48 protein-coding genes (1 of these 48 running past the window's edge) are annotated in these 48,139 nt (G+C 68.9%); 19 read left to right on the top strand and 29 right to left on the bottom strand.

Going from position 1 to position 48,139, the window contains the following annotated elements; translation table 11 throughout:
• Positions 1-479 precede the first annotated feature (479 nt).
• Positions 480-695, top strand: coding sequence for a hypothetical protein (locus NG1_RS36725; RefSeq protein ID WP_157114070.1), 216 nt, complete (start codon positions 480-482; stop codon positions 693-695).
• A 92-nt stretch (positions 696-787) separates the two neighbouring features.
• Here the strand turns inward: NG1_RS36725 and NG1_RS15735 are convergent, their stop codons facing one another.
• On the bottom strand, positions 788-1,252 hold the full coding sequence (locus NG1_RS15735; RefSeq protein ID WP_157114069.1) for a hypothetical protein: 465 nt from the start codon (positions 1,250-1,252) through the stop codon (positions 788-790).
• 128 nt (positions 1,253-1,380) lie between these two features.
• Between NG1_RS15735 and NG1_RS15730 the strand changes: the two genes are divergently transcribed.
• Together NG1_RS15730 and NG1_RS15725 are read left to right on the top strand one after the other, a co-directional pair.
• Positions 1,381-1,788, top strand: a complete 408-nt coding sequence (locus NG1_RS15730) for a TIGR03668 family PPOX class F420-dependent oxidoreductase (protein ID WP_062971517.1) — start codon at positions 1,381-1,383, stop codon at positions 1,786-1,788.
• 92 nt (positions 1,789-1,880) lie between these two features.
• A complete protein-coding gene (locus NG1_RS15725; RefSeq protein ID WP_040866404.1) occupies positions 1,881-2,312 on the top strand; it encodes a nitroreductase family deazaflavin-dependent oxidoreductase in 432 nt (143 codons plus the stop codon).
• On the opposite strand, the gene NG1_RS15720 is transcribed toward NG1_RS15725, so the two are convergent.
• The 6 genes from NG1_RS15720 to pruA all read right to left on the bottom strand — a co-directional run bounded on the left by NG1_RS15720 (position 2,269) and on the right by pruA (position 9,922).
• Entirely contained in the window at positions 2,269-3,552 is a 1,284-nt protein-coding gene (locus tag NG1_RS15720; RefSeq protein ID WP_062971464.1) for an MFS transporter, read from the bottom strand. The genes NG1_RS15725 and NG1_RS15720 overlap by 44 nt on opposite strands.
• On the bottom strand, positions 3,552-4,193 hold the full coding sequence (locus NG1_RS15715) for a GntR family transcriptional regulator (protein WP_062971462.1): 642 nt from the start codon (positions 4,191-4,193) through the stop codon (positions 3,552-3,554). Before NG1_RS15715 ends, NG1_RS15720 begins: the two co-directional genes overlap by 1 nt.
• A 58-nt stretch (positions 4,194-4,251) precedes the next feature.
• The gene (locus NG1_RS15710) at positions 4,252-5,661 is read right to left on the bottom strand and encodes an amidase (protein ID WP_062971460.1); all 1,410 of its coding nucleotides are present in this window, start codon (positions 5,659-5,661) and stop codon (positions 4,252-4,254) included.
• A gap of 127 nt (positions 5,662-5,788) precedes the next feature.
• Positions 5,789-7,234 carry an amino acid permease gene (locus NG1_RS15705; RefSeq protein ID WP_062971458.1) on the bottom strand — a complete coding sequence of 482 codons (1,446 nt, stop codon included), beginning with the start codon at positions 7,232-7,234 and terminating at the stop codon, positions 5,789-5,791.
• Between the two features lie 91 nt (positions 7,235-7,325).
• Positions 7,326-8,285, bottom strand: a complete 960-nt coding sequence (locus tag NG1_RS15700) for a proline dehydrogenase family protein (RefSeq protein ID WP_040866329.1) — start codon at positions 8,283-8,285, stop codon at positions 7,326-7,328.
• A complete protein-coding gene (gene pruA / locus NG1_RS15695) occupies positions 8,285-9,922 on the bottom strand; it encodes an L-glutamate gamma-semialdehyde dehydrogenase (RefSeq protein WP_062971456.1) in 1,638 nt (545 codons plus the stop codon). The genes NG1_RS15700 and pruA overlap by 1 nt, the downstream gene beginning before the upstream one ends.
• Positions 9,923-10,047: 125 nt before the next feature.
• On the opposite strand from pruA, the gene NG1_RS15690 reads away from it, so the two are divergent.
• From NG1_RS15690 to NG1_RS15675, 4 genes are all read left to right on the top strand, one after another.
• Positions 10,048-11,301, top strand: a complete 1,254-nt coding sequence (locus NG1_RS15690; RefSeq protein WP_062971454.1) for a PucR family transcriptional regulator — start codon at positions 10,048-10,050, stop codon at positions 11,299-11,301.
• Positions 11,302-11,547: 246 nt separating this feature from the next.
• A complete protein-coding gene (locus tag NG1_RS38830) occupies positions 11,548-13,551 on the top strand; it encodes a serine/threonine-protein kinase (RefSeq protein WP_084498950.1) in 2,004 nt (667 codons plus the stop codon).
• Between the two features lie 203 nt (positions 13,552-13,754).
• A complete protein-coding gene (locus tag NG1_RS15680; RefSeq protein ID WP_062971450.1) occupies positions 13,755-14,201 on the top strand; it encodes an ester cyclase in 447 nt (148 codons plus the stop codon).
• A gap of 2 nt (positions 14,202-14,203) precedes the next feature.
• A complete protein-coding gene (locus NG1_RS15675; RefSeq protein ID WP_210750504.1) occupies positions 14,204-14,680 on the top strand; it encodes a DUF3237 domain-containing protein in 477 nt (158 codons plus the stop codon).
• 137 nt (positions 14,681-14,817) lie between these two features.
• Here NG1_RS15675 and NG1_RS37860 read toward each other — a convergent pair whose 3' ends face one another.
• The 3 genes from NG1_RS37860 to NG1_RS15660 all read right to left on the bottom strand — a co-directional run bounded on the left by NG1_RS37860 (position 14,818) and on the right by NG1_RS15660 (position 16,590).
• Complete coding sequence (locus NG1_RS37860) at positions 14,818-15,156, bottom strand: zinc ribbon domain-containing protein (protein WP_217275361.1); 339 nt, start codon at positions 15,154-15,156, stop codon at positions 14,818-14,820.
• Positions 15,157-15,499: 343 nt separating this feature from the next.
• Positions 15,500-16,030, bottom strand: coding sequence for a class IV adenylate cyclase (locus tag NG1_RS15665; protein ID WP_062971446.1), 531 nt, complete (start codon positions 16,028-16,030; stop codon positions 15,500-15,502).
• Between the two features lie 245 nt (positions 16,031-16,275).
• Positions 16,276-16,590 (bottom strand): hypothetical protein, encoded by a 315-nt coding sequence (locus NG1_RS15660; RefSeq protein WP_062971444.1) that lies wholly within the window; start codon positions 16,588-16,590, stop codon positions 16,276-16,278.
• A 310-nt stretch (positions 16,591-16,900) separates the two neighbouring features.
• Here NG1_RS15660 and NG1_RS15655 point away from each other — a divergent pair, with 310 nt between their 5' ends.
• Positions 16,901-17,107, top strand: a complete 207-nt coding sequence (locus tag NG1_RS15655; RefSeq protein WP_062971442.1) for a hypothetical protein — start codon at positions 16,901-16,903, stop codon at positions 17,105-17,107.
• Between the two features lie 45 nt (positions 17,108-17,152).
• On the opposite strand, the gene NG1_RS38825 is transcribed toward NG1_RS15655, so the two are convergent.
• Complete coding sequence (locus tag NG1_RS38825; RefSeq protein ID WP_281218202.1) at positions 17,153-17,275, bottom strand: hypothetical protein; 123 nt, start codon at positions 17,273-17,275, stop codon at positions 17,153-17,155.
• A gap of 274 nt (positions 17,276-17,549) precedes the next feature.
• On the opposite strand from NG1_RS38825, the gene NG1_RS15650 reads away from it, so the two are divergent.
• Positions 17,550-17,945 carry a hypothetical protein gene (locus NG1_RS15650; RefSeq protein WP_157114068.1) on the top strand — a complete coding sequence of 132 codons (396 nt, stop codon included), beginning with the start codon at positions 17,550-17,552 and terminating at the stop codon, positions 17,943-17,945.
• A gap of 4 nt (positions 17,946-17,949) precedes the next feature.
• Entirely contained in the window at positions 17,950-18,531 is a 582-nt protein-coding gene (locus NG1_RS15645) for a hypothetical protein (protein ID WP_062971439.1), read from the top strand.
• Between the two features lie 387 nt (positions 18,532-18,918).
• Here the strand turns inward: NG1_RS15645 and NG1_RS15640 are convergent, their stop codons facing one another.
• Both NG1_RS15640 and NG1_RS15635 read right to left on the bottom strand, forming a co-directional pair.
• Positions 18,919-19,857 (bottom strand): MerR family transcriptional regulator, encoded by a 939-nt coding sequence (locus tag NG1_RS15640; RefSeq protein ID WP_062971437.1) that lies wholly within the window; start codon positions 19,855-19,857, stop codon positions 18,919-18,921.
• Positions 19,858-20,295: 438 nt separating this feature from the next.
• Complete coding sequence (locus tag NG1_RS15635; RefSeq protein WP_062971435.1) at positions 20,296-20,967, bottom strand: alpha/beta fold hydrolase; 672 nt, start codon at positions 20,965-20,967, stop codon at positions 20,296-20,298.
• Positions 20,968-21,085: 118 nt separating this feature from the next.
• On the opposite strand from NG1_RS15635, the gene NG1_RS15630 reads away from it, so the two are divergent.
• Together NG1_RS15630 and NG1_RS15625 are read left to right on the top strand one after the other, a co-directional pair.
• Positions 21,086-21,667, top strand: a complete 582-nt coding sequence (locus NG1_RS15630; protein ID WP_062971433.1) for a TetR/AcrR family transcriptional regulator — start codon at positions 21,086-21,088, stop codon at positions 21,665-21,667.
• A gap of 103 nt (positions 21,668-21,770) precedes the next feature.
• Positions 21,771-23,330: a phytoene desaturase family protein gene (locus NG1_RS15625; protein ID WP_062971515.1), complete on the top strand. Its 1,560-nt coding sequence runs from the start codon at positions 21,771-21,773 to the stop codon at positions 23,328-23,330.
• Here the strand turns inward: NG1_RS15625 and NG1_RS15620 are convergent.
• The 5 genes from NG1_RS15620 to NG1_RS15600 form a co-directional block, all read right to left on the bottom strand.
• Positions 23,318-24,304 carry a zinc-binding dehydrogenase gene (locus NG1_RS15620; RefSeq protein ID WP_062971430.1) on the bottom strand — a complete coding sequence of 329 codons (987 nt, stop codon included), beginning with the start codon at positions 24,302-24,304 and terminating at the stop codon, positions 23,318-23,320. The two genes, NG1_RS15625 and NG1_RS15620, sit on opposite strands and share 13 nt — an antisense overlap.
• A 16-nt stretch (positions 24,305-24,320) precedes the next feature.
• Positions 24,321-24,743 (bottom strand): organic hydroperoxide resistance protein, encoded by a 423-nt coding sequence (locus NG1_RS15615; protein WP_062971428.1) that lies wholly within the window; start codon positions 24,741-24,743, stop codon positions 24,321-24,323.
• A 2-nt stretch (positions 24,744-24,745) separates the two neighbouring features.
• Positions 24,746-25,192 carry a MarR family winged helix-turn-helix transcriptional regulator gene (locus tag NG1_RS15610; protein WP_062971426.1) on the bottom strand — a complete coding sequence of 149 codons (447 nt, stop codon included), beginning with the start codon at positions 25,190-25,192 and terminating at the stop codon, positions 24,746-24,748.
• 83 nt (positions 25,193-25,275) lie between these two features.
• Positions 25,276-26,469 carry a PQQ-dependent sugar dehydrogenase gene (locus tag NG1_RS15605; protein ID WP_084498941.1) on the bottom strand — a complete coding sequence of 398 codons (1,194 nt, stop codon included), beginning with the start codon at positions 26,467-26,469 and terminating at the stop codon, positions 25,276-25,278.
• A complete protein-coding gene (locus NG1_RS15600; RefSeq protein WP_062971424.1) occupies positions 26,469-27,368 on the bottom strand; it encodes a dienelactone hydrolase family protein in 900 nt (299 codons plus the stop codon). The genes NG1_RS15605 and NG1_RS15600 overlap by 1 nt, the downstream gene beginning before the upstream one ends.
• 197 nt (positions 27,369-27,565) lie before the next feature.
• On the opposite strand from NG1_RS15600, the gene NG1_RS15595 reads away from it, so the two are divergent.
• Positions 27,566-29,587, top strand: a complete 2,022-nt coding sequence (locus tag NG1_RS15595) for a CocE/NonD family hydrolase (protein WP_084498948.1) — start codon at positions 27,566-27,568, stop codon at positions 29,585-29,587.
• Positions 29,588-29,632: 45 nt separating this feature from the next.
• On the opposite strand, the gene NG1_RS15590 is transcribed toward NG1_RS15595, so the two are convergent.
• Both NG1_RS15590 and NG1_RS15585 read right to left on the bottom strand, forming a co-directional pair.
• Positions 29,633-30,553 (bottom strand): LLM class F420-dependent oxidoreductase, encoded by a 921-nt coding sequence (locus tag NG1_RS15590; RefSeq protein ID WP_062971422.1) that lies wholly within the window; start codon positions 30,551-30,553, stop codon positions 29,633-29,635.
• Between the two features lie 89 nt (positions 30,554-30,642).
• Positions 30,643-31,848, bottom strand: a complete 1,206-nt coding sequence (locus tag NG1_RS15585; protein ID WP_062971420.1) for a PucR family transcriptional regulator — start codon at positions 31,846-31,848, stop codon at positions 30,643-30,645.
• 335 nt (positions 31,849-32,183) lie between these two features.
• Between NG1_RS15585 and NG1_RS15580 the strand changes: the two genes are divergently transcribed.
• Positions 32,184-32,657, top strand: coding sequence for a gluconokinase (locus tag NG1_RS15580; protein ID WP_062971510.1), 474 nt, complete (start codon positions 32,184-32,186; stop codon positions 32,655-32,657).
• Positions 32,658-32,678: 21 nt separating this feature from the next.
• On the opposite strand, the gene NG1_RS15575 is transcribed toward NG1_RS15580, so the two are convergent.
• The 7 genes from NG1_RS15575 to NG1_RS15545 form a co-directional block, all read right to left on the bottom strand.
• Positions 32,679-33,602, bottom strand: a complete 924-nt coding sequence (locus NG1_RS15575) for a DUF5995 family protein (protein WP_062971418.1) — start codon at positions 33,600-33,602, stop codon at positions 32,679-32,681.
• A gap of 135 nt (positions 33,603-33,737) precedes the next feature.
• Entirely contained in the window at positions 33,738-34,532 is a 795-nt protein-coding gene (locus tag NG1_RS15570; RefSeq protein WP_040866344.1) for a M50 family metallopeptidase, read from the bottom strand.
• An 86-nt stretch (positions 34,533-34,618) separates the two neighbouring features.
• Entirely contained in the window at positions 34,619-36,325 is a 1,707-nt protein-coding gene (locus NG1_RS15565) for a serine/threonine-protein kinase (protein WP_245659914.1), read from the bottom strand.
• Between the two features lie 51 nt (positions 36,326-36,376).
• Positions 36,377-37,267, bottom strand: a complete 891-nt coding sequence (locus tag NG1_RS15560; protein WP_062971414.1) for a bile acid:sodium symporter family protein — start codon at positions 37,265-37,267, stop codon at positions 36,377-36,379.
• Positions 37,268-37,352: 85 nt separating this feature from the next.
• Complete coding sequence (locus NG1_RS15555) at positions 37,353-38,405, bottom strand: Gfo/Idh/MocA family protein (RefSeq protein WP_062971412.1); 1,053 nt, start codon at positions 38,403-38,405, stop codon at positions 37,353-37,355.
• 188 nt (positions 38,406-38,593) lie between these two features.
• On the bottom strand, positions 38,594-39,265 hold the full coding sequence (locus tag NG1_RS15550; RefSeq protein ID WP_062971410.1) for a response regulator transcription factor: 672 nt from the start codon (positions 39,263-39,265) through the stop codon (positions 38,594-38,596).
• On the bottom strand, positions 39,247-40,935 hold the full coding sequence (locus tag NG1_RS15545) for an ATP-binding protein (protein WP_174315439.1): 1,689 nt from the start codon (positions 40,933-40,935) through the stop codon (positions 39,247-39,249). The genes NG1_RS15550 and NG1_RS15545 overlap by 19 nt, the downstream gene beginning before the upstream one ends.
• Positions 40,936-41,092: 157 nt before the next feature.
• Between NG1_RS15545 and NG1_RS15540 the strand changes: the two genes are divergently transcribed.
• The 3 genes from NG1_RS15540 to NG1_RS15530 are packed head-to-tail and all read left to right on the top strand — an operon-like array spanning position 41,093 to position 43,825.
• A complete protein-coding gene (locus tag NG1_RS15540) occupies positions 41,093-41,899 on the top strand; it encodes an ABC transporter ATP-binding protein (RefSeq protein WP_062971408.1) in 807 nt (268 codons plus the stop codon).
• Entirely contained in the window at positions 41,889-42,773 is an 885-nt protein-coding gene (locus NG1_RS15535) for an ABC transporter permease (RefSeq protein WP_062971405.1), read from the top strand. The genes NG1_RS15540 and NG1_RS15535 overlap by 11 nt, the downstream gene beginning before the upstream one ends.
• Before the next feature lie 2 nt (positions 42,774-42,775).
• On the top strand, positions 42,776-43,825 hold the full coding sequence (locus tag NG1_RS15530) for an ABC transporter substrate-binding protein (protein ID WP_062971506.1): 1,050 nt from the start codon (positions 42,776-42,778) through the stop codon (positions 43,823-43,825).
• A gap of 56 nt (positions 43,826-43,881) precedes the next feature.
• Here NG1_RS15530 and NG1_RS15525 read toward each other — a convergent pair whose 3' ends face one another.
• Entirely contained in the window at positions 43,882-45,336 is a 1,455-nt protein-coding gene (locus NG1_RS15525) for an APC family permease (RefSeq protein ID WP_245659913.1), read from the bottom strand.
• 255 nt (positions 45,337-45,591) lie between these two features.
• Here NG1_RS15525 and NG1_RS15520 point away from each other — a divergent pair, with 255 nt between their 5' ends.
• Positions 45,592-46,803 carry a NupC/NupG family nucleoside CNT transporter gene (locus tag NG1_RS15520; RefSeq protein WP_062971504.1) on the top strand — a complete coding sequence of 404 codons (1,212 nt, stop codon included), beginning with the start codon at positions 45,592-45,594 and terminating at the stop codon, positions 46,801-46,803.
• A gap of 275 nt (positions 46,804-47,078) precedes the next feature.
• Here NG1_RS15520 and NG1_RS15515 read toward each other — a convergent pair whose 3' ends face one another.
• Positions 47,079-47,834: a siderophore-interacting protein gene (locus tag NG1_RS15515; RefSeq protein ID WP_062971401.1), complete on the bottom strand. Its 756-nt coding sequence runs from the start codon at positions 47,832-47,834 to the stop codon at positions 47,079-47,081.
• Positions 47,835-47,943: 109 nt separating this feature from the next.
• On the opposite strand from NG1_RS15515, the gene NG1_RS15510 reads away from it, so the two are divergent.
• A protein-coding gene (locus tag NG1_RS15510) for an NADPH-dependent oxidoreductase (protein WP_084498947.1) crosses the window boundary here: on the top strand, positions 47,944-48,139 show its 5' portion. The gene runs 632 nt beyond the window's last position; only the first 196 of its 828 coding nucleotides appear in the window; its start codon is at positions 47,944-47,946; its stop codon lies beyond the right edge, outside the window.

The raw sequence follows: 48,139 nt of genomic DNA, 5'->3' as shown, positions 1-48,139 counted from the left end.
GACCTCGGCTTGCGCGCCCGTGTCGGCGAGCGCGCGCCCGTCGCGGGCGCGGCGGGCATCCCGCCTGGCGTGCCGGGCTTCCCCGCGGAAGTGGACCGCCGCCGTCACGGCGGCGCACAGGGCGACAGCCGCGGCGGTGGCACCCGCGGCGAGTGAAATCCGGAATTCGACGGGTGCGCAGTACACCGCCGCCGCGACGACGGCCGCGGACGCGACAACACAGGCCGACAATGTCGCGTACGGCGGTTTCGGTCGGCGAACAGGGTCTTCGCCGGACTCATTCGCCGCCGCATTCAACAACTCTGACAAGTTCAGTACTTCCGCACTCGCGCTCACCGCCGGGAAATGGCATCGTTGCCCCCTTCTGCGTGCCCCATCCCCCAAATACGCAGACCGACAAGCATTTTCGAAACTTCGCGGCCCGAGCATAGCGGCAGGGGCGGTGCGGCGCCACTCGGATGGATTCCGGGAGGCACGCGGTGAGAGCGGAAATTCGCGCTGCCGTGCCGATGCTCGGATTGCGCTGGCGACGGGAGAAAAGCGCCTTGCGGCAGTGCGGCCGGTGCGGAATTGTCGAATTCTCGTTTGCCTGGAATTCACCGACGGCGGCCCGCGCTCGTGCGGGCAGCCGTAATACCGACGTGATATCGGAAAATCAGATCATCGGCGCGCACGGCGGCCGCATCGGCGAGTAGCGTACGGCGCGAGTGCGCCGAGGAATCTGCGGTGTGGCCGGCCCGCCGGGTTTGCCGAGCCGGGGGCCGAAACCGAGCCGCTGTCGTTCAGATCAGAGTTGTGCGGTTTGCTCGCACGGAGGCAGGCCGTCGGCCTCGCGCAGTACTTCGGCGACGGACTCCAGGTACAGCAGTGTGCGCAGCGACACGCCGTTCACGGCCTGCCCGAGGCGGCGCAGGGCCGAATTGTCCAGGTGCGCGATCACTTCGGCGTCGTCGTCCCGATCGGGCCCGGGGTCGAAGACGAAGTAGTTGGGGTCGAGCCCGAACACATGGGCCAGCCCGGCGCGAGCCTGCTCGGGCAGCGTGGTGAGCTGTCCGCGCCGGACGCTCGCGAGGTAACCTGGCTCCAGGTCGTACCCGGCTGCCGTCACCCACATCTCGACCGTATCGTCGGCGAGCGGGCGTCCGTGCGCGCGCTCCCACATCTCGAACGCTAGGTTCAGCCGGGCAGTGATATCGATGTCCACGACCGCCTCCACCTTCTGGGGACATTTGCCTCTTGACGGGTCAAACATTCACTCGACCGTAGCGTGGGAGCAGTCGATCCCCGTGATTTCACGGCAAATGTCCGGTTGCATAGGGGAGGGAACAGACTCGATCCCCGATTTACGGGGAATACGGCCTCGAGGAGATGGGTGTGCGACTGAGTTCCGAGGAGGCGCGCAAACGATTCGCGATCAGTCCGGTCGCGCGGTTGGCGACCATTTCGGCGCGGGCGCGCCCGCATTTGGTGCCCATCGTGTTCGTCGTGGCGGGCGAGGTGATCTACACCAGTGTGGACGCGAAGCCGAAGACGACCACCGCGCTGCGCAGGCTGGCGAATATCGCGGCGAACCCGGCGGTCACCGTGCTCGTCGACCGCTACGGTGACGACTGGACCCAGCTGTGGTGGGCCCGCGCCGACGGAGACGCCCGCATCGCGGAGGGCGCCGAGGCGGAAGCGGCGATCCGCCGATTGACCGCGCGCTATCCCCAGTACGAACGACAGCCGCCCCCGGGGCCGGTGATCGCCATCGATGTGGCGCGCTGGTCGGGATGGTCCGCGCGCTGAGTGGGCGGCGCCGGTTCGGGTAAAGTCCGATTCACGCCTCCCGCTGAGAGGTGGTGAGCCGGACCGAATGTCGAGCCGATCGTGAGGATCGCATGCCCCCGAATTTCGCGCTGAAGACCATGAATACAGTGCATCGCGCCCTGCTGAAGGTCAGTTTCGGGAAGCTGGGCAACGAGTTCGGCGGCATGCCGTCGCTCGAACTCACCACTACCGGCCGCAAATCCGGTCGGCCGCACGCGGTGATGCTCACGGCCCCGGTCGTCGACGGCGACACCTACGTCGTCGTGGCCTCCCGTGGCGGCGACCCCGTGCACCCGGCGTGGTTCTTGAACTTGCGCGACAATCCGGACGTCGTCGTATCGGTGCGCAGCGGTCCGAAGGTGCCCATGACGGCTCGGGTGGCCACGGCCGAGGAACGGGCCGCGCTGTGGCCCCGCGTCACCTCCGCGGCGAAGAACTACGCCGACTATCAGACGAAGACTACGCGCGAGATTCCGCTGGTCCTGCTGACACCGAAGGGATGAGCCCGCCGCCGGGTGACGGTCGATCCCGGTAGTCGCGCAGCAACAGGCCGAGACATCCGGCCGCCGCCAGCGCGCCCGTGCCGAGCATCGCCGGATAGCCGAGGCCATAGGCGTCGTGCAGGAACGACAGCAGTGCCGGAGTGCCGAAACCGAGGTAGCTGGCCGAATAGAACACCGCGGTCAGCCCGGCGAGATCGCCGGGGCGGGCGATGCGCTCGATCTCTTGGAGCCCGGCCACCAGACCGATGCCATAGCCGGCCCCGAGCGCCACGGCGGCGGCCAGAGTCGCCCACAGGGTCAGCAGGTCGGAAGCCGCCGCCGCGAGGATCATCCCGACCGTGACCGAGCCCAGCGCCACCACGGCCGCCCGCGCGGTGCCGGTCCGGTCGATCCGCCGCGCGACGGACTGGATCGCGAATCCGCAGCCCAGCGTGATGACACACAGCACGGCGGAGAACGCGATCGGCGCCGCGCCGACTTGCGGTGCCATCAGCGCGGGCAGTACCGCGTACGCGGTCGCGCCGGAAGTGAACAGCCACAAGGCGACCGGAATCGCCACCATGCGGAAGCGGCGGTGCCCGGCCGCGGGAATCCGCAGGTCATCACGGAGCCGACGCGGATCGCGGCGGTACGGGACGGTTTCCGGCGCACGCCTGACCCACACGGCGGCGATCAGGCACAGGCCCACGTTGATCAGGTACGCCAGGGAGTTCGGCCACGGCGCCCATTGCGCGAGCACGCCGGCGCAGCAAGCGCCCACGGCGAAGCCGCCGGTGAGGCTCATCGCGGAGCGGCGCGCGCCGGTGCCCGCGGACAGCCGCGGACCGTGCGGCGGTTGCGCCAGCTCTTTGAGCCAGCTGCCCCCGACCGCCATCGCCAGCCCGAGCGCGACGCCGCACAGCACCCGCGCCGCCGACAGCACCGGTACCGACCCCGACCCGAACGCGAGCAGCAGCGATCCGGTCGCGGCGATCAGTGGCGCGGGCCGTAGCAGGGCGCGGCGGCCGTGGCGATCCGACAGCGGACCGCCGATCAGCAGCGCGGGCACGATGCCGAGCACGTAGTAGAACAGCAGCAGATCGACGGTCGTGGCCGCCAGGCCGTTGTTCTTGTACATCACCAGCAGCGGCGTGAATTCGTTTCCGCCCCAGGCGATCGCGAACATCGCGGCCGCGACGCCGCGCCACCGTCCGGAGACAACGACCGATGCGCGGGGCGCTGTGCCGGTGAGTGTGGCCATCACCGGCCGCGGAGTTGCAGTTGGTGCACGCCGGACAGATGCTCGACCAGCGCGTCGGCGAACCCGTCGACGTCCGCTGCGGCGACCAGATCGGCCAGCCGCGCGTGCTGCTCGATGATCCGGGTGATGTCGACCGGGCCGCGGCGCAGGGCGACGCTGTTCATCCGGCGCTGGCGCTCGCGCAGCGAGTCGTAGAACCCCGACAGCAGCGGATTGCCACCGGCCAGGACGTAGGTGCGGTGGAAGTCGGTGTCCGCCACGGCGAATCCGTCGAGGTCGCCCGCGGCGGCCAGGTCGCGCTGCCGTTCGATCGAGGAACGCAACGCCTCGATCAGCATGCCGGTGTCGTTCGCGGTCGCGCTGCGGACCGCCGCGGTCTCCACCACGTACCTGGCATGCGCCACATGCTCGGCCTCGTCGGGCGGGATCGGCACCACGAGCGCGCCGCGCTTGGGGTAGAGCTTCATCCAGCCCTCGGTCTCCAGCCGCAGGAACGCCTCGCGCACCGGCGTGCGGGAGGTGCCCAGATCGGCGGCGATCTCGCCCTCGCTGATCAGCTCACCCCCGGCCAGCGCGCCGGAGAGGATTCGCTCCTTCACGGCGCGATAGGCCTGCTCAGCCGATGAATACGTCTTAGACACAAGTTGTATCCTACGCGGCCGTGCTCCGGCTACGAGGCGCCGGGTGAATCGGGGTCTGTTATCCGGCAGATCGGAGCGCCGGACGCGGATGCGGGCGCGCCTGCTCGAGTTGCGCGGCGATCGGCAGGATCGTCGTCTCGCCGTTGGTGGGGCCGACCAGCTGAACCGACAAGGGAAGCCCGTCGTCGCCGACACCGGCGGGTACGGAGGCGGCGGGGTGTCCGGTGACGTTCCAGATGGCGGTGTAGGCGACCATCGGAACGGAGGCGAGCTGAGCGCGCACCGTGTTCGCCCCGTCGAGCACACCGAGCAGGGGTGGGCGGATCGCGATGGTGGGCGTCAACAGCAGATCGCACTCGGTGAAAATGCGATCGGCCTTGCGCGTCACCGCCTCGCCGCGCCGGATCGCCCATTCGACGACCGGCCTGCGCGCCCAGGCGCCGAGCGTGAGGGTCTGCCTGGTGCGGTGTTCGAGCAGTTCCGGGTGATCCACCTCCGGCAATTCGGCGCGCACGCCGCCGAAGAACTGCGGGTAGAAGGCGTGCGTGGAATCCGGGTAAGCGGGGTCGATCTCCATTACGGTATGGCCCAGCTCGGCGAGCAGCTTCGCGGTGTCGCGGACGGCGCGGACATGCTGTGGATCGAGTTTGACCAGAGGGATGGGTGATTTCGTGCTGTAGCCGATGCGCAACGGCCGGACCGGTCCGCGTGCCGCCGCCTCGAACGAGGTCGCCGGATCCGGCGCCCGGAATCGGTCGGTGGGGCTGCTGCCGCGGATGACGTCGTAGACGACGGCGGAGTCCAGCACACCTCGGGTCAGCGGCCCGGCGACCCCCAGCGCCCACCACAGATGCTCGTTCGGGGCGATCGGCACGCGCCCGCGTTGCGGTTTGAGGCCGAACAATCCGCAGCACGCCGCAGGGATCCGGATCGAACCGCCGCCGTCGCCGCCGAGCGCGACCGGCACCAGACCGGCCGCCACCGCGGCGGCGGACCCGCCGCTCGAACCCCCGGCCGAGCGGCGCGGGTCCCACGGGTTGTGGACCACGCCGAAGGTGCTGGACTCGGTGAACGGCCACTGCCCGAATTCCGGCATCGCGGTCTTGCCGACGATGATCGCCCCGGCCGCTCGCAGCCTGCGCACCGCTTCGGCGTCGGCAACGGCGGGCGTGGAGTTGGCTCTGGTGCCGAAGGTGGTCACCACGCCCGCGACGTCGAATTCGTCCTTCACCGCGACCGGCACCCCGTGCAAGGGGCCGACCGTGGCGCCCGCGGCGCGCTCGCGATCCCGCTCGACGGCCTCGGCCCTGGCCTCGTCCCGCAGGACGTGGGTGAAGGCGCCGAGGTCGGCGGCGGCATCGATGCCGTCGAGCGTCGCCTCGACCAACTGTTCCGCGGTGAGCGCGCGCTGCGCCAGCAGTTCGCGCTGTTCGAGCACCCCCGACGAGACGACCTCCTGGAGATCCATCCGCTACCGCTCCTTCCGGGCTCGCGCCGCGCGGCCGTCGCCGATGCCGATATTCCCGACTCATGCAGTCGAACGACCATTCTGCAATGGATATCGCCTGGTGGGCCGGTTCGGTTCCATGGGCGTGTCAGGAGGTCGCCGGACCTTCCACCGCGGCGGGGCGGGTGCGCTCGAGTTCGGCGTGGTTGCGTGAGTAGCTGAAGTAGACGATCAGGCCGACCACGAGCCAGATCACGAAACGCGCCCAGGTCTCCCAGGGCAGCGACCAGATCAGGTACACCGAGAACCCGATGCCGATCAGCGGCACGACCGGCATGAACGGCAGGCGGAACTCGCGCGGCTCGTCGGGGCGGGTGCGCCGCAGCACGATCACGGCGACGGACACCACGATGAACGCCATCAGGATGCCGATATTGGTCAGTTCGGCGACCACGGTGATGTCCAGCAACCCGGCCATCAGCGCCGATCCGATGCCGACGATCCAGGTCACCCGGGTGGGCACCTTCCGGACCGGATGAGTCTTGGCGAACCACTCCGGCAACAGCCCGTCGCGGCTCATGGCGAACCAGACCCGGGTGACTCCGAGCATGAAGGTGAGCACCACGGTGACGATGCCGACGATGGCGCCGACCGCGATGATGTTCGCGACGCCCGGTTGCCCGACCGACTCGAAGGCGGTGGAGAATCCGCTGGTCGGACTGATCTCGGTGTATTTCTGCATGCCGGTCAGCACCAGGGTGGCCAGCACGTAGAGCGCCATGGCGATGGCCAGCGAATAGATGATCGCCTTCGGCAGGTGCTTCTTGCCGTCGGTGGACTCCTCGGCGGCGGTGCTCATCGCGTCGTAGCCGAACACGGCGAAGAACACGGTGGCCGCGCCCGTCCACACCGCGCCGGTGCCGAACGGGAAGTAGGGGGTGTAATTCGAGCTGTCGATGTGGAACACGCCGAGCACGATGATCAGCACGACGAGGGCTACCTTGATGCCGACGGCGACGGTCTCGAACCGGCCGACGCTGCGGATGCCGCGCGAGAGCAGCCAGGCGGTGCCGAGGCAGAAAAGCATCGCGAACACGTCGACGACATGGCCGTCGCCGGTGCCCGCGGCGCCCATCATCCAATCCGGCAGCGTGATGTCGACCTGCTCAAGCAGGAATTTGAAGTACCCGGACACGCCGATGGCCACCACCGCCGCGACCGCGACGTATTCCAGCAGCAGGTCCCAGCCGATGAACCAGCCCGCGATCTCGCCGAGCGACACGTATCCGTAGGTGTAGGCGGATCCGGCTTTGGGCACCATCCCGGCGAATTCGGCGTAGCACAGCGCGGCGGCGGCGCTCGCCACACCCGCGATGAGGAACGAGATCAACACCGAAGGCCCGGTGACCGAGTGCGCGACCGCGCCCGCCAAGGTGAAGATGCCCGCGCCGATGATGCCGCCGACACCGATCGCGGTGAGCTGCCACAGGCCCAGCGACCGTGACAGCTGTTCGTCCGCGGGAGCGCCTTCGTCCTCGACCGCGCCGAGCGGCTTCCGGCGGGTCATCTGGGTGCGTAACCGCGCGAGGGACATATCGGTCCTTTCGTCCACTGCGTGCTCACCTCAATACGACCACAGGGAGGTGGGATCGGTCGGCGGAAGAAAATAAAGTTCGCTCTCCCGCTCAGCGGTCGCGGCCGAAGGAACGCAAGAAGAAGGCGATGTTGGCCGGGCGCTCGGCCAACCTGCGCATGAAATAGCCGTACCACTGGTCGCCGTAGGGCACGTAGACACGCAGCGAATGGCCCGCTCCGACCAGGCGTCGCTGTTCGGCGTCGCGGATGCCGTGCAGCATCTGGAACTCGAAATCGCCGGATTTCCGGCCGCTTTCGCGCACGTGGCCCAGCGCCGCGCCGATCAGCGCCGGGTCGTGCGTGGCCACCATCGGATAGCCCTTGCCCTCCATCAGGATCCGCAGGCAACGCAGGTAGGACTCGTCCACCGCGGAGCGGCTCTGGTAGGCCACCGCCGCGGGTTCGCGATAGGCGCCCTTGCACAACCGGATCCGCGCGCCCGGACCGGCGAAGGTCCGGCAGTCCTCCTCGGTGCGTTTGAGATAGGCCTGCAAGACCGTGCCGAGCCAGGGGAAGTCCAGCCGCAGCTCGCGCACGATCGCCAGCGTCGATTCGGTGGTGGTGTGGTCTTCGGCGTCCACGGTCACCCAGACCCCGGCCGCCTTCGCCGCCGTGCAGATCTCGTAGGCGTGCTCGCGCGCGATGGCGTATCCGTTCTGCGGAAGCCGCTGGCCGAGCGCGGAGAGCTTGAGCGATACCTCCAGCCGGGGCACCGGCGCCTCGTCCACGGCCCGCAGGTCGGCCAGCGCCGACAGCAGCCGCAGGTAGTGCGCGACGGTTCCGCGGGCGCGGTCGAGATCGGTGGTGTCCTCGCCGAGGTAGTCGACGCTCACGAACCGGCCCGAGCCGAGCAGCGCCGAGGACACGGCGACCGCGTCGCGCTCGGTCTCGCCCGCGACGAAACGGTCGACCATCTTCTTGGTGGCAGGCATGCGGGTGATCGCGCGCTCGACGCGCGGGGAACGGGAGGCCGCCAGCACGGCGGGCCGCAGCAGTCCGGAGAAGGCCATCACAACTCCTGGTGCGGGTAGCGGTGGTCGGTCGCGGGGACGAAGGTTTCCTTGATCGTGCGAGCGGAGGTCCAGCGCAGCAGGTTCTGTGCCGAGCCTGCCTTGTCGTTGGTGCCGGACGCGCGCGACCCGCCGAACGGCTGCTGGCCGACGACCGCGCCGGTGGGTTTGTCGTTGATGTAGAAGTTGCCCGCCGCGAAGCGCAACCGGTCCAGCGCGGTGCCGATCGCCGCGCGATCCCGGGCGATGATCGCGCCGGTCAAGCCGTAGGGCGAGCCGCGATCGATCCGGTCGAGCGTGGACTCGAACGATCCGCGGACCGAATCGTCGTAGACGTGCACGGCCAGGATCGGGCCGAAGTACTCGGTGCGGAACGCCTCGTCGGCCGGGTCGTCGCCGAGCAGGACGGTCGGCTCGACGAAGTAGCCGACGCTGTCGTCGGCGTGGCCGCCCGTCGCGATGGTCAGGCCGGGGGTCGCCTTGGCGCGCGCCAGGGCGTCGGTGTTCCGGACGAAGGCGCGCCGATCGATGAGCGCTCCGCCGAAGTGGCCGAAGTCGGTGACGTCGCCGTAGCTGAGCGCGGCCACCCGGTCGATGAACTCGCGGCCCATCCGGTCCCACAGCGATCGCGGGAGAAAAGCGCGTGAGGCGGCCGAGCACTTCTGGCCTTGGTAGTCGAACGCGCCGCGGATCAGGGCCGTGCTCAGCACCTCGGGATCGGCGGAGCTGTGCGCCACCACGAAGTCCTTGCCGCCGGTCTCGCCGACCAGGCGCGGATAGGAGTCGTAGCGGTCGAGATTCGCCGCCACGGTGCGCCAGAGGTGCCGGAAGGTCGCGGTGGACCCGGTGAAGTGGATGCCCGCGAGCCGGTGATCGGCCAGCGCCACCTCCGACACCTCGGGTCCCGCGCCGTGCACCATATTGATCACGCCGGGCGGCAGTCCCGCCGCCTCCAGCAGCCGCATCGTCCAGTACGCGGCCACCGATTGGGTGACGGCGGGCTTCCACACCACGGTGTTGCCCATCAGCGCGGGCGCGGTGGGCAGGTTGCCCGCGATGGCGGAGAAGTTGAACGGCGTGATCGCGTAGACGAAGCCCTCGAGCGGCCGGTAGTCCACCCGATTCCACACCCCCGGCGCCGAGATCGGCTGGTCCGCCAGGATCCGGCTCGCGAAGTGCACGTTGAACCGCCAGAAGTCGACCAATTCGCAGGGGGTGTCGATCTCGGCCTGGTAGGCCGTCTTGGACTGACCCAACATCGTTGCGGCGGAGATGGTTTCGCGCCACGGTCCGGCCAGTAGGTCGGCCGCGCGCAGGAAGATCGCGGCGCGCTCGGCGAAGGGCAGCCCGCGCCAGCCCGGCGCCGCCGCGCCGGCCGCCGCGATGGCGTCGCGGACCTCGCCCGGTCCGGCCGTGGTGAGTGTGCCGAGGACGGCGGCGTGCCGGTGCGGCTGCACCACCGTGACGCGCTCACCCGAACCCCGGCGGTGCGCACCGCCGATGACGTGGGCGACCTCGGTCGGGGTCGCGGCGAGTTCGGCCAGCTTCACCCGTAGGCGCTCGCGTTCCGCCGTGCCCGGCGCGAAGCTGCCCACCGGCTCGTTGACCGGCGGGGGCGGGGACACGACGGCATCCATGAGACCTCCTACTATCAGGTGAATTTCCGATAATGGGAAGTCAACACCGGAAAACTGCCCGAAGAATGAGCCAACCAGACAAAGATGGGGCAAGTTCGTTGTCGAGTTGGTCGAAGGGCGGGAACGTGGCCGGGGAAGGTGATCAGGTCGCCGGGGATATCGACCTCTTCGCGCTGGCGCAGATGATCGCGGACAACGCCGGCGGAATGGTGTCGATCGAGGACCCGCGGTCACATGTGCTCGCGTACTCGGCATCCGACGAGAACGCCGACGAATTGCGGGTGCGATCGATCCTCGGCCGCGAGGGGCCGCGGGAGTATCTGACCCTGCTGCGGCGCTGGGGGGTGTTCGATCGTCTGCGCGACACCGACGAGGTCGTCGACGTGCCCGCGCACGACGAGCTGAACATCAAGCGCCGATTGGTGATCGGCATCCGCCGTCCCACGGACGCGCACACGGGCGGTGCTCGGGTGCTCGGCGCGATCTGGCTGCAAGAGGGCGGCCGGCCGTTCAAGCCGGACGCGGCCGAGATCCTGCGCGGCGCGGCGGCCATCGCGGGACGCCTGATCTCCCGCAGGCTCGACGCACCCACCACCGAGGCGCTGCTGATCCGGCGGCTGTTCGGTGCGAGCGGGCCCGTGATCGACGCCGCGGCCGTGGTGAACGCGCTGCACCTGCCGACCACCGGCCCTGCGGCGGTGATCGGGTTCGCGCTCATGGCGGGGGAGCGGGCGACGGGCGCCGAGCCGGGTGCGGTGGGCGGCGTTCTGCGCCTGCGCGCCAGCTCTTTCCGCGGTGACTCGGTGACCACCACGATCGGTGACCGCGTCTACGTACTGCTGCCCGGCTACCGTTCCGCGCAGGCGGTGACGGCTTGGACACGGCAGTTGATCGAGCAGCTCGAAACCAAGCGCGCGCTCTCGCTGCGGGCCGCGATCGCCTGTCCGGTCCCCGATCTCGGCCGGGTGGCCGACGCGCGCGCGGAGGTCGATCGGGTCCTGGACCGCACGTTCGCGGCATCGCCGGGAAGCCGGGTGACCACCCTCGCCGAGGCGCGGACCGCGGTGCTGCTCGGCGAGACCCTCGATCTCGTCGGTGCGCGGACGGAACTGCAGGATCCGCGACTGCGCGCGCTGTTGGAATACGACCGCAAGCATTCCGCGAGCCTGCGCGACAGTGTCGAGACCTATCTGCGCGAACACGGCGACGTGCGCGACGCCGCCGCGGCACTGCGCGTGCATCCGAACACGCTGCGCTACCGGCTTCGCCGGGTCGAGGACATTCTCGGCATGAACCTCGACGACCCGGCCGACCGGCTGCTGTTGCAGATCCAACTCGCCTTGCATCGCCGCCCTGGCCCGCCCGAGGCCCGGAGTTGACGGCGGTGGCCCTGCCCCGGTCACGCTCGCCGAACGGGTACCTGCGCGGTGCCCGGCCGCGCTTCGGACCTGCGTAGACGCGTCCCGGAAGGCGAACCGGCGGCTGACCGGCCCGCTGCGCGATACGCCTGCCGAAGGGGTCCGCGCGGCCTACAGTTGAGCGCGGGAACCCGGGTCACGGCCCCGGGGAGGCGTCCGGCTCGGATCGTGACGGACACCCTCCGGGTCCCCGTCACGGAGGACGAGATGACGACGCCACGTCAGACGCTCGAGGTGGGTTCGCGGTTCGGGCCGTATCGCCTGGATCGCCTGATCGGTCGTGGCGGCATGGGGGAAGTGTTCGAGGCCTACGACACCGTCAAGGACCGCACCATCGCCCTGAAGGTGCTGCCCGAGCGTCTGCACGACGACCCGGTGTTCCGGGAACGGTTCCGGCGCGAATCGCACGTCGCGGCGCGGTTGCAGGAACCGCACATCATCCCGATCCACGACTACGGCGAGATCGACGGCAGGCTCTACATCGACATGCGCCTGGTCGGCGGCGACAGCCTGCGCGCGCTGCTGACCGAGCGGGCGCCGCTGGATCCGGAGCGGGCGGTCGCGATCGTCCGGCAGGTCGCCGCGGCGCTGGACGCCGCGCACGCCGACGGCTTGGTGCACCGGGACATCAAGCCGGACAACATCCTGCTCACCCCGGATGGCTTCGCCTACCTGGTGGACTTCGGGATCGCCCAGTCGGCCACCGGGGAGAGCCTCACCAGCGACGGCTCGGCGATCGGATCGTTCCACTACATGGCGCCGGAGCGGTTCCACTCCCGCGTGGTCACCCCCGCCGCCGACATCTATGCCCTGACCTGCGTGCTCTACGAGTGCCTGACCGGTTCACGGCCGTACCCGAAGGACACCGACGCGCAGATCATCTCGGCGCACCTGTTCGAACCGCCGCCGCGGCCGCACTCGTGCCGTCCGGGACTGCCCGCCCAGCTGGACGCGGTGGTCGCGCGCGGGATGGCCAAGGACCCGCAGGCGAGGTACGGCACGGCGGGTGAACTCGGGGCGGCCGCGCAGGCGGCGGTGGCGGAAGCTCCCACGCAGGCGACTTCCGCGGCGGGTGACGCGGTGACCGATGCGGGTCCACCACCGGACCGGTCGAGCGCGACGGCCGTGCCACCGGAGCCGGGCGGCGACAACGGCGAGCGACCACGCCGCCGCGGCGTACTGCGCGTGCTCGCCCTGCTGTGCGTCGTTCTGCTCGCCGCCACCCTCGGCTTCTTCGGCTGGGAGGCGACCCGGCCGAACACCGGCACCGCCGTTCCCGACGCGAGCGCTCCGAACGGCCCGGACGTCGAATTGCTGTCGCTGGTCGGCCCGTCGGGCTACAAACGCGCCAACTGCGTGCACGAAGACCCCGACCCGCCCACCGCCGCCGTCGTCTTCTGCACCGCGAATCCGGCCGCGAGCGATCCCGCGGCGCGATTCCTGCGATTCCGCAACGTCGACCAATTGCGCGGTTACACCTCGGCATTGCTGGCGGGCCTGCAAGGACGCAATGGCCCCGGCGACCCGCCGGGGACGGACGGACCGATGCTGCGCGACGGCGCGGAAGTCGGCCGCAAGTCGTGTTTCCTGAGCAAGGTGGACGATCCCACCGCGCCACGGCCCGCGCTGCTGGTCACGGACGAGCGGGCGCTGGCGGCCGCGGTGTACATCTGGGAGCCTGCCGAGCAGCAGTACCGCGACTATGTGGCCGCGCGCAACGGTTTCTCGTTCCGCACCGCCGATCTCGCCCGCGATCCGGACTACTTCACGCAGGCCGATCGGGCGGTGCTCAACCATCTGGCCGGTGATTTCGGCCCGGCCAACTGCCGCCACTCCGACCCGCCGCCCGGTCCGGTGGACGCGGTGCTGGCCTGCGGTACCAAGATCGGATTCCCGTCCGCGGAGTTCTACGGGTTCCCCGACCAGGAGTCCGCGATGTACCTGTACGAGGCGAATCGCGGGCAGTTCTCGGGACATGTGTGCGGTCGCGGCGACATGGGCGACGACGTCTGGCGGCAGAACGGCAACGTCCTCGGCCGTTTCTTCTGCTATCCGAACACCGATCCCGCGCTCGGCCCGAGCTGCCTGTTCCTGATCCACCAGAAGTTCGGCATCGCCGGGCATTTCTGCGCGCTGCGCGCCGATCACCCCGACCAGGGACCGAAGAGCGAAGCCGATTTGACGGCATGGTTCCACCGGTACTTCGTCTAGCGCCTCGGCCACCTGCGCCGGCGCCGCCCCGGGTCGATCATCAACCGTTCACGATCGCAGGGGCAAACGCCCCACGCCGCGCTGGTGCTGAACCTGTTGGACGCGGTAGGCATCGATTTCAGTGCTCCCGACGGAGTCTGGGCGTGGCGGATGTGTCAGCGAGACGACTCGACATTAAATACGGTCGACCGTATAGTTACTGAATGGACAGTGGCTGGATGATGGACCTGGCGACAGAACTCGCCGTCGTCAAGAGCAGGCAGGACGTGCCTGCGGCGTTGCGGCTCATGCATGACGGGATGGTGTTGGAAGCGCCGGCGTTCGGGACGGTGGCGCGTGGGCTGGAGGCGAACGGGTTCGCGCTACGGGCCTTCTTCGCGTCGTTTCCGGACTATGACGTCGAGCTGAGCGGGCACGCGGCAGAGGGGGAGACGCTGGTCTGCTGGGGAACGGCGCGAATGACTCTGACCGGCAACCGATTCGGGGTAGAGCCGAATGGGCGGCGGGCCGAACTGCCGGTGTTCCTCCGCTTCGCGTTCGCGGACGGGCTGATCGCGGGGGAGTACTTCCACTTCGATCTGTCGGAGCTGTGCGCCCAATCGGGCGTATCCACCGACGCGGTACGGCAGAAGCTGTTCGGCGGGAGATGATCATGGACGCACGGGTCAAGGATGTCGCGGGGATCGAGACCGGGCAGCTGTTCGACATCGTGGTGGATCTCGCGCCGCCGCTGAACATCGGGAAGGGGCGGGTGTTGTTCGGCGCGACCGGTGGGTCGTTCGAGGGGCCGAAGCTGCGCGGCGTGGTGCTGCCGGGCGGCGGCGACTGGGCGTTGTTCCGGCAGGACGGGAGCATGGTGCTCGACGTCCGGCTCACCTTGCGGACCGACGACGACGCCCTGGTGCAGCTGACCTACGGTGGGCGGTGGACCATCCCCGAGGAGTTGCGCGACCGAATGGGTGATGCGGCCACACGGCATCTCGTCGATCCCGGGAGTTACTACTTCCGCACGACGCCGGTGTTCGAAACCGGTGCGCGAAAGTATCTGTGGCTCAACGACATCGTCTGCGTCGGATCGGGATATCCGGTCGAGGGCGGCATCGCCTACCGAGTCTTCGAGGTCGTCTGACATCGAAACCTCTACGCCAATACGGCCACACGAACGCGATGATGACGTGACGTTGCAGCGAACGCCCTCTCGGGAAAATTGATCAGCCCGGGCACGCGGCGGCGGGAGCCGCCGCATGCGGGCGTACGTCGCCGGGGTCAGCGCTGCCAGTTGCTATCGGGGCCGGGCTGTTGCTGCCAGTGGGCGTCGGGCGCGCCGAGGGCGGGCTGCTGAGGGTTGGGAGCGGGCTGCTGGGGCCACTGCGCGGCAGGCTGCTGGTACAGGGCGGGGCCCATGGTCTCGGCGTTGGCGCGGGCGAGAAGATCGGGAACCTGTGGGCCCGCGACCGGTGAGGATGCGCCGCACCAGGTGCATTCCAGGGAGTGCTTGGTGCTGAGCGGGAAGAGCGGGATGAAGAAGAGCGTGAACTTGGTGACGAGTTTGCGCAGCGCGTGTGCGGCGGGATTGCCGCAGCGGCCGCAGACCAAGGTGATCATGGCGAGCGTGTGAATACGCTTCTGCCAGCCCCAGATGAGCATGTGAAACCCCCAAAAGTAGAGAATCCGATGTCGGTCACAGTAGTAGATCGACCGGGCGGCGGCTTCAGTTAACGGATGGCCACCCTTTCGGCCGCCGCAAGTGGCCCAAAACCCTGCGATGTCATCCCGGACGCCGTGCCCAGCCGCATTGCTTTCCGGTTGCTAGACGGCGTCTTCGGCTCCGGACGCCACCTGCGTTGTGTCCCCGGATGATGACCGGGGTCATTCAAGCACAGAGGGCGAATCTCGTCTCTTGCTGCGTGCGGCCATCGGGCGGAAATCCGGCTCTGTCAGTTGTGGATCAGAACCGCAGTTCGCGGACGGTGTCGAGGTCGATACCGTGCCGAGCGTAGATCTTGATCGTGTTCTCGCCGGTGAGATCGGCTTCGGCATAGCCGAGCAGCTCGGCGATCCGGATCACGTCTTCCTCGGTCGCGGCTTCGATCTCCAGATATGGAGGAATCCCCGGCCAGGTGTCGATCTCGAGTTGTGCGCCGTCGAGTACGAAACTGATCCGCTTCGTTTCCTGGTAGGACTTCGCGGTGAAGCCCAACAGCTCGAGCAGTGCGTTGGCGCCGGTGAAGTCGTCGACACCCACCTCGACTTCGTGGGTGCCGTCGATGGCGTCGCCGGTGATCTGCTTGACGGCGAGAGTGACCCCATTCCCGTTGTCCCGCAGCCTGATCCACTTCGACCGATCGCCCGGGGTGATGTCGTAGACGTAGCGGCGCATGAATCGCTCGCCGAGCTTGCGGCCCCCCTTGTCCACGATCAGCCGTTCGACAGCACCGGGGTCGATATCGAGAATCTTGGCTTCGTGCTCGATGGGCACCGCTGCCTCCTGTCAGGTTGTCCGGCCGGATTCGTTCGAGTGTGCCCGCCCACGGTTGCACATACAGGCGCTCGTTCGGCAGGCGCGGGTATGCGCACGTGTCGTACAAGTCATGGTCACATCGTCGACTGTCGAGGACATGAACGCCGATGATCGGGGATTGCTCGGGTGGGTGGATGTGGGAGCCGATGGCCTCACCGGCGGCGCAACGGTAGTAACGCGACGTGCGGGGCCGTCGGGGTTGTCTACGCACCGCCGAGGTGCTGGCCGATGATCGCGGGTATCAGCAGGTCGAGGAGGGTGATCTCGTCGGCGGCGGGGATGTTCTCGATGATCGGATCGAGTACCGCGGCTGCGTACAGTCGCCCGGTGTGGGGTGCGGCGGCAGTGCGGGCGCTGGTGATCAGAACGTAGATCACCTTCGCCATCACCTGCGCCCGGGCCGCTCCGGTCATCCCGTCGGGTACGGCCTCCGCAGTGGTGGTCACCAGTGTGTCGATCACCTCGGTGAGGATGTCGAGTTCGGCGGCGGCGCGCTCGGCGTCCTGGTCACCGGTCATCGCGAGGCCTGCGGCGATCGATCCGATGTGGGGACACCGCTCGAAGTGATGGTGGGAGACCCGGTGCCCTCGCAGCCGAGCGGGAGGACAGAGGCTGTGCTGAGTTCAGGCATACGCCATCACCCGCCGACGCTGCCGCCCGTGCTGTGCGGCGCAACCACGTACCGCTTCGATTTGGCCACCACGGCGGTCATGCAGGCCATACTGTTCACCTCCAAGCTGCACCTGGTCGCCGTCGACGCCGACCACCGTGGAACGGCCTCGGCCGCGCCCTCGTGCGCGCCGCCGCTGTGGCCGCGTACGGGATGGGGTGGAGATCCTGTACGGCCAATTCCTCACCGAAGACTGGGAATTGGGCGACTTCTATCGTCGGCAGGGCTTCACGGTGATGCCGTCCGCGACACCGCTGAATTTCTCGCGGTGGCTGGACGGATTCCCCGGTGGACCGGCACCACTGGCGAACGAGACCTTCTTCCATCGGGTCCTGACCACCGACACCTACCCGCTCATCCGCTGAAGGTGACGGCCTGGTCGGCGCATCTCCCGGCCGAGCCCGGCGGTGTCAGAACAGGGTGTCGCCGACGCGCCGCGGCCGGTACCCGGTCCGACAGAGCGCGGCGAGGTCGGCGTCGATGTCGACTTCGATCGCGCCGAAGACTCGCGGCGGAAAGTGGCGCTGTTTCACGCCGTGAGTGGCGTTGGTTTGAGCCGGTGCGACCCCAGTTCCTGGGTCACGTTGTCGCGCGCGATGGTCCAGATGCCTGCATTGCCGGGGAAAATCTCTCCGAAACCAGGAACCGATCAGCGGGGGCTGCCGTCTAAGCCTGTGACAGAACAGTTTCGAGGCTGTGCAACCGTTCACAGCTCAGAACATAGGGGGGCACGTCATGAACCTTGTCATGTCCAGGCCGGCAGTCCGATTCAGTCGAACACTACTGTTCGCAGTGGTGTCGACGATCGTGTTGGTCACGAGCGTGCCGGCCGCCGGTGCCGCGCACGCTTCGTTTCAGCAGTGCACCAACTACAAAGTCACGACCCAGTGGGGCAGAGTGGAAGTCGACACCAGACCCGCGGGTGGGGATCCCATCGGGGGTGTCGCATGGGCCATGTTCCTCAACAACATCTCCGACATCCCCGGCAGATACGACTACCAGATCCTGGTCAACGGCAAGCCCGTCGAACAGGACTCGAAGATGAAGGACGACAACTTCCACATGACGATCCCCCGGTATCAGAGGGGACGTTACGTTTACGAGGAAGGAGACGAAATCCAGGTGATCGCCTCACACGCCGCGGGCAAGAATCTCTACGTGACCCCCGTCAACCGTCGCACCATCCCCTATGCGGGAAGATAAGGGCGTGGATCAGGAGATTTCAAGAGCCGGCGCCGACCTGCTGGCGGCCGACATCGAGTCGGCTCTCGGCTTCGAGGTACACATCGATGAAACGATCCCCGAACATCGGCGCCGGATGTCTTTTGCACCGGCCTGGTGGATCGAGTTCAGCGTCCCGGCACTGAACGTCGTCGTCGGCACCAGCCCCGGCGAGTTCACGCCCAGCGGTGTGGCGTGCGAGCTCGCCTGGCATATCCACGACGACGTCCTGTCCCACAGCGGGAAGATCTGGCCCGCCGACCCTGCGGGTGGCGACCAGCCGTTGCTGCCCACCCTTGACGGATGGTGCGGACAGGGCGACTCGATACCGTTCGGGCAGGTCGAGGCAGCGAAGGATCCCGATCCGGACCTCGACGGTGTGGTCCGGTGGTGGCTGCCCCGCCATTCCGACGGGCTCATTGCCAGCCACTCCGGCGACGTGTGGTTCTGCCTATGGGAGTACAAAGGCGACGAACAACTCATCACCCCGGGCATGCCGGTGACATGGTCCATCGGCGAAGGCGGACACGGAAAGTACCGCAAGGCAAGCGAAGTCCGGCTAGCTTAGCCGTAGTCTCTTCTTGCAAAGCCGCGCGGCCGAGGGTGTCTCGTGAACGTACCCGCCGCAGCCGGTCTGCTCGCACCCGGCCGCGGTGAGCGCGTCGTGCTGGGCCTCGGGATGCTGATCGCGGGTCGAGACCGGCCCGTAGCCGATTCTCATACACGGAATGTATCGGTAACCCCCGACAGGTTGACGTTGCCGCGTACACGGCAAGCTATACACTTCCGGTCTGCGGAAACGTGGTGCCGCGCAGGGTTTCTCGCGAACGTTCGTATCCGGACACTGCTGCCCCGGCACCGGAGCCGTTCGCGCACACATAATCGGTTCCGTGTCTCGGGTGCGGCTTCCGTCCAGAGCGCTGCGCATCACACAGCAGGCCCCGTGGGCTGTTCGCTACTTGGTGGGGTGGGTGTGCAGGGCTCGGCCGAACCAGGTGAACACCGGTTCTAGATCCGCCACAGGCGGCCAGCTGTTGATGACCGCCACCAACTGCCAATATCGTGTCACCCGAGCGTCGTTGGCGACCTCCAGCCGCTCGAGCACCCAACACCGCAGGTCACTGTCGTCGGCCCGGCCGAAGGTCTCGGCATAGCGCGCGGTCAAAGTATCGACAATGGCCGCCGCTTCGGGTGCATCCGGTGCAGTACCCGCGGCTATCGCTCGACCGACCTCCTCGCGCACGGTCTCGGTCAAGTCGTGATGCAACCCGGTGCTGTCCCCCTCGGCGCGTTGCTTCTCCTGGTACGCGGCCATGCGCCGCACCGCTGCCCGGAAATCTTTGTCCTGCACCAGCTGCACGAGTTCCATCCACGCCTGGACCTGCTCGACGGTGGGATCATCGGGAAGGTCGGGCATGCTGGAGCGCAGCAACTCCACCATGGCCGGATTGGCGTCGACACCGCCGAAGGTGTCATCGATGAAGTCATGGATGAAGCGGTGCCGTTCGGCCTGCGTCAGGTTCACCAGTTTGTGCATCAGGTCCATCTCCTGTGGGTTCGATTCCCGGCGCGCGACCGCTTGCAACACCGCACGTCGCAGACACAGCACCCGAACCTGCACCTCGAGCGCGGCCGCGTGTGCCGCGGCGACTTCGGCCAGCGAGGTCTCGCGGGCCAGGATGCGCCGCACCGTGGGCAGGTCGATATCCAGTTCGCGCAGTGTCCGGACCAGTTCCAGACGCGCTAGAGCGTCGATGTCGTAGAGGCGGTAGCCGGCCGGGCTGTGACAGGTCGGCGGGACGATCCCCTTGTCGGAGTAGAACCGAATCGTCTTGACCGTCAAACCGGTCCGCTCGGCCAGAGCCCCGATCGTGAAGAGCGTCTCGTCGTCCATGCCCCAAGCTTGACCTCTCCCCCTGATGGAGACTCAAGTCGACACCCCGCCTCGCAGCATCAGGCCGCGACCAGCCTCGACAGCGGATCTGCACATCGGCTGGAGCACCAGGCCTCGAACATCCACACATGCCGTAGTGACGCGTTCGGAGGAGGCGACAGCTGCAACCGATAGCGCGGCAAAAAGAGGGGGTGGACCGCGGAACACCCATGTCATCGGCGCCACCTGTCTGATGTTGGTCCGAGCAGGTGATCGAGCCGAAGGGATCAGGGCGGCCCGAAACGCGATGGATGCGCTACCGCCGGAGAAGCACTCACTCACGCTGCGGATGCTGATGGTCGAGATCGCCGGATCCAACGATGGCACTGCTGGTGTGGCCCCGGTCGACTCGGGGTCGTTCGTGAGTAGGTCCGTGGCGTGATGTCGCGGAGTGGGGCGTCAGCGTGGTCCGGGAACGTCGAGCAGTATCCGCAGCAAGTCTTCCGGAGCGTCTCGCATCAGGTTGTGCCCGCCGTCGACCGCGTGGGTCGTCCACCCGGCGTCGTGCCGCAAGCGCTGGTAGATACCGGTGAACGGCGAGGGGGCTTCCCACCCGGTGGCGTAGACGTAGTCCCTGCGCCGGATGTGGGTGAGATCCCCGGTGAGCGTGAGTGGTTGGAGGACCGACGCGAGCGGGTGCGGTGTGGCTCGCGCATCGAAGAAGGGCAGCGGGCGTACGGCGTCACCGGTGTCGACCACGTCCAGGTACCACCGCCGCTCTTGATCCGAGACCAGTGTGAAGCAGGAGTCACCTGATTGCGGAACCACGGCATCGATGTAGACGAGTGCGGCGACCCGGCTCGCCGCGCGGTCGGCGGCGCCGGTGATCACCATGCCGCCGTAACTGTGGCCGACCAGGACGGCGTCGGTGATGTTCTCGGCCGACAGCAGCGCGGTGACGTCTTGGATGTGGGTATCCAGATTCACTCCGTGGCGCAGATGGACGCGCTCACCGACGCCGCTCAGGGTCAGCGGATACACGCGATGACCGTGCGCCCGCAACTGCTCGGTGAGCTGCTCGAAGCACCAGCCGCCGTGGCACATGCCGGGAATAAGGACGAAGGTCGTCATTGTCGTTGTCCTTCTTGTTCGGGTCGCGAGTGGAGCGGGTGGCGGCGATCTTGGATCGAACCGATCATTACGATCTGGGACGCTAGCAGATGATCGAACCAGTCGTTACCATCTAGGCATGCCCGTGGCCAAAGGCTCGACGATCGACCCGGCGCGCACCCGCGCCACTATCCTCGAAGCGGCGGAACCGCTGCTGTACGAGCGTGGGCTCGACGGGGTGGGTATGACCGAACTGTGCGCGCGGCTCGGGGTGTCCAAGGAGACCTTGTACCGGCACTTCGGTACCAAAGACGGGCTCGTCCGAGCGGTGCTCGAGGCGCGCGGTGAAAAGGTGGGTGCGTGGCTGGCCGGCGCGGTGGAGTCGGCCGGTGACGATCCTGCCGAACAGTTGGCCGCGGTCTTCGACGCTTTGGGGGAGTGGTACTCGCAACCGGCCTTTCGCGGTTGCGCGATGGTGAACGCGGCAGCCCAGCACTATGACGAGCAGGTGCGGGCCGTCGCCGCGCGGCACCTGCATCGCTATCTCGACCTCTTCGCCGGAATCGCCGCCCGGGCCGGGGCAGAGGATCCAGCTGTCCTGGGTCGGCAATTGCTCATGCTGGTGGAGGGGGCGACCGTCGTCGCGACGATGCACGGCCCGGCGGGTGTCGGTGGGCAGGCTCGCGCCGCCGCCGCGGCTCTGCTCGCCGCTGCCACCTGAACGGCCTCGACCCGCGCGTTCCAACGCGATGCTCATGCCACCGGGCCAGGGCCTGTCGGCCGGGGTGCTGTCGTCCACCGCCGATTCGTGCTATCGAGAACCCATGACGCCGACGCGCTCTTCCTACGATGTCGTGATCGTCGGCGGCGGTCACAACGGTTTGGTGGCCGCCGCGTACCTGGCGCGGGCCGGGCAGTCGGTGCTGGTGCTCGAGCGGCAGCCGCACACCGGCGGCGCGGCGGTGTCCGAGAGGGTGTTCGCGGGCGTCGACGCTCGGCTTTCGCGGTACTCGTATCTGGTGAGCCTGCTGCCACGATCGATCGTCCTGGACCTGGGTTTGCGGTTCGAGACGCGGCGGCGCGCGGTCTCGTCGTACACGCCGGTCGGGGAGGAGGGTCTGCTCGTCTCGTCTCAGCGGGCGCGGACGGCGGCGAGTTTCGCGCGGCTGACCGGCTCGGATCGGGAGTTCGGCGCGTGGCAGCGGTTCTACGCGTCGACCAACCAGCTGGCCCGGCGGGTTTTCCCGACGCTGACCCGGCCGCTTCCGTCCAAGGAGGCGCTGCGGCACATCGTCGACGACGCGCCCACCTGGGAGGCTCTGTTCGAGCGGCCGCTCGGCGAGACGATCGAATCCACGTTCGACGACGACACCGTGCGCGGCGTGGTGCTCACCGACGCGCTGATCGGCACCTTCACCCACGCGCACGATCCGTCACTGCGGCAGAATCGCTGCTTGCTCTATCACGTGATCGGCGGGGGAACCGGCGACTGGGATGTGCCGATCGGCGGTATGGGCGCGCTCACCGACGCACTGGCCGAGGCCGCGCGATCGGCGGGAGCGGAAATCGTCACCGGCTGTGCGGTGACGAGCATCGAAACAGACGGCAGCACAGCGGAAGTCGTATATCCGGACGGGAGAATCGGAGCGCGCCACGTTCTGGCGAACGTCGCACCGTATACGCTCGCGGGGTTGCTCGGTGCGCCCTTACCGCCGAAACCCGAAGGCGCGCAGCTGAAGATGAACATGTTGCTGCGGCGCCTCCCGCGTTTGCGCGACGCCGAAGCCGATCCCCGGGAGGCGTTCGCGGGGACTTTCCACATCGGGGAGTCGTACGCCCAACTCGATCGAGCCTACGGTGAGGCGGCGATCGGCCGGATCCCGTCCGCGCCACCCGCCGAAATCTATTGCCACACACTGACGGATCCGACGATCCTGGGACCGGAACTGGCCGCGCAGGGGGCGCACACCCTCACGCTGTTCGGACTGCACGCTCGCGGAAAACTCTTCGCCGCCGACCACGCGGCAGCCAAAGACGAGATCGTGCGAGCGACTCTCGCACAACTGGATTCGGTGCTCGCCGAGCCTATCGCGGACTGTTTGGCGACAGACGAGAACGGCGCACCCTGCCTCGAGGCGAAAACTCCGATCGAACTGGAGCGCGAGGTCGGCCTCCCCGGTGGACACATCTTCCACCGGGATCTGGCCTTCCCTTATCTCCCGGAGGACGCCGATCCCGCCGACCCCGCAGCCCGGTGGGGCGTGGCGACCGGCCACCGCAATGTATTCCTCTGCGGCGCGGGCGCCATCCGGGGTGGCGGGGTCAGCGGCATCCCCGGGCACAATGCCGCGATGGCCGTGCTCGACGCCGGTCAGGCAGGCTGACCACGTAGAGCGACCTTGGCGGCGCGGCCCGGCGTCTCGGTGGCGACCGCCGCGTCCGCCGCTTCCTCCAGCGGATAGGCGGCTTCGATATCCAGTCGCAGGACGCCGTCGGCCGCGAGGGCGATCAGCTCGCGGATGAGCCGCCCTCGATGCTCGGCGCCGATCTCCTCGATCCGCTTGGCGCCCCAGAAGCCCTTGATCACCACCTCTTTGAAGATCAGCGCGCCCGGGTCGAGCGACAACGGCTGCCCCGAGAGCGCACCGAAGGAGATCAGCTGCCCGCCCGGCGCGAGCAATGCCAACTCGGCGGCCGCGGCCCGGCCGCCCACCTGATCGACGGCCCGCAGGATCGGCGCGCCCGAGGTGGCTGCTTCCACCTGGTCGCGCCAGCCCTCGCTCTCGGTGTCGAGCACCGGCTCGTAGCCGAGTTCACGCAGCGCCGCGACCGAGGCCGGGCCGCGCACGAGATTCAGCACGTTCAGACCGCGCTGCCGGGCGAAGACGTTCACGAGCCTGCCGACCGCGCCGTTGGCGGCATTGATCGTCAGCCAGTCACCGGAGGACAGTTCGAGGTCCTCGATCAGCATCAGCGCGCTCAACGGCATGGCCAGCAGCTGAGCCGCGGTCTCGTCGGAGACCGCGTCGGGCAGCGGAATCACCTGCCGGGCCGGGACGACGAAATACTCGGCCCACACGTTCTGCGCGCCGGACACCGTCACTCGCTGCCCGACCGACAGGTCGCCGACCTCGGGACCCACCGCGTCGACCCGCGCGACCGCCTCGCTGCCGGGAATCGCGGGCAACTCGGGACGGTAGCCGTACACGCCGCGCACGATGGCCAGATCGTGATTGTGGATCGGCGACAGGATCAGCGCGAGTCGCACCTCACCCGGCCCCGGCTCGGGTACCGGGCGTTCCGCGGTGGCCAGCACGTCCTTCGGTTCGCCGAATCGTTCGATGACTACGGCACGCATAACCGCTCCTGTTCGATCAGTCGTCGGCAACGAGGACCTGGACGTCGATATTGCCGCGGGTCGCGTTGGAATAGGGGCACACCTGATGGGCTTTGTCGGCGAGCGCCTGCGCGTCCTCGCGGGACAGGTGGGGAAGCGAGACCTCCAGGGTAATGGCGAGGCCGAAGCCACCGGCGTCGTTCGGGCCGATACCGACCTTCGCGCCGACGGCGGAGTCGTCGACATTGGTCGAGGTCTGCTTGCCGACCAGGCGCAACGCCGAATGGAAACACGCCGCGTAGCCCGCCGCGAACAGCTGTTCGGGGTTGGTGCCCTCGCCGTTGCCGCCCATCTCCTTGGGAATCGACAGGTTCACGTCGAGCTTGCCGTCGGTGGTGCGCGCATGGCCGTCGCGACCGTCGCCGCTGGCCAGGGCCTCCGCGGTGTAGAGGATTCGCATGTCTACTCTCCTTCGTTCGACCGAGACTTCAGCGCCTCGGTCAGTCGGTGCAAAATGCCGCGCAGCGCGATGACTTCGTCCATGGACAAGCCACTGGCCTCGGCCATCTGGGCGGGGATGTCACCCGCCTGGGCGCGCAGCGCGCGCCCGCGCTCGGTGAGCCGGATGTCGACGCGGCGTTCGTCGCCCGCCGACCGCCGCCGCTCGACCAAGCCGGCCCCCTCCAGTCGCTTGAGCAGCGGCGAGAGCGTGCCGGAATCGAGGTCGAGCGCCTGGCAGACGTCTCCGACGCTGCGTTCGTCGCGTTCCCACAGCGCCAGCATCACCAGGTACTGCGGGTAGGTGAGCCCGAGCCGTTCCAGCTTCGGGCGGTAGACCGCCGTCATCGCCCGGGACGCCGCGTAGAGCGGGAAGCAGAGCTGCTCGTCGAGGGTGAGGTGATCGGTCATGAGCAATAATATAGTGGACAATTCTGTTGTGTACAACCTAAATGATCGGTGGCGCGCGTCACACGGCTCGCGGAGGCGGCGGTTCAGCGTGCCGGGAAGCGAAGGACGCGATCGTCGCCGCTCGCGGGGTCGCCCCGGCCGTCGGTGTTGGAGGTGGTGAGCCACAGCGCTCCGTCCGGGGCGGCTTCCACGGTGCGCAACCGGCCGTACCGGTCGCGCAGTTCGGCCCGGGGCCCGCCTACGCGGCCGTCCTCGAGCGGCACGGTCCACAGCCGCTGCCCGCGTAGCGCCGCGACGTAGAGGATGTCGCCGGTGATGGCGATGCCCGAGGGCGAGGCTTCCGCGGTGGTCCAGGTCAGCAGCGGATCGGTGAAGCCGTGGTCGGCGCCGCCCGCGCCCTCGACGTCGGGCCAGCCGTAGTTGCGGCCGGGCTCGATCAGGTTGATCTCGTCGAACCGGTTCTGCCCGAACTCCGCCGCGAACAGGCGACCGGCCCGATCCCACGCCAGTCCCTGCACGTTGCGGTGGCCGAGACTGTAGACCGGCGAGCCGGGATACGGATTGCCCGGCGCGGGAAGGCCTTCGGGAGTCGAACGGAGGATCTTTCCGTTCAGGCTCGCCGGATCCTGCGAGCGTCCGGATTCCCCGGCGTCGCCGGTCCCGGCGTACAGCATGCCGTCGGGCCCGAACGCGATCCGCCCGCCGTTGTGGTTACCGGCCTCGGCGATGCCGGTGACAATCGGCTCGGGCGGGCCGTCGAGCCGGAACCGGACGATCCGATTGTCCGTCTCGGAGGTGAAATAGGCGTAGATGTAACGGCTTTCGGCGTAGTCCGGCGCGACGGCGAGCCCGAGTAGACCGCCTTCGCCACGTGCGGCGACATCGGGCAGGCGGTAGACCTGTTCCGGCGCACGGCCTGCGGCGACTCGCACGATCCGTCCGGAGTCACGCTCCGCGACCAGCGCGGCGCCGTCGGGTAGGAAGGCCAGGCCCCACGGGACCTCGATGTCCTTCGCGACTTCTTCGGCGGCATCGAGATCGGGTCTTCCCGCCGGGTTGCCCGGTGCGATGGTGCCTGTCGTAGGCGCACCGCTCGGAGTGGTCGGACTCTCGCCGCCGCAGGCGCATACCGCCGCTACGGAAAAGAGCAAGGCGATCACCGCAAGCAAGCGCGGCGCGCGGATCGGGCTCTCGCTACCGGGAATGCACGCTCGGTCGGCGCCCGCGCCGCCCGAAGGCGCCGGGATGACGAGGCAGCGGCTCGATTCGAATGCCATCAGCCGAGATATGTGCCGTACCAATCCAGGACGCGACGCCATGCTTCGGTGGCCGCCGTGGCGTTGTACCGCTGACCGGTGTCGTTGAAGAAGGCGTGGTCGGCGTCGGGTGCGGTGAAGATCTGGTGCGGGGCGCCCGAACGGGCCAGTGCGGCCTCCGCGGCGGGCCGGGAGGCGTTCACGCGGGCGTCGGCCGCCGCGTAGACCCCGAGCACCGCGGCTTTCGACGCGGAGAGATCACCGTTGTCCGGGAACGGTCCGTAGAAGGGTGTCGCCGCGGCGAGCGGGGACGGGCCGGAGGCCAGCAGTAGCCAGGTCAGGCCACCGCCGAAGCAGAAACCGGTGGCGCCGAGCTTCTTTCCCTCGACCCGGCGCTGGAGTTCGTCGAGCCCGGCGCGCAGGTCGGCGACGAGCTGTTCCTGCGGGATACGGCTCAGTTCGGCGGTCGCGGCGGCCGGATCCGTGAACGCGGCGGTGCCGCCTCGCGCGGACAGCAGGTCGACCGCGAGCGCGGAGTATCCGGCGCCGGCGAAACGTCCTGCCACCGAACGGATGTGATCGGTGAGGCCCTTGTTCTCGTGGACGACCAGCACCCCGCCCCGCGGCTGCGGCGCCGCCGCCCACGCGGCTTGCAGTGGCGCCGCGCCGGGTCCGGCGAAGGTGATGGCGGTGGTCGGGAGGGCGGCGGCGGAACCGGGTGGCGTCGGTGGCGCCGTGGGGCTGGGCGCGGAATCGGTGGTCGCGGTGTCGTTGCTCGCGCAGGCGGCCAGCAGGGCGGTCGCGGCGGTGACGCCGAGCCCGAGCAGCCCGAGCCTGCGCAGTGCCTCCCGCCGGGGGAGCAGGCCGTCGGCGTGATCGGCCGCGATCTCCTCGGCGATGTAGCGCTGCAACGGCGTCATGCGCCCCACGATAAGCCGGATCGATGGCGGGTGCGCGGCGTTCACTGTCTGTTCGTCCGCGACAAACCGGCCTGACCGCGCATCCCACGGCATTCGCCAGGCGATTGCTACGTTGTCGCTCAATCGGGCGATCGATGGTCGGTCCGCACACCGGTCGAGGGAGCGAGATGGCAGCGGGGCGTGACATGGCACGAACGATGAGCAGGGCGATCCGGATGGTGGCGACGGTCGCGGTGCTGGCGGCCGTGGGATTCGGGTCGGGGCCCGCGGTCGCGGAGCCGTCCGCCGAGTCCCACACCGTGGGATGGACCGCGTTGCACGACGGTCCCCAGCCGTATGCCGACGTGCACATCGACTGGGACGTCCCGATCCGGATGAGCGACGGCGTCGTGCTGAAGGCCAACGTGTACCGGCCGGTGAAGCAGGGCGGGGAGGTGGAGCAGCAGCCGCTGCCGACCATCGTGAACCTGACCCCCTACACCAAGCTCATGACCAATCTGATCGACACGGCGCTCGCGGTGCCCGGCTTGCAGCCGCTGACCGTCCGGCTGGTCAACCGCGTGAATCTGGCCCGCACGCCGGTCAGCGGTTTCGGCGATCTGCTCCACGCGGTCGACGGCGGCACCGTGCAGACGGTGCTCGGACTCGATCGCAACCTGATCCGCGCCGGATACACCCAGGTCATCGCCGACGTGCGCGGAACCGGCTTCTCCCAGGGCGCGTGGGACACCCTCGGCGAGCGGGAACAACTCGACACCCGCGAGGTGATCGACTGGGCGGCCGCGCAGCCGTGGTCGAACGGCCGGATCGGGATGAGCGGCGGTTCGTATTCGGGGATCAACCAGCTGCGCGCCGCCGAGGACGCCCCGGCGCCGTTGCAGGCGATCTTCCCCGTGGAACCCGGGAGCGACTTGATGCGTGACGTCGTCGCGCCGGGCGGCGGGGTGGGGACGACGTTCCTGCCGATGTGGCTCAATACGGTCAACCAGCTGAAGCTGATTCCCGACGTGCAGTCGATGTTGAACGGCACCTTCGACTGGGGGTGGCTGCACGAACGGATGTCCGATCCGGCCAGCAACGTCGATCTGCTGGCCCAGGCGCTGCTCACGCCTTCGCTCGACCACGTGCCGCCCGCGTTGGCCGACGCGCTGGACGAGGACAGCTACTTCCGGCGCGGCATCGAGGGCCACCCGGAGCGCATCACGGTGCCCACCTTCGTCTACGGCGGCTGGCACGACATCTTCGCCAACAGCGCGACCAAGCTGTACAACGCCATCCCGCTGCCCGCGGGCAGCAAGCAATTGATCGTCGGCGACACCTATCACGCGAATCCCGGTGCGGGGACCGGCATTCCCGGAGCACCGCCGCGGTTGGACGTGTTGCAGCGGGTGTGGTTCGACAAGTGGTTGAAGGACGTCGACCACGGTTTGGGCGATTTCGGGCCGGTCACCGTGTGGGAACAGGGAGGCGGCTGGATCACCCTCGGGCAGTTCCCGCAGAAGGACCTCAACCATCGCCGCGTGTATCTCTCGGCCACGCCGAGCGGCACCACCGGAAAAGCGGTATACGACGGATCGCTGACGATGACCGTCTCCGACGAGCGACGGACATTGACGGTGGCGCCCGGCCTCGCCGCGGCGTGTTCCCGCGACACCGCGCAGGGCTCGGCAGGCATGGCGGCGGTGGTGGACGTGTGCGCGAAGGACTCGCGCATCGCCGAGCGCAACGCGCTGACCTTCACCAGTGCGCCGATGACCGAGCGCACGGTCATCTCGGGGCCGGTGAACGTGCACCTCAACACCGTGCACGACGCCACAGACGGCTACTGGAGCGTCACGATGAACGATGTGGCGCCCGACGGATCGTCGAAGGTGCTGACCACCGGGCAGTTGACCGCCTCCCTGCGCGCCGTCGACGAGCAGAAGAGCAGCCGAACATCGTCCGGCGATCTGACCGAACCGTTCAATCCGCTCACCCTGGACAGCGTGCAGCCGGTCGTTCCCGGTGAGCCCGTGGCACTGGACATCGCGGTCATCCCCACCCAAGCGGTGCTGCAACCCGGTCACCGGCTGCGGATCGACGTCTTCGCGGGCAACTCGCCGAAGGCGCTGGCCTTCCGCCCCATGCTCAACAACACCGAACTGAAGCCCCAGCACCTCGAGTTGGATCCGTCGGCGCCGAGCTTCGTCATCGTGCCGACCAATCGCCCGCTGGGCTGAGCGCCGCATGGGGGCGTCTCGCCGGGCGACCCCCCGCGCCGGGGCTCACAATTGCGACTGCACCTGCGCGGAGATCAGCTCGAGATGCTCGAGATCGGTCAGATCGAGCACCTGCAAGTAGATGCGGCTGGTGCCGATCTCGGTGTACCGGCCGATCTTGTCCACCACCTCGGCGGGTGAGCCGGCCAGGCCGTTGGTCTTCAGCTCGTCCACCTCGCGTCCGATCGCGGCGGCCCGGCGCGCCACCTCGGCGTCGTTCGCGCCGACGCAGACCACCAGCGCGTTGGAGTAGACCAGGTCGTCGGCCGCGCGTCCATAGGTCTCGGCGGCGGCGCGCACCCGATCGAACTGCCGCGCACTGTCCTCGAGCGAGGAGAACGGCATATTGAACTCGGCGGCGTACTGCGCGGCCAGCCGGGGGGTGCGGGTGGCGCCCTGGCCGCCGATCAGCACCGGAATCGGGTCCTGCACCGGTTTGGGCAGGGCGGGGGAATCGGTGAGCTGGTAGTGCTTGCCGTCGTAGCTGAACGTGTCGCCGGGTTTGGTCGCCCAGAGCCCGGTGATGACGGCCAGCTGTTCTTCCAGCCGGGCGAACTTGTCGGCGGGGAACGGGATGCCGTACGCGGCGTGCTCCTCGGCGAACCAGCCACTGCCCAGACCGAATTCGACCCGGCCGCCGGACATCTGGTCCACCTGGGCCACCTGGATGGCGAGCGGGCCGGGCAGCCGGAAGGTGGCGGCGGTGACCAGGGTGCCCAGGCGGATCCGTCTGGTCTCCCTGGCCAGTCCGGCGAGGGTGATCCAGGCATCGGTCGGGCCGGGCAGGCCGTCGGCGCCCCCCATGCTCAGGTAGTGGTCGGAGCGGAAGAACGCGTCGAATCCCAAGTCCTCGGTGGCCTTGGCAACGGTGAGCAACGTGTCGTAGCTCGCACCCTGCTGCGGCTCGGTGAAGATGCGTAGTTCCATGTCGATGACCCTAGTCGGTCGGAGCATGGGCGAATCGCTCCGCTCGCGCCATGCGGAGGACGGGGAAAGCATGGGGCGATGTCGCCGGATTATCGAGATTCACCAGCGGCGCGGGTTCGGTGCTCCCCTGGTGTCGGCGATTCCGGCCGCGTGTAAGTCCGTGCGATGAGCGCGGCGCGCAATCGGTACAGCACGTGCGGAACGGCGGTGTCCAGGCCGGTGAGGCGGCCGATGCGCTTGAGACGATGGTCCACCGTGTTCGGGTGCAGATACATCGTCCGGGAGGTCCGCCTGCGGTTGAAGTCGTTGCGGATGTGCTCGCGCAGGGTGTCGAACAGCTCGGGATGGCCCTCCAGCGGGTCGAGCAGCGCGGCCAGCCGATCGCGTCCCGGCCCCGGCCGGGTGAGCTGGTATTCGAGGGCCAGATCCTCGAAACGGTACAGACCCGGCGGGTTTCGCATGCGCCGGACCATGTCGAGCAGTTCGTGTGCCTGGTCGGCGGCGCCGGGGATCCGGTCGGGCTCGGCGGCCATGGCGGCGGCGGTGAGCGGGGCGGGTACCGCCGTGGCCAGCGCGGCGACCAAGGCGTCGAGTTCGTTCGCGGCGATCAGCGACTCCGGTACCAGAATCGTCCCGCCGATCGCGCTGAGCACGGCGGGCACATGCCCGCCGCAGTGCACGGCGAGGCAGATCTGCATGCGCTGCCGGATGCTGTTGCCGTCGCCGGGGCGTCGGCCGGGACGTTCCTCGGTGGGCCGGTCGACCGCCACGGCGAGCACGGTGTATCGGTCTGCGACCGGAATGCCGTACTCGCGGTAGACCTTCGCGGGGTGGTGGCCTCTGAGCAGTGCGACGGCGACGGCATGCGGAGCGGTCTGCTCGGCGGCGGGCGCGACGGACAGGTAGGCGAGCGATACGGTCGTGGTGACCGCGTGCAGCGCGTCGAAGAGCCCGCGGATGTCGTCATGGTGCACGGTCTGCGCATCCCGCAGGTGGTCGTCGAGATAGAGGCGGAATCCCTCGTGGACGAGATGCTGGACGGTGTCCATCGGAATCCCCACCCCGGCCCACCGGGTGGCGGCCTCGAAGATGCGGACCGTGCGCGCCGGTAGCTCGGGATCGACGGACGCGACCAGATCGAGGCAGTGCGTGACGGTGGCGCGGATCTCCTCGCGCAGCAGGTTCCCCCGCTCCACGTGCCGCCGGGGAATGATGTCGAGCAGGTGCCGCACGATGTGCTCGGTAGCCGGGACGAGCTCGGCGGACGCCGCGGCGGTGCTGCGTGGGGATGGCATACCGCTGCTCAGACTCCGCATCCGCCGCGGGCCGCTCGTAGCTCGGGCGTGCGGTCGCGGTCCGGATGTCGGACCAGGTCCGTGCAGTGCGTCTTCGCGAACATTCGTACTTCCCATCCGGTCCGCGCGGATCTCAAATCTTTTGACGCAGAACGAAATCGGCGGGCCGCAGTCTCGGTCCTCGAAATCTAGCCGCGGGCGGGGCGGATCGTCACTGCACGGGCCGACGAAGTGCTCGCCCGCTAGGTTGTTGCCGATGACAATCCGCGCGCACGACAGATCCGCCGCCACGGGGGAAGGAGGTTCGAGTGCACGATGTACCGGTGATCGTCGTGATGGGGGTGTCGGGTTCGGGAAAGACGACGGTCGGCACCCGCCTGGCCGACGCGCTCGGGGTCGAGTACGCCGAAGGCGACGACTTCCACACGCGCGCGAACGTCGCGAAGATGGCGGCGGGGGCGCCGTTGGACGATGCCGACCGCGCACCCTGGCTCGACGCCCTGGCCGCCTGGATGGCCGAGCGATCCGGCAGGGGCGGCGTCGTCACGTGCTCGGCTCTCAAACGGATCTACCGCGACCGACTGCGCGCCTCTGCGCCCGAGGCATTCTTCCTGCATCTGAGCGTGCCGCGCGCCGAACTCGAGCGGCGTGTGACCGGACGTCGCGGGCATTTCATGCCGCCGAGCCTGCTCGATTCCCAGCTGGCCACCCTGGAGCCGCTCGGTCCCGACGAGGACGGCAGCACCATCGATGCGGCACGCCCGCCCGAGGACGTGGTCCGGCAAGCCATGGCAGCGCTGGACAGGTGAGCCGCGCGTCGGGTTCCTCCGCTAGAGGCCGCCGAGATCCGACAAGACATCGAAAGCGAGATCGAGGCCGCGCCACAACATGTCGATCTCGGCGGTGACGACGGGTGCCGCGGCCGGATCCCGCATGGCCAATCCGTTCGAGAGAATGACGACGTTGGCGCCCGCGTCGGCCAGACGGAGCAAGGGGCCGGTGGCCACCCCGCGACCGAGCACCAGGTCCAAGCCCTCGCCGACGAAGTAGAAGCGCCACAGCGGGCCGAGGTCGCCGCCGTAGACCGCTTTGGTCGCGTCGACGATCAGCGCACCGTGCTGGGCGATCGCGTCGACGATGCGGAAATAGTCGCCCGCGTTGGCGGCGGTGCTGCCGACCGCGGCGACGGAATAGGACAGGTCGACGCTCAGATGCGCGTTGTACCCGGCCATCGCCACGCGCGCGGGGGACAGCTCGCAGTGGCTGGTCAGGGCGAAATAGTGTGCCCAGTGCGGGTCGACGGGTGCGCCGGTGAATTCGGCGTGCACTGTGCGCAGGAAGCGCGACAGCAGTTCGAGACTGATCCGATGCGCCCACTCCGGGTCGTCGAACGACGCGGGGTCGCGCTGTAGCGGCAGGACGGCGGCCCGTTCGACCGCGTCGAGCCCGAGGGCGAACACCCCGCGCAGATCGCGGTGGGCGACCAGGATCTCCGTGATCCGCTGGTGCCGGTCGACGGCTTCCTCCAATTGCCGCAGCGCGGAACCGGTCAGCGTGCCGGTGTCGGACAGTTCCGCGATAGCGGCCGTCTCGGCGGGCGCCAGTGGTGTGCCGCAGGCCGTGGCCGCCGGTGCGGCGGAGGCGATCGCCGGACCGAGCGAGATCGTGAGGATCAGCGCCGTCACGGCCGCGATCAATGCTGAGAAAAGCTGCCGCGCAGCAGTACTCGGCGTACGCGCGAGGATGTTCGGCATGCTGGCTCCAGGGTCGTGAATCGCGATTCCGCGCCGGGACGGCCGAAGTGGAGGCATTCGGCGATGCGGCACGCGGTAGGTGGCGCAGGGCGGGATCGAAGCCTATCCGAACCGATCGCGTCGCGCAGCGCGGCGTCAGTGCGACGCGAAGCAGGAGCCGGAAGGCGCGCCCGGCAGGCAGATCTCGGCGATGGCGGAGACGAGCAGCCACGCGCCGATCAGCAGCGAACCCACGGCTATCGCGCCGAACACGAACACCCACAGCAGGCCGGGCAGCCGGGTGAGCCTGGCGAGTTGATCGGCGTCGGAGTCGACCTCGTGATAGCGGGCGCGCTGCTGCCGGGAACGTCCCCGCTGTAGCTCGAGCACCGGCCGCGCCCCGGCGAACAGCAGGAACCAGGCGCCCAGATACGCGAAACCCGCTTGCAGCGTGTCGGTGCCGAACCAGGAGACGACGAAGACCGCCGCACCGAGTCCGAGCACGGTGATACCGCCGTAGATGTTCCTGATCTTGATCAGGAGCGCGGCGAGCAGGACGATGGCGGTCCACAGCATCAGCGTGATCCGGCTGGCGCCGAGCAGGGCGGCGAACCCGAGGCCGAGCAGCGGCGGCGCGGGGTAACCCGCCATCGTAGTGAGGATCATCCCGAGGCCGTAGGGTTTTCCGCTCGACACCGTGAGTCCCGAGGTGTCCGAATGCAATCGGATGCTGTTGAGCTTGCGGCCGGTGAGCAGCGCGACCAAGGCATGCCCGCCTTCGTGCGCGATGGTGACGATATTGCGGGTGAGCCGCCAGATCGGGGTGTAACCCACCAGCACGAGCGCCGCCACCGCGGCCGCCACCACCAGCCACCACGGCGGTTGCGCTTGCGTCGTCGTCAGACGATCGGCGATGGAGGCGCCGCGCTCGAAGAATTCCGCTCTGTCCACCGCCGCACCTTAACCGCCCGCGGACGGCCGCGCTCGTGGCAAGCGTTCCCCTTCGCGACATCAGGGGCGACGGCGGCGTCCTATTCTCAGCTCTTGCGTAGGGTCCCTTCGATGTTGCCGAAAATCCCGGAGAGGCTGTAGGCCACCGAGCCGTCCGGTTGCAATCTGACCGTCGAGGTGGAGCCGTTGTCGAAGCACGTGGGAGAGCCGCCGGACAGTCGGGCGACAAACGACAGCTCGGTCTCGGTGGCGGCGGTGAGGGTCTCCGCCCGCTCACAGCGTTCACCCTTCAGCTTGCCGGTGTTCGACGACTGCGCGACTTCCTCGCCGACCGCGCCGTCTCCGATGGTCAGCACGATGTCGAACGACGCGATGACATCACGGGCGACACCTTTCCACTCGCCGAGAAAGGCCTTGGGAATGCTTGTGCCGGAGGCACTGCTGGTGGTCGTCGGGCTCGTGTCACCGGCCTGCGTGGCGGTAGTTGTGGCGGGTTTGCCGGTGGCTTGGGTGGTCTGTGCGATCGAATCGTTCGAATCGTCGTTGCGTAACTGTGCGCCGACCACGAACGCCGCTACGGCGACGGCGATGCAGACGACGAGCGCGCCCGCGACGAGCAGGGCGCGGCCGGGGCGGCGCGGATGCGGTGCGGTGGCGGCCGCGCCGAACCGGGGCGAACTCTGGTGTGCGGGCGGGTAGGTGTGGTGTCCGGTGTAGGTGGGAGACGCCTGCGGCGGGCCCGGGTGCCGCAGGTGCGTGGGCGCCGATCGCCCGGGGTCGCTGGGCGGGTGCGCAGGTGCAGCCGAATGGATCATGGTGTCGGCGGTGCGCGCGGGATGCGGGGGTGCGGGAAGGTCCGGGCGGTCGAACGGCCCGGAGTCGAGGTTCAGCAGCTCCACTGCGCGGTGGCTGACCTCCTCGAGCACCGGGGCGGGCAGCCAGCCGCCGCGCTCGGGGATGCCGAGAGCGGTGAGCTGGGTGAGCAACTGGTCCGGGGTCGGGCGGGCCACGGCGTCCTTGGTCAGGCAGGCCGACACCAGCGGGCGCAGTCGCTGCGGGACGTCGTCGAGCTGCGGCTCCTCGTACACCACCCGCCACAGCATCTGCACGGTGTCGCCGACGCCGAACGGTCCGTGGCCGGTGGCCGCGAACACCAGGATCCCGCCGAGGGCGAAGACGTCCGCGGGCGGGCCGACCGGGTCGCCGGTCACCTGCTCCGGGCACATGAATCCCGGAGAGCCGATGACCTTTCCGGTGGTGGTGAGCTGACTGTCGTCGACGGCGCGGGCGATGCCGAAGTCGATCACCTTGGGACCGTCGAGAGCCAGGAGGACATTGGACGGCTTGAGGTCGCGGTGCACCACCCCGGCGCCGTGGACCGCTGTCAATGCCTCGATCAGCCCGTGTGCCAGCACGAGCAGCGCGTGCTCGGTGAACGGCCCGTACCGGTCGACCGCGTCGGCCAGCGAGAACCCGGCCACGTAACCGGTGGCCAGCCACGGCGGATCGGCGTCCACGTCGGCGTCGAGCACGGGCGCGGTGAACCGTCCGCCGACCCGCCGCGCCGCCGCGACCTCCCGCCGGAAGCGCGTGCGGAACTCCGCGTCGATCATGTCGGGGCGGATGACCTTGACCGCGACGGTGCGCCCGCCCGCGTTCCGTCCGAGGTAGACGCGGCCCATGCCACCGACGCCCAGGACGCCGAGCAGGCGATAGTCCCCGATCCTGGCCGGATCGTTCATGCCGAGCGGTTGCATCGCGCAGCTGGTTCCCTTCTCATGGCGTACGACCATCCGAGAGGCTACTCACCGGGCACTCTCGTGTTCGCGCAGCGCCTGCCCCCGCTAACCGGCCATGCTGGGCGCGGGCGCGGGCTGCTCCCGCCGCGCCCGCCTGGCCAGCAGATATGCCGCGAGCGCCGCGGGAATGTTCATCAGAACGCCGTAGACCGCGCCGGGCACGGCCATGGTCTCGTTGTCCAGCACCGACGCGGCGACGGCGATCGCGAGCGCGGCGTTGTGCACGCCGATCTCCATGGCCGAGGCGATGGCCTGATCGGTTTCCACTCGCGCGAGCCGGGGCAGGAAGTAGCCGACGGCCAGGCTGATCACGGCGAAGGACAGGCAGATCGCGGACAGCTTTCCGATGTGCTCCGACAGCGTGTCCAGATTCGAGCCCACTCCGGCCGCGATCACCAGCGCGAGCACCACGACCGAAAGGATCTTGACCGCACCGCGCATCCGGCGCGACCATTCCGGGAAGCGCCGGTGCACAGCCATGCCGATCGCGACGGGCACGAGCACGATGGCGAAGACCTGAGCGAATTTGTCCGGCCGCAGCCCGACCGAGCCCTCGCCGTCGAGGAACAAGGCGTAGGACAGCGCCACCACCACCGGCATGGTGAACACCGCGAGCACCGAATTGATCGCGGTGAGCGTGATGTTCAGCGCCACGTTGCCCCCGGCGATGTGACTGAACAGGTTCGCCGACGCACCGCCCGGCGACGCGGCGAGCAGCAGCATGCCCGCGGCCAGCGCGCCGTCGAGTCCGAACAGGCGGATCAAGCCCAGGCACACCGCGGGCAGCAGGACCATCTGGCACACCAGCGCGATCACCGCCGCTTTCGGATAGCGCAGCACGCGGGCGAAATCGTCGGTCGCCAGCGTCAATCCGAGCCCGAACATCACCAAGGCCAGTGCCAGCGGCAGCAACACCGCGAAAATCGTTGCACCCATGGGGGTCTCCTCTCCGCCGAGCGGCCGAGCCGGCCGATCCCGGGGACCGACGTTATCGACTCGCGGCGAAGGTGGCCAGCCCTGGTCAGGCGGTGACCGTCACACCCAGGGCCGCCGACTCTCGCGCCTTCGTCAGCAGGCGCAGCGTCGTGACGGCGTCGCGCGGGTCGACGGGTACCGGCGCGCCGTCGAGCAGCGCGGCGGCCATGGCGGAGTAGAACGCCGGGTACGCGCCGGGCACGGTCGGCACCGGGACGAAATCGGGTTCCGCGCCGAGGACGCCCCAGCGGTCGGCATCGACTGTGCCCCAGGGTGAATCGCCGTCCGGGCGGCGTCCGGACCGCAACGCGTCCTCCTGCGGGTCCAGTCCGTAGGTGACATATCCGGCTTCCGACCCGAGCACTCGGAAGCGCGGTCCGAGGTGCGGGGCGACGGCGCTCATCCACAGGTGGGAGCGGACATCGCCGTTGTGGGTCAGCGCGACGAACGCGTCGTCGTCGGTGGTGATCCCCTCGCGCCGCCGGTCCAGCTCGCAGTACACCGAAGCCACCGGGCCGAACAAGGTCACGGCTTGGTCCACCAGGTGGCTGCCGAGGTCGAGCAGGATTCCCGCGCCCTCCTCGTCCGTGCCGACCTCCCGCCAGCCGCCCTTCGGCACCGGACGCCACCGCTCGAACCGCGACTCGAACCGCCGCACCCGGCCCAGCTTCCCGGTCTCGACCAGCTCGCGCACCGTCCGGAAGTCGCCGTCCCAGCGCCGGTTCTGGAAGACCGACAGCGCCAGGCCGGAGCGTTCCGCGCGCGCGACGAGGTCCTCGGCGTCGTCCGCCGAGACCGCGAACGGCTTGTCGACCACAACCGGCAACCCGGCCTCGAGGGCTTGCCGGGTCAGCGGCGCGTGGGTGCGGTTGGGCGTCGCGATCACGACCAGATCTATGCCGCGCGGCGCGGCGAACAGCTCTTCGGCATGCGGCACCACGCGCACGCCCGGGTGTTCGGCGCGGGCGCGTTCGGCGCGCTCCTGCGAGGAGGTGACCACAGCCGCGACACGCATCCGAGGCTCCGCCGCGATCAGCGGAGCGTGGAAGACCGACCCGGCCAAGCCATAGCCGAGCACGGCGACGTCGAGGATGCTCATGCCCCGACGCTACCGCGCCGGTCGCTGCGCCCGGCGGCGCCACCTACGCGCCGGTCCGCCGAGTGAGAGCGCCTCCGATCGGCGCGGACCAGCCCACTGATCCCATGCGGTCCTCGGGTCGCCGTGCGAGGTCGGCGGCTTCGATCCATGCTGTTCAGACGTCGAGACCGTACCCGGACACAGCCCGCTCAGCGCTGCGGTGCGGCGGAGTACTCCTGTTCGGGCCGTCCCGTGGTGCCGTAGCGCAGGCTCATGCGCACCGCGCCGCCGGCCACGAGGCCGGCCAGGTAACGCTGGGCGGTGGCCCGGGAGACGCCGATCGCGCTCGCCACCTCGCCCGCGGAAAGGGGCGATGCAGCGTCCGCAATTGCTTGCAGAACAGCGTCTTTGGTCGGTGACGACACCGGCGCGGACGGTCCGGCGCTGACCGCTGGACGCAGTGCGTGCAGCGCGGCGGACACCCGGGCGTTGTCGACCTGCGGCACCGCGAGAATGCGCCGGTACCGGGCATAGGCGGCGAGCCGGGCGGCCAGGTCGGTATGCGGAAACGGCTTGACGAGGTAGGCCAGCGCGCCCGCCGCGATGGCGGCTCGCACGGCCTCGCTCTCCGTCGACGCGGTGAGCATCATCGCGTCGCAGCGGATCTCGCGGACGAAATCGATGCCGGATCCGTCCGGCAGATAGACGTCCACCAACGCCAGGTCGATCGGCTCCGCCGCGACCAGTTCCCGCGCGGACGCGAGGGTGTTGGCGGTGCCCGCCACCGTGAAACCCGGTATGGACCGCACGATTCCGGCATGCAGGTTCGCCACCCGGAAGTCGTCGTCGACGACGAGGACGGTCAAGGTCGGCGCGGCCATGCCACCTCACTTTCCACGAGCACACCGGGGATGCGGGCGATGAACTCCGCGCCGGTGAGCGGCGGCGGGCCGCCGCCGGGGCTCGACAGGCGCACGTCGCCGCCGTGGGCGCGGGCGATCTGGCGGATCAAGGCGAGGCCGACACCGCGCCCGCCGGGTACGCCGCGGTCGTCGCGGGTAGAGACCCCTTCGGTGAACAGCGTGTCCACCAGGCCGGGCGCGACGCCGTCACCGGTGTCGGCGACGGTGATGTGCAACGTCGAATCCTCCTGCACCAGTTCGACTTCCACCTGCCGCACCGCCCGTTCCCCGGCGCGGACGGCCTCCATGGCGTTGTCCAGCAGGTTGCCGAGCACGGTCGTCACGTCCACCGGATCGGTGAGACTGCCCTCGACCCAGGTGTTGGGGCCGAGTACGAGCTCGACGCCGTTCTCCCTGGCGTGCGCGGCCTTGGCGGCAAGGAACGCCTGTAGGTACGCGTCGTGGATGGCGTCGATGCCCGGTGTCGCCGGGCCGAGCGGGCCCGCACCGATCAGTTCGTCGACCGACCGCGCCGCCTCCCCGACCCGTCCGCCGTGCAGCAGTCCGCTGATCAGGTGCATCTTGTTGGAGAACTCGTGGCGCTGTGCGCGCAGCACCGTGCTCATCGACTGCACCGCGTCCAATTGCCGGGTCAGCGATTCCACGTCGGTGCGGTCGCGCACGGTGAGCACCGCGCCGAGATCGCGCCCGTCCCGGACCACCCGGCGCGCGGAGACGATGACGATGTTCGCGCCGACCGTCGCCGAGGCGGGCTGCTCGTCGAGGTCGCGAAAGACTTCCAGCACGCGGGGCGTCAGCCCGAGTTCGTCCACCGGACGCCCGATGTCCGGCGCGACACCGAGCAGCCTGCGGGCCTCGTCGTTGACGAAGGTGGTGCGCCACGACGCGTCGACCGCGAGCACGCCGCCGCCGATACCGTGTAGCACCGCGGCTTGGCCGCGAACCAGTTCGGCCAGCTCGTCCGGTTCCAGCCCGAGCGTGAGCCCTCGCCACCGGCGGGCGAGCAGGATCGATCCGGCGATGCCGACCGCGAGCGCCACCGCGACCAGCGCGCCCGCGGTGCGCAGGTCGCCGAGCAGTTGATCGTGCACCGCGTCGGTGGCGATGCCGACGCTGACCGCGCCGACCACACGATCGGAACCGGGAGCGAGCACCGGGACCTTCGCGCGAACCGAGTCGCCGAGCGTGCCGCGTTCCTCGGTGATCGACTCGCGGCCCGCGAGCGCCTCGGACGGATCGGTGCTGACGTGCTCGGCGAGCCGTCCGGCGTCCGGATGCGCGAGGCGGATGCCCGCGTCATCGGTGATCACGACGAACAGCGCACCGTTGCGCTGCGTCGCGTCCACCGCGAGCCGCTCGAGCGGACCTGCGGCCAGCTCCCGGCGCACGGCGGGATCGTCGGCGACCGCCCCCGGCGCGTACCTCCCCACCTCGGCGCGCACCACCGGATCGGCGGCGACGGTGCGCGCGACGGCCAGCGCGCGCTGGCCGTAGGCGTCGCGCAGCCGCTGGTCGCTGAGGTAGCCGAACACCGCGAACGCGACACCGAGGGTCAGCGCGACGACCAGGATCTGCGACAGCAGAACCTGGGTCCGCAATCGCACAGCCCGCGCGCCCTCAGTGGCCATGGGCGCAGCATAGGCGCGAATTACCGCGTAGGGGGAGCGTGAGCAGAATGCGCAAAACATGCGAATCCCGCGTTTGTGGCGGTTGTGCGCACAAGCTCCGGGGTGTGACCGGGGCCACGTACGTTCGCCCTACCCGATCTCGCAGGAGTAGGAAGCAATGACGCAATCACTCATCGAGCTGCGGAGCGCGACCAAGCGCTTCCCCGGCACCGGCGGTGGCATCCACACCGCCGTGCGCAATCTGAACCTCACGGTGCGACCCGGCGAATTCGTCGCCGTCGTCGGCCCGACCGGATGCGGCAAGTCCACGACATTGTCGCTGGTGTCCGGGCTGGAACCGGCCTCGGCCGGCCGGACGCTGGTGCGCGGCGAGGACGTCGACGGCATCCCGGACGGCATCGGCTACATGTTCCAGCAGGACGCGGTGCTGCCGTGGAAGAGCGTGCTGGACAACGTCGCGCTCGGCCCGCGCCTGCGCGGCGCGTCGAAAGCCGAAGCGCGCGCGAAGGCGTCGGGATGGGTGCGCAAGGTGGGCCTGGCCGGATTCGAGAGCTACTACCCCCACCAGCTGTCCGGCGGCATGCGCAAGCGCGTGGCGCTGGCGCAGACACTGGTCAACGAGCCGGAGATCCTGCTGATGGACGAGCCGTTCAGCGCGCTGGACGTGCAGACCCGCCAGCTCATGCAGGACGAACTGCTGCGGGTCTGGGCGGGCACCAACGCGGCGGTCATCTTCGTGACGCACGATCTGGAGGAGGCGATCGTGCTGGCCGACCGGGTGGTCGTGATGACCGCGAGCCCGGCCACCGTCTGCGGGGACTTCCCCGTCGGCTTGACGCGCCCGCGCAGTGTCGAGGAGGTGCGCCTGACGACCGAGTTCCGCGACATCTACCAGGAGATCTGGCAGACGCTGCGCGATCAGGTCGAGGCCGCCCGCGCGAAGGGAGCCTCCCGTGTCGCATGACGTGCTGGCGCCCGACGCCGCCGCGCCGGTGGTGGAGAACGAGACCGAAGAGCAGATCCTGGCCAGGGTGCGCACCACCGCGCGGCGCGCACGGATCCGCACCTGGGGCCTGCGCGCCGCGCTGGTGGCGCTGTGGCTGGGCGCGTGGGAACTCACCGCCACGGTGTGGATCGATCCCTTCTTCTACTCCAAGCCGTCGCTGATCTGGGCGCGATTGGTGGAATGGTTCACCGAGGGAACTCAATTCGGCTCGATCTGGCTGCAGATCTACACCACCGTGCAGGAAGCCGTGCTCGGTTTCGTGATCGGCACGGTGGCCGGCGTCGTGCTGGGCGTGCTGCTCGGGCGCAGCCGGTACTGGGCCGAAGTGCTAGCACCGTTCATCAAGGCGCTCAACGCCGTTCCGCGCATCGTGCTGGCCTCGCTGTTCATCATCTGGTTCGGGCTCGGGCTGAGCTCCAAGGTCGCCACGGTGGTGGTGCTGGTGTTCTTCGCGGTGTTCTTCAACGCGTTCACCGGTGCGCGCGAGGTCGACGGCAACGTGATGAACAATGCCCGCATTCTCGGCGCGAGCCGCAGGCAAGTGCTGGTGTCGATCGTCCTGCCCAGCGCGACCACCTGGATCCTGTCCAGCCTGCACACCGCCTTCGGCTTCGCGCTGATCGGCGCGGTGGTAGGTGAGTACGCCGGTGCCAGTAAGGGTTTGGGCCTGTTGATCAGCAATGCGCAAGGCACGTTCGACTCGGCGGGCATCTACGCGGGCATGATCGTCATCACCGTGATCGCGTTGATCGCCGAGTGGGGGATCGGCATGGCGGAGAACCGGTTGCTGAAGTGGCGGCCCTCGCAAGCGACCTCGAACCACGGGATCTGATCATGAGGTATCGCAAGCAGCTGGCGCTCGTGGCCGTCGCGATCGCGGCACTGCTGACCGTCACCGGATGCCGGGACTCCCGCACCATTCCGATGGCCGACGGGCGGCCGCAGATCACCATCATGGTGGGTGGTCTGGAGAAGGTGATCTATCTGCCCGCCATGCTCACTCAGCGCCTCGGCTTCTTCGAGCGCAACGACATCGACGTGAGATTGCTCGGCGAGCAGTCCGGCGCCACGGCCGAGACCGCGCTGCTCACCGGCGATGTGCAGGGGGTGGTCGGGTTCTACGACCACACCATCGACCTGCAGGCCAAGGACCAGTGCATCCGCTCGGTGGTGCAGATGTCCGATGTGCCGGGCGAGGTGGAGCTGGTGTCGAAGGCGGACGCGGACATCACCTCGGTCGCCGATTTGCGCGGCAAGAAGCTGGGCGTGACCTCGCTCGGTTCCTCGACCGACTTCCTCACCCAGGCGCTCACCGGCCAGGAGGGCATGACGACCGCCGAGTACACCCGGGTGAAAGTCGGCGCGGGACAGACCTTCATCGCGGGCATGAACCACGACGGCATCGACGCGGGCATGACCACCGATCCCACCGTGGCGCAGATGGTGAACTCCGGGGAGGCGCGGATTCTGGTCGACATGCGCACCGAGGCGGGTACCCGGGCCGCGCTCGGCGGGCTGTACCCGGCGACGTCGCTGTACATGAACTGCGCCACGATCGACGCCCACCCGGACATCGTGCGCAAGCTCGCCGCCGCGTTCGTGCAGACGCTGCAATGGATCCGGACGCACACGCCCGAGGAGATCGCCGCGAAGATGCCGCCGCAGTACGCGAGTGCGGGCAAGGACCTCTACGTCCAGTCGATCCGCGACTCGATCGGCATGTTCAACGGCGACGGCCTGATGAAACCCGAGGGCGCGCAGAACGTGCTGGACATTCTCGGCAAGTACTCGAAGAACGTGCGTCCCGTGCGCGATCGCATCGACCTGTCGGAGACCTACACCACGCAGTTCGTGGAGGAGGCGTTGCGCGCGCCGCGCCAGTAGGCCGGTGACCACCGCCGAGCCGCCCGAAGCCAGCTGCGCTCGGGCGGCTCGGCCGGTCAGTGCTCGAAGACGCTCACGTCACCGGGTTCGGTTTCGAGCGCCTGCCGGTCGAACGCCAGCAAGGCGAGGAAGAACACGCCGCCCGTAACGACCAATCCGGCAACGATCACGACCGGGACGAAGGCGTCCGAGGGCGTCACCAGGACGAACAACGCGACGGCCGACCACACCAGCGCGCCGATGGCGACCGGCAACTCGAAGCGCCCGAGGTCGAACGCGCCTTTCCTGCGGTCCAACCGGCGGCGCACCGCCAGGTAGAGAACGACCGTCGAGGCGTAGATGAGGGCGGGCAGGATCGTCGACGCCGTGATCAGCTCCAACAGCGCGTCACCCGGCAGGGCGATCATCAGGACCACACCCAGGAGAAAGATCAGGATCGTCGCCGCGACCGGCGTGTGCGTGCGAGGGTCGACCCGGCGCATCAGCCGGTGGGCGGGGAAGCGCGCGTCGCGCGACATCGCGAAAACCAGCCGCGAACACGCGGCCAGCACCACCATCCCGGCGCCGAAGAACGCGAACGTGATCGCCGCCAGCAGCGTCCGCTCCATCACCGGACCGAGCTGATCGCGCATGATCGCCGCGACCGGCGAGCCGCTGGCACTGATGCGGGGGATGTCGTCGATCGCGACGGTGAGCGCGATCAGGAACAGCAGCCCCAGCACCCCGGCGGCCACCACCGATCCCACGATCGCGCGCGGGACGCTGCGATGCGGGTCCTTGGCCTCTTCGGCGAGGTTGGCCGCCGCGTCGAAGCCGACCAGCGTGCCGAGGCCCATGAGCATGGCGAGCATCAACCCGCCGCCGACGGTGAAGTAGCCGGGAGCGTTCTCGGTGACACCGCGGGAGGCGAGGTTGCCGGGGGCGCCTCTACCGGTGATCACCACCGCGGCGACGAGCGCGATCGCCAGCACCACCACGAGCCCGAGTTCGAGCCCCACCGCGCTGGTGTTGATCATGCTGACCAGGCGCGTCGAGGCGATGGCCAGCACCGCCTGGACGAACAGCACCACGAGCGTGATCACCCGGGCGGTGTCCTCGTCCGGCGCGATGCCCGCGAGCGGCATGAAGGCCTGGCTGGCCAGCGCGTTGTCGACGGCCACCACGGCGATCGCCAGGTAGCAGAAGGTCACCCACCCGAACCACCAGCCGATCTTGGGGTCGGCCAGTCGCGACGCCCACTGGTAGGAGGAGCCGCTGAGCGGGATGCGTGCCGCGAACTGCGCGACCACCAATGCCACCAGCGCCTGCCCCACCGCCGCGACGATCCAGAGCCAGATACCCACCGGACCGGCGTTGCGCAACACGTCGTCGTAGGTCGCGAAGATGCCGACCGCCACCGAGATGAACGCGAACGAGATCGCGAACACCTGGAAGGAGCCGAGGGTCCGTTCCAGCTCCTGCCGGTAGCCGCCGGCCTCGACGGAATTCTCGTCGGCCTGCGAGTGCGCCACCTTCGCCACCTCACCTTCGATAGAAGCGGTGCACCGACCCGGAGGTCGATCGGGAAGGTCATCAGGTTCGGAGATTGTGGCGACCGGTCTGCCACCGATCATCCCTTCCCACCTGGGCGATGTCACTGCTCCTTCGCGGAACTAAGTTCCGGAGCGAGCCGCTGCTGATCTTCTCAACCGTGGAGACACCGCACCATAGACCGACATGAGAGTTGGTCCCACAAGCCGGTGTACGCCACGGCGGCCGAGGTGCGCGTGCATTATCTGATCGGATTCGTCGGGCTGGCGTGCTTCCTGCTGCTGGCATGGTTGCCCAGTACCGACCGCCGCGCCGCCGCCGGAAGGCTGCCGCGGATCGCGGTCCTGTTGCTCCTGCAGGTCGCGCTCGGTTTCCTGTTGCTGAGAACGGGGATCGGGGGGACCGTAATCCGGGCGGTCAGCGACACTTTCGCCCATATCCTCGGCTACGCCGCACAGGGTACGGCGTTCGTGTTCGGCGACCTGCCCGGCGTCGGCGGCAGCGGGCCCGCCTTCCTCTTCGCGGTCCTGATGCCGATCGTGCTCGTCTCCGCGCTGATCGGCATCTTGCAGCACCTGCGGGTGCTGCCGTTCGTCATCAAGTACCTCGGTCTGCTGCTGGCGTGGGTGAGCGGCTTCGGCAAGATCGAATCGTTCAACGCGGTCGCCTCCGCCATCCTCGGTCAGTCCGAGGTGTTCATCTCGCTGCGCGCCATGCTCGACGACATCCCGTCGCAGCGGATGTACACCTTGGCGGCCTCGGCGATGTCGACGGTCTCGGCGGGCATCCTCGGCGCTTACATGCAGCTGATCGACCCGAAGTATGTGATCGCGGCTATCGTGCTGAACATGCTGGGCGCTTTCGTGGTGTGCTCGCTGATCAACCCCTACGCGGTCACCGCCGAAGACGACGCGCGGCTGCTCGGCGAGGAGATCTCCGACAGCCGTAAGGCGCAATCGTTCTTCGAGATGCTCACCGAATACATCTTGGTGGGTTTCAAGGTGGCCTTCACCGTCGCGGCGATGCTGATCGGATTCATCGCTCTGCTGGCGATGATCAACGGAATCTTCGCCGCCCTGTTCCACGGCACCACGTTCCAGGATCTGATGGGGCACATCTTCGCCCCCGCCGCCTGGCTGACCGGCATCCCGTGGGAGGAGGCGGCGGCCGCGGGCCGATTCATGGGCACCAAGCTGGTGTCCAACGAGGTGGTCGCCATGCAGGAGCTGAACCGGCAGCACGGGGGACTGTCCGACCGCACCGTCGCGATCGTGTCCACCTACCTGGTGTCGTTCGCGAACTTCTCCACCATCGCCATCGTCACCGGCGCGGTCCGCAGCCTCAGCGAGAAACAGGGCGGCGTCATCGCCCGCAACGGGCTCCGCCTGCTCTACGGCGCCACCCTGGTCAGCTGCCTGTCCGCCACCATCGTCGGGCTCTTGAGTTGAGCCGACGGCGCCCTTTCGATCCGGTCGTCCGGATCTGCGGGTTCCGTGTCTTCGAGGACATGTCCGCGCCGGCTCGAGACCGGGCTCCCGGACGCAAGCGGTGACGTCGCGGTCGCGGGTATCGGACCGGGCGCCGATCCTCGACGTCACCCGGCCCGGTGCAGGTGCCGCACCGGGCCGAGCGCCGTATTCGATTCACCTCGCCCGGCGGAGTTCCGGGTGCGACATCGCGTGCCGCTCGGTGTTCGACGGTGCGCCGACCGGGTGGGGCCGGTTCAGCCGGTGGCCTCCTCGGCCGCGCGCAGTTCGGCCTTCCACTGCCGGAAGCCCTCCTCGGTGCGGCCGCGGCGCCAGTAGCCGGAGATCGACGACGCCCACTCGGCCGAAACACCGCGGTCCTTGCGGACATAGCGGCGCAGATCCTGCATGACCGCCTGCGCTTCACCGTGGATGAACACCTGGACCTGTCCCGGCGCCCACGGTGCCGCGCGGACGGTTTCGGCGAGCACCTCGCCGGGCGGCCGGACGCCGCGGTGCAGCCAGGTCAGCTCGATGCCGTCCGGCTTCTTCAACGGCAGTTCGTCGTCCGGACCGGCGACCTCGACGAACGCCAGCCCGGTCGCTTCGCCGGGCATCGCCTCGAGCGCGGCGGCGATGGCGGGCAGCGCGGCCTCGTCACCGGCCAGTAGATGCCAGTCGGCGTCCGGGCGCGGGGAGTACGCGCCGCCGGGGCCGTAGAGGTCGATGGTTTCGCCGGGCTCGACCGCGGCTGCCCACGGTCCCGCGATGCCCTCCGCGCCGTGGTAGACGAAATCCGCCGCGATCTCCCCGGCGACGGTGTCCACCGACCGGACGGTGTAAGTGCGGACCACCTCGTCCCCGTCCTGCGGGAAGATGAACTTCACATACGAGTCGGTGAACTCGCTGGGCCGGAACGCGGCAAAGCCGGGGCCGCCGAGGTGCACCCGGATCAGGTGCGGGGTCAGCCATTCCGTGCGTTGCACCGTGAGGGTGGTGCGGGGACGTGCCAAGGGAACCTCCGATAATGTTATTAGGATTACCTTACTTACCCTACTCGTGTTCGGCTCAGGGTGCGGCCAACCGCTGACGGCGCGCCGCGCGGGCGAAAGGATGATGCCCATGACGCAGTCCGTGCCGACACCGACCCACGCCGTGCAACAGCGCTACCGCGATCCTCGACCGGCCGAACCCGCGCAGTGGAATCAGGTCCTGCAAGTGCTGCACGAACACCGCTCGGTGCGCCGCTACCTGTCCGATCCGGTGCCCGATGCCACGCTGCGACTGCTGATCTCCGCGGCGCAGTCCGCGCCGACCT

Source organism: Nocardia gamkensis NBRC 108242 (assembly GCF_001612985.1).
In the GTDB taxonomy this organism is placed as follows: Bacteria; Actinomycetota; Actinomycetes; order Mycobacteriales; family Mycobacteriaceae; genus Nocardia; species Nocardia gamkensis.
The sequence above is the reverse complement of the archived record's forward strand: the minus strand, read 5'-3'. Positions and strand labels throughout refer to the sequence as shown.

Bases quoted from the DNA above. Each gene is read 5' to 3' on its own strand.
- NG1_RS15710 (WP_062971460.1), bottom strand. From the start codon at position 5,661: ATGGATCTCCAGGAGGTCGTCTCGTCGGGGGTGCTCGAACAGCGCGAA.
- NG1_RS15735 (WP_157114069.1), bottom strand. From the start codon at position 1,252: ATGTTTGACCCGTCAAGAGGCAAATGTCCCCAGAAGGTGGAGGCGGTC.
- NG1_RS37860 (WP_217275361.1), bottom strand. From the start codon at position 15,156: ATGATCACCTTGGTCTGCGGCCGCTGCGGCAATCCCGCCGCACACGCG.
- NG1_RS15660 (WP_062971444.1), bottom strand. From the start codon at position 16,590: ATGACCGGTGACCAGGACGCCGAGCGCGCCGCCGCCGAACTCGACATC.
- NG1_RS15565 (WP_245659914.1), bottom strand. From the start codon at position 36,325: ATGGTCGTACGCCATGAGAAGGGAACCAGCTGCGCGATGCAACCGCTC.
- NG1_RS15550 (WP_062971410.1), bottom strand. From the start codon at position 39,265: ATGGCCGCGCCGACCTTGACCGTCCTCGTCGTCGACGACGACTTCCGG.
- NG1_RS15640 (WP_062971437.1), bottom strand. From the start codon at position 19,857: ATGGACGACGAGACGCTCTTCACGATCGGGGCTCTGGCCGAGCGGACC.
- NG1_RS15600 (WP_062971424.1), bottom strand. From the start codon at position 27,368: ATGACGCCGTTGCAGCGCTACATCGCCGAGGAGATCGCGGCCGATCAC.
- pruA (WP_062971456.1), bottom strand. From the start codon at position 9,922: ATGGATGCCGTCGTGTCCCCGCCCCCGCCGGTCAACGAGCCGGTGGGC.
- NG1_RS15575 (WP_062971418.1), bottom strand. From the start codon at position 33,602: ATGCCGAACATCCTCGCGCGTACGCCGAGTACTGCTGCGCGGCAGCTT.
- NG1_RS15680 (WP_062971450.1), top strand. From the start codon at position 13,755: ATGGACAGTGGCTGGATGATGGACCTGGCGACAGAACTCGCCGTCGTC.
- NG1_RS15605 (WP_084498941.1), bottom strand. From the start codon at position 26,469: ATGGCATTCGAATCGAGCCGCTGCCTCGTCATCCCGGCGCCTTCGGGC.
- NG1_RS15725 (WP_040866404.1), top strand. From the start codon at position 1,881: ATGCCCCCGAATTTCGCGCTGAAGACCATGAATACAGTGCATCGCGCC.
- NG1_RS15590 (WP_062971422.1), bottom strand. From the start codon at position 30,553: ATGGAACTACGCATCTTCACCGAGCCGCAGCAGGGTGCGAGCTACGAC.
- NG1_RS15720 (WP_062971464.1), bottom strand. From the start codon at position 3,552: ATGGCCACACTCACCGGCACAGCGCCCCGCGCATCGGTCGTTGTCTCC.
- NG1_RS15700 (WP_040866329.1), bottom strand. From the start codon at position 8,285: ATGGCCTTCTCCGGACTGCTGCGGCCCGCCGTGCTGGCGGCCTCCCGT.
- NG1_RS15705 (WP_062971458.1), bottom strand. From the start codon at position 7,234: ATGTCCCTCGCGCGGTTACGCACCCAGATGACCCGCCGGAAGCCGCTC.
- NG1_RS15610 (WP_062971426.1), bottom strand. From the start codon at position 25,192: ATGACCGATCACCTCACCCTCGACGAGCAGCTCTGCTTCCCGCTCTAC.
- NG1_RS15675 (WP_210750504.1), top strand. From the start codon at position 14,204: ATGGACGCACGGGTCAAGGATGTCGCGGGGATCGAGACCGGGCAGCTG.
- NG1_RS15555 (WP_062971412.1), bottom strand. From the start codon at position 38,405: ATGAGCATCCTCGACGTCGCCGTGCTCGGCTATGGCTTGGCCGGGTCG.
- NG1_RS15615 (WP_062971428.1), bottom strand. From the start codon at position 24,743: ATGCGAATCCTCTACACCGCGGAGGCCCTGGCCAGCGGCGACGGTCGC.
- NG1_RS15545 (WP_174315439.1), bottom strand. From the start codon at position 40,935: ATGGCCACTGAGGGCGCGCGGGCTGTGCGATTGCGGACCCAGGTTCTG.
- NG1_RS38830 (WP_084498950.1), top strand. From the start codon at position 11,548: ATGACGACGCCACGTCAGACGCTCGAGGTGGGTTCGCGGTTCGGGCCG.
- NG1_RS15540 (WP_062971408.1), top strand. From the start codon at position 41,093: ATGACGCAATCACTCATCGAGCTGCGGAGCGCGACCAAGCGCTTCCCC.
- NG1_RS15635 (WP_062971435.1), bottom strand. From the start codon at position 20,967: ATGACGACCTTCGTCCTTATTCCCGGCATGTGCCACGGCGGCTGGTGC.
- NG1_RS15530 (WP_062971506.1), top strand. From the start codon at position 42,776: ATGAGGTATCGCAAGCAGCTGGCGCTCGTGGCCGTCGCGATCGCGGCA.
- NG1_RS15630 (WP_062971433.1), top strand. From the start codon at position 21,086: ATGCCCGTGGCCAAAGGCTCGACGATCGACCCGGCGCGCACCCGCGCC.
- NG1_RS15585 (WP_062971420.1), bottom strand. From the start codon at position 31,848: ATGCCATCCCCACGCAGCACCGCCGCGGCGTCCGCCGAGCTCGTCCCG.
- NG1_RS15595 (WP_084498948.1), top strand. From the start codon at position 27,566: ATGAGCAGGGCGATCCGGATGGTGGCGACGGTCGCGGTGCTGGCGGCC.
- NG1_RS15620 (WP_062971430.1), bottom strand. From the start codon at position 24,304: ATGCGTGCCGTAGTCATCGAACGATTCGGCGAACCGAAGGACGTGCTG.
- NG1_RS15625 (WP_062971515.1), top strand. From the start codon at position 21,771: ATGACGCCGACGCGCTCTTCCTACGATGTCGTGATCGTCGGCGGCGGT.
- NG1_RS15560 (WP_062971414.1), bottom strand. From the start codon at position 37,267: ATGGGTGCAACGATTTTCGCGGTGTTGCTGCCGCTGGCACTGGCCTTG.
- NG1_RS15580 (WP_062971510.1), top strand. From the start codon at position 32,184: ATGGGGGTGTCGGGTTCGGGAAAGACGACGGTCGGCACCCGCCTGGCC.